Origin of the sequence: Pseudomonas sp. NFPP02 (assembly GCF_900119355.1) — a bacterium.
GTDB classification, from domain to species: domain Bacteria; phylum Pseudomonadota; class Gammaproteobacteria; order Pseudomonadales; family Pseudomonadaceae; genus Aquipseudomonas; species Aquipseudomonas paracarnis.
Genome location: NZ_FPJI01000009.1, coordinates 228,505 through 286,175, shown reverse-complemented (window position 1 = coordinate 286,175; position 57,671 = coordinate 228,505). Strand labels below are relative to the sequence as shown.

At 59.4% G+C, this 57,671-nt stretch carries 49 protein-coding genes and 2 pseudogenes (2 of these 51 only partly in view); 20 read left to right on the top strand and 31 right to left on the bottom strand.

Translation table 11 applies throughout. The features are described 5' to 3' along the window. Positions 1–664, bottom strand: partial view of a tRNA cyclic N6-threonylcarbamoyladenosine(37) synthase TcdA gene (gene tcdA, locus BT204_RS17875; RefSeq protein ID WP_034126824.1) — the 5' portion only. 152 nt of this gene lie to the left of the window's left edge; 664 of the gene's 816 nt are visible here — the first part of the coding sequence; it begins with the start codon at positions 662–664; its stop codon lies off the left edge, out of view. Positions 665–875: 211 nt separating this feature from the next. Between tcdA and BT204_RS17870 the strand changes: the two genes are divergently transcribed. From BT204_RS17870 to BT204_RS17855, 4 genes are all read left to right on the top strand, one after another. Then, positions 876–3,467: a glycosyltransferase gene (locus BT204_RS17870; RefSeq protein WP_034126823.1), complete on the top strand. Its 2,592-nt coding sequence runs from the start codon at positions 876–878 to the stop codon at positions 3,465–3,467. Between the two features lie 224 nt (positions 3,468–3,691). Beyond that, on the top strand, positions 3,692–4,843 hold the full coding sequence (gene dapE, locus BT204_RS17865; RefSeq protein ID WP_072447683.1) for a succinyl-diaminopimelate desuccinylase: 1,152 nt from the start codon (positions 3,692–3,694) through the stop codon (positions 4,841–4,843). Further along, positions 4,843–5,652, top strand: a complete 810-nt coding sequence (locus BT204_RS17860; RefSeq protein WP_057975999.1) for a putative RNA methyltransferase — start codon at positions 4,843–4,845, stop codon at positions 5,650–5,652. The genes dapE and BT204_RS17860 overlap by 1 nt, the downstream gene beginning before the upstream one ends. Before the next feature lie 54 nt (positions 5,653–5,706). Further along, entirely contained in the window at positions 5,707–6,084 is a 378-nt protein-coding gene (locus BT204_RS17855) for a hypothetical protein (protein ID WP_014717220.1), read from the top strand. Positions 6,085–6,203: 119 nt separating this feature from the next. Here BT204_RS17855 and BT204_RS17850 read toward each other — a convergent pair whose 3' ends face one another. Continuing rightward, on the bottom strand, positions 6,204–6,413 hold the full coding sequence (locus BT204_RS17850) for a cold-shock protein (protein WP_034126819.1): 210 nt from the start codon (positions 6,411–6,413) through the stop codon (positions 6,204–6,206). Between the two features lie 180 nt (positions 6,414–6,593). Here BT204_RS17850 and plsB point away from each other — a divergent pair, with 180 nt between their 5' ends. From plsB to BT204_RS17835, 3 genes are read left to right on the top strand one after another with little or no spacing between them, the layout of a single operon-like run. Beyond that, positions 6,594–9,113, top strand: coding sequence for a glycerol-3-phosphate 1-O-acyltransferase PlsB (plsB, locus tag BT204_RS17845; RefSeq protein WP_072447681.1), 2,520 nt, complete (start codon positions 6,594–6,596; stop codon positions 9,111–9,113). 51 nt (positions 9,114–9,164) lie between these two features. Continuing rightward, positions 9,165–9,566 carry a YbaY family lipoprotein gene (locus BT204_RS17840; RefSeq protein WP_072447679.1) on the top strand — a complete coding sequence of 134 codons (402 nt, stop codon included), beginning with the start codon at positions 9,165–9,167 and terminating at the stop codon, positions 9,564–9,566. A 27-nt stretch (positions 9,567–9,593) separates the two neighbouring features. After that, positions 9,594–10,283: a DUF4197 domain-containing protein gene (locus BT204_RS17835; protein ID WP_072447677.1), complete on the top strand. Its 690-nt coding sequence runs from the start codon at positions 9,594–9,596 to the stop codon at positions 10,281–10,283. A gap of 616 nt (positions 10,284–10,899) precedes the next feature. Here the strand turns inward: BT204_RS17835 and BT204_RS17825 are convergent. Together BT204_RS17825 and BT204_RS17820 are read right to left on the bottom strand one after the other, a co-directional pair. Next, positions 10,900–13,965 (bottom strand): efflux RND transporter permease subunit, encoded by a 3,066-nt coding sequence (locus BT204_RS17825; RefSeq protein ID WP_072447674.1) that lies wholly within the window; start codon positions 13,963–13,965, stop codon positions 10,900–10,902. Between the two features lie 5 nt (positions 13,966–13,970). Further along, positions 13,971–15,071, bottom strand: coding sequence for an efflux RND transporter periplasmic adaptor subunit (locus BT204_RS17820; RefSeq protein ID WP_072447672.1), 1,101 nt, complete (start codon positions 15,069–15,071; stop codon positions 13,971–13,973). 93 nt (positions 15,072–15,164) lie between these two features. On the opposite strand from BT204_RS17820, the gene BT204_RS17815 reads away from it, so the two are divergent. The 3 genes from BT204_RS17815 (at position 15,165) to BT204_RS17805 (ending at position 18,881) form a co-directional block, all read left to right on the top strand. After that, a complete protein-coding gene (locus BT204_RS17815) occupies positions 15,165–15,821 on the top strand; it encodes a TetR/AcrR family transcriptional regulator (RefSeq protein WP_034126815.1) in 657 nt (218 codons plus the stop codon). 830 nt (positions 15,822–16,651) lie between these two features. Continuing rightward, positions 16,652–18,610 (top strand): S-type pyocin domain-containing protein, encoded by a 1,959-nt coding sequence (locus tag BT204_RS17810; protein WP_175550976.1) that lies wholly within the window; start codon positions 16,652–16,654, stop codon positions 18,608–18,610. 1 nt (position 18,611) lies between these two features. Then, the gene (locus BT204_RS17805; RefSeq protein WP_034126525.1) at positions 18,612–18,881 is read left to right on the top strand and encodes a hypothetical protein; all 270 of its coding nucleotides are present in this window, start codon (positions 18,612–18,614) and stop codon (positions 18,879–18,881) included. 76 nt (positions 18,882–18,957) lie between these two features. Here BT204_RS17805 and BT204_RS17800 read toward each other — a convergent pair. After that, positions 18,958–19,665: pseudogene (locus tag BT204_RS17800) on the bottom strand (IS66 family transposase); the annotation flags it as partial. 32 nt (positions 19,666–19,697) lie between these two features. Between BT204_RS17800 and BT204_RS17795 the strand changes: the two are divergent. Then, positions 19,698–20,267: pseudogene (locus BT204_RS17795) on the top strand (transposase); the annotation flags it as partial. Between the two features lie 128 nt (positions 20,268–20,395). Here BT204_RS17795 and BT204_RS17790 read toward each other — a convergent pair. Then, complete coding sequence (locus BT204_RS17790; protein ID WP_072447671.1) at positions 20,396–21,178, bottom strand: class I SAM-dependent methyltransferase; 783 nt, start codon at positions 21,176–21,178, stop codon at positions 20,396–20,398. Between the two features lie 96 nt (positions 21,179–21,274). Here BT204_RS17790 and BT204_RS17785 point away from each other — a divergent pair, with 96 nt between their 5' ends. Further along, positions 21,275–21,895 (top strand): hypothetical protein, encoded by a 621-nt coding sequence (locus tag BT204_RS17785; RefSeq protein ID WP_034126524.1) that lies wholly within the window; start codon positions 21,275–21,277, stop codon positions 21,893–21,895. A gap of 3 nt (positions 21,896–21,898) precedes the next feature. Here BT204_RS17785 and BT204_RS17780 read toward each other — a convergent pair whose 3' ends face one another. From BT204_RS17780 to ppc, 6 genes are all read right to left on the bottom strand, one after another. Next, positions 21,899–22,597 carry an extensin-like domain-containing protein gene (locus BT204_RS17780; RefSeq protein ID WP_034126523.1) on the bottom strand — a complete coding sequence of 233 codons (699 nt, stop codon included), beginning with the start codon at positions 22,595–22,597 and terminating at the stop codon, positions 21,899–21,901. Between the two features lie 10 nt (positions 22,598–22,607). Continuing rightward, positions 22,608–23,468 carry a DUF72 domain-containing protein gene (locus tag BT204_RS17775; protein WP_072447669.1) on the bottom strand — a complete coding sequence of 287 codons (861 nt, stop codon included), beginning with the start codon at positions 23,466–23,468 and terminating at the stop codon, positions 22,608–22,610. After that, positions 23,468–23,770, bottom strand: coding sequence for a hypothetical protein (locus tag BT204_RS17770; RefSeq protein WP_034126521.1), 303 nt, complete (start codon positions 23,768–23,770; stop codon positions 23,468–23,470). Before BT204_RS17770 ends, BT204_RS17775 begins: the two co-directional genes overlap by 1 nt. Positions 23,771–23,930: 160 nt before the next feature. Next, entirely contained in the window at positions 23,931–24,617 is a 687-nt protein-coding gene (gene tsaB, locus BT204_RS17765; RefSeq protein ID WP_060764536.1) for a tRNA (adenosine(37)-N6)-threonylcarbamoyltransferase complex dimerization subunit type 1 TsaB, read from the bottom strand. Positions 24,618–24,707: 90 nt separating this feature from the next. Next, positions 24,708–25,355: an adenylate kinase gene (gene adk, locus BT204_RS17760; RefSeq protein WP_003189104.1), complete on the bottom strand. Its 648-nt coding sequence runs from the start codon at positions 25,353–25,355 to the stop codon at positions 24,708–24,710. A 280-nt stretch (positions 25,356–25,635) separates the two neighbouring features. Then, the gene (gene ppc, locus BT204_RS17755) at positions 25,636–28,281 is read right to left on the bottom strand and encodes a phosphoenolpyruvate carboxylase (protein WP_034126519.1); all 2,646 of its coding nucleotides are present in this window, start codon (positions 28,279–28,281) and stop codon (positions 25,636–25,638) included. Positions 28,282–28,478: 197 nt separating this feature from the next. Here ppc and BT204_RS17750 point away from each other — a divergent pair, with 197 nt between their 5' ends. The 3 genes from BT204_RS17750 to BT204_RS17740 all read left to right on the top strand — a co-directional run bounded on the left by BT204_RS17750 (position 28,479) and on the right by BT204_RS17740 (position 30,374). Further along, positions 28,479–28,823 carry a hypothetical protein gene (locus BT204_RS17750; RefSeq protein WP_054917830.1) on the top strand — a complete coding sequence of 115 codons (345 nt, stop codon included), beginning with the start codon at positions 28,479–28,481 and terminating at the stop codon, positions 28,821–28,823. A 283-nt stretch (positions 28,824–29,106) separates the two neighbouring features. Beyond that, positions 29,107–29,532, top strand: coding sequence for a DUF4398 domain-containing protein (locus BT204_RS17745; protein WP_034126517.1), 426 nt, complete (start codon positions 29,107–29,109; stop codon positions 29,530–29,532). Between the two features lie 56 nt (positions 29,533–29,588). Beyond that, positions 29,589–30,374, top strand: a complete 786-nt coding sequence (locus tag BT204_RS17740) for a lipotoxin F family OmpA-related lipoprotein LptF (protein WP_034126516.1) — start codon at positions 29,589–29,591, stop codon at positions 30,372–30,374. Between the two features lie 292 nt (positions 30,375–30,666). Here BT204_RS17740 and BT204_RS17730 read toward each other — a convergent pair whose 3' ends face one another. The 7 genes from BT204_RS17730 to prfB all read right to left on the bottom strand — a co-directional run bounded on the left by BT204_RS17730 (position 30,667) and on the right by prfB (position 37,423). Further along, on the bottom strand, positions 30,667–30,987 hold the full coding sequence (locus BT204_RS17730) for a hypothetical protein (RefSeq protein ID WP_072447665.1): 321 nt from the start codon (positions 30,985–30,987) through the stop codon (positions 30,667–30,669). A gap of 109 nt (positions 30,988–31,096) precedes the next feature. Then, positions 31,097–31,423: a PA3694 family proteiin gene (locus BT204_RS17725; protein ID WP_054917825.1), complete on the bottom strand. Its 327-nt coding sequence runs from the start codon at positions 31,421–31,423 to the stop codon at positions 31,097–31,099. After that, positions 31,420–32,325: an alpha/beta hydrolase gene (locus BT204_RS17720; protein ID WP_034126512.1), complete on the bottom strand. Its 906-nt coding sequence runs from the start codon at positions 32,323–32,325 to the stop codon at positions 31,420–31,422. Before BT204_RS17720 ends, BT204_RS17725 begins: the two co-directional genes overlap by 4 nt. 154 nt (positions 32,326–32,479) lie before the next feature. Then, positions 32,480–33,757: a flavohemoglobin expression-modulating QEGLA motif protein gene (locus BT204_RS17715; protein ID WP_014717201.1), complete on the bottom strand. Its 1,278-nt coding sequence runs from the start codon at positions 33,755–33,757 to the stop codon at positions 32,480–32,482. Between the two features lie 128 nt (positions 33,758–33,885). Further along, positions 33,886–34,602, bottom strand: a complete 717-nt coding sequence (locus BT204_RS17710) for a TetR/AcrR family transcriptional regulator (RefSeq protein ID WP_072447663.1) — start codon at positions 34,600–34,602, stop codon at positions 33,886–33,888. A gap of 143 nt (positions 34,603–34,745) precedes the next feature. Further along, positions 34,746–36,248: a lysine--tRNA ligase gene (lysS, locus tag BT204_RS17705; protein WP_003189082.1), complete on the bottom strand. Its 1,503-nt coding sequence runs from the start codon at positions 36,246–36,248 to the stop codon at positions 34,746–34,748. A gap of 79 nt (positions 36,249–36,327) precedes the next feature. Next, positions 36,328–37,423, bottom strand: a protein-coding gene (gene prfB, locus BT204_RS17700; protein ID WP_096001736.1) for a peptide chain release factor 2 whose coding sequence is annotated in 2 segments (ribosomal slippage) — positions 36,328–37,350 and positions 37,352–37,423 — 1,095 coding nt in all. Because the reading frame shifts where the segments join, the coding sequence is not laid out codon by codon here. A 531-nt stretch (positions 37,424–37,954) separates the two neighbouring features. Between prfB and BT204_RS17695 the strand changes: the two genes are divergently transcribed. Continuing rightward, positions 37,955–40,222: an S-type pyocin domain-containing protein gene (locus tag BT204_RS17695; RefSeq protein WP_072447661.1), complete on the top strand. Its 2,268-nt coding sequence runs from the start codon at positions 37,955–37,957 to the stop codon at positions 40,220–40,222. A gap of 1 nt (position 40,223) precedes the next feature. Beyond that, positions 40,224–40,478, top strand: coding sequence for a bacteriocin immunity protein (locus BT204_RS17690; RefSeq protein ID WP_072447659.1), 255 nt, complete (start codon positions 40,224–40,226; stop codon positions 40,476–40,478). Positions 40,479–40,621: 143 nt separating this feature from the next. On the opposite strand, the gene BT204_RS17685 is transcribed toward BT204_RS17690, so the two are convergent. The 8 genes from BT204_RS17685 to BT204_RS17645 form a co-directional block, all read right to left on the bottom strand. Continuing rightward, positions 40,622–41,623 (bottom strand): response regulator, encoded by a 1,002-nt coding sequence (locus BT204_RS17685; RefSeq protein WP_054897111.1) that lies wholly within the window; start codon positions 41,621–41,623, stop codon positions 40,622–40,624. A 52-nt stretch (positions 41,624–41,675) separates the two neighbouring features. After that, positions 41,676–42,686 carry a chemotaxis response regulator protein-glutamate methylesterase gene (locus tag BT204_RS17680; protein ID WP_034126508.1) on the bottom strand — a complete coding sequence of 337 codons (1,011 nt, stop codon included), beginning with the start codon at positions 42,684–42,686 and terminating at the stop codon, positions 41,676–41,678. After that, positions 42,683–44,962: a hybrid sensor histidine kinase/response regulator gene (locus BT204_RS17675; protein ID WP_054897110.1), complete on the bottom strand. Its 2,280-nt coding sequence runs from the start codon at positions 44,960–44,962 to the stop codon at positions 42,683–42,685. Before BT204_RS17675 ends, BT204_RS17680 begins: the two co-directional genes overlap by 4 nt. Continuing rightward, positions 44,959–45,660 (bottom strand): chemotaxis protein CheW, encoded by a 702-nt coding sequence (locus tag BT204_RS17670; protein WP_072447657.1) that lies wholly within the window; start codon positions 45,658–45,660, stop codon positions 44,959–44,961. The genes BT204_RS17675 and BT204_RS17670 overlap by 4 nt, the downstream gene beginning before the upstream one ends. Then, positions 45,657–46,919 carry a CheR family methyltransferase gene (locus BT204_RS17665; protein ID WP_054897108.1) on the bottom strand — a complete coding sequence of 421 codons (1,263 nt, stop codon included), beginning with the start codon at positions 46,917–46,919 and terminating at the stop codon, positions 45,657–45,659. The genes BT204_RS17670 and BT204_RS17665 overlap by 4 nt, the downstream gene beginning before the upstream one ends. Next, entirely contained in the window at positions 46,916–47,428 is a 513-nt protein-coding gene (locus BT204_RS17660) for a chemotaxis protein CheW (RefSeq protein ID WP_034126504.1), read from the bottom strand. Before BT204_RS17660 ends, BT204_RS17665 begins: the two co-directional genes overlap by 4 nt. Then, positions 47,428–49,050 (bottom strand): methyl-accepting chemotaxis protein, encoded by a 1,623-nt coding sequence (locus BT204_RS17655; protein ID WP_014717193.1) that lies wholly within the window; start codon positions 49,048–49,050, stop codon positions 47,428–47,430. Before BT204_RS17655 ends, BT204_RS17660 begins: the two co-directional genes overlap by 1 nt. Before the next feature lie 727 nt (positions 49,051–49,777). Then, a complete protein-coding gene (locus tag BT204_RS17645; RefSeq protein WP_072447652.1) occupies positions 49,778–50,485 on the bottom strand; it encodes a tellurite resistance TerB family protein in 708 nt (235 codons plus the stop codon). A 304-nt stretch (positions 50,486–50,789) separates the two neighbouring features. On the opposite strand from BT204_RS17645, the gene BT204_RS17640 reads away from it, so the two are divergent. Then, positions 50,790–52,415, top strand: a complete 1,626-nt coding sequence (locus tag BT204_RS17640; protein ID WP_054897106.1) for a glucan biosynthesis protein D — start codon at positions 50,790–50,792, stop codon at positions 52,413–52,415. Positions 52,416–52,468: 53 nt separating this feature from the next. Here BT204_RS17640 and BT204_RS17635 read toward each other — a convergent pair whose 3' ends face one another. From BT204_RS17635 to BT204_RS17620, 4 genes are all read right to left on the bottom strand, one after another. Then, positions 52,469–52,654: a hypothetical protein gene (locus tag BT204_RS17635; protein WP_014717190.1), complete on the bottom strand. Its 186-nt coding sequence runs from the start codon at positions 52,652–52,654 to the stop codon at positions 52,469–52,471. A 204-nt stretch (positions 52,655–52,858) separates the two neighbouring features. Then, complete coding sequence (locus tag BT204_RS17630) at positions 52,859–53,395, bottom strand: GNAT family N-acetyltransferase (protein WP_072447650.1); 537 nt, start codon at positions 53,393–53,395, stop codon at positions 52,859–52,861. A gap of 103 nt (positions 53,396–53,498) precedes the next feature. After that, positions 53,499–54,605, bottom strand: coding sequence for an NADH:flavin oxidoreductase/NADH oxidase (locus tag BT204_RS17625; protein ID WP_034126499.1), 1,107 nt, complete (start codon positions 54,603–54,605; stop codon positions 53,499–53,501). 126 nt (positions 54,606–54,731) lie between these two features. Further along, the gene (locus BT204_RS17620; RefSeq protein ID WP_014717187.1) at positions 54,732–56,633 is read right to left on the bottom strand and encodes a potassium transporter Kup; all 1,902 of its coding nucleotides are present in this window, start codon (positions 56,631–56,633) and stop codon (positions 54,732–54,734) included. A 414-nt stretch (positions 56,634–57,047) separates the two neighbouring features. Here BT204_RS17620 and BT204_RS17615 point away from each other — a divergent pair, with 414 nt between their 5' ends. Both BT204_RS17615 and BT204_RS17610 read left to right on the top strand, forming a co-directional pair. Continuing rightward, a complete protein-coding gene (locus BT204_RS17615) occupies positions 57,048–57,371 on the top strand; it encodes a type II toxin-antitoxin system RelE/ParE family toxin (protein WP_054897104.1) in 324 nt (107 codons plus the stop codon). Beyond that, on the top strand, positions 57,368–57,671 hold the 5' portion of the coding sequence (locus tag BT204_RS17610) for an addiction module antidote protein (protein ID WP_060764521.1). It continues 32 nt past the right edge of the window; only the first 304 of its 336 coding nucleotides appear in the window; it begins with the start codon at positions 57,368–57,370; its stop codon lies beyond the right edge, outside the window. The genes BT204_RS17615 and BT204_RS17610 overlap by 4 nt, the downstream gene beginning before the upstream one ends.

Here is a 57,671-nt window from a genome sequence, read left to right as displayed (position 1 = left end):
AACTCTTCTGCAAACAGATGCTGCCATCGGGCTTGGGATAGCGCAGTTGCTCGGTGGAAAACACGCAGGGCACGCTGTAATGGCGGGTCACCGTGCGCGAGAAGCCATAATCGCGGCGCAAGGTAGAGCGTACTTTCGACGCCAGCGGATCATTGAAGGTGCGGTTCAGGTCGCACACCTGGATCAGCGTGGGGTCAATCTGCCCGCCGGCACCGCCAGTAGTGATGATCTGGATCTTGCGACGCTTGCACCAGGCAATCAGCGCCGCCTTGGCGTTGACCGCGTCGATGCAGTCGATCACGCAGTCGATAGTCGGGGTGATGTACTCGGCCATGGTGTCGCGGGTGACGAAGTCTGCCACCGCGTGCACGGTGCACTCAGGATTAATACCGCGCAAACGCTCGGCCATCACTTCGACCTTGGGCTTGCCCACGGTGCTGTCCAAGGCATGCAACTGGCGGTTGCTGTTGCTGACGCAGACATCGTCCAGGTCAAACAGCGAAATCTCGCCCACCCCGCAGCGGGCAATCGCTTCCGCCGCCCAGGAACCCACGCCGCCGACGCCGACAATCGCCACATGGGCCGCTTTCAAGCGCTCCAGGCCCTCAAGCCCGTACAAGCGGGCGACGCCTGCAAACCGCGGATCTTCTGTACTCATCATCATTACCCCAAAAACCGGCGCGCATTATAGGGCTACGGAGCGGCAAGTTTTAAGCTACAAGTTACAAGTGAAGAACTTAGATGGAGTTTCGCAGACTAACGTCCGGCTTTTCTCTGTCTGCTGTACGCTCAGGGAAGCGCCAGTGTAGGATGCGCGCCGTTCGGCGCAGGCCGACACCTCTTTCGTTCCGCACCCTTTGGAACCCGACATAACCATGGCATCGCGTAAATTTGGACTCAACCTGGTGGTGGTGCTGGCAATTGCCGCGCTGTTCACCGGTTTCTGGGCGCTGATCAACCGCCCGGTCACCGCTCCCAACTGGCCCGATCAGATCTCCGGTTTTTCCTACTCGCCGTTCCAGCAAGGCCAGTACCCGCAGAAAGGCCAGTACCCTACCGACGAACAGATGCGTCAGGACCTTGCGATCATGAGCAAGCTGACGGACAACATCCGTACCTACTCGGTGGACGGCCCCCTGGGGGATATACCCAAGCTGGCCGAAGAGTTTGGCCTGCGCGTGACCCTGGGGATCTGGATCAGCCCGGACCTTGAGCGTAACGAGCGGGAGATCCAGCGCGCTATCGAGATCGCCAACACCTCGCGCAGCGTCGTGCGCGTAGTGGTGGGCAACGAAGCGTTGTTCCGTGAAGAAATCACCCCCGAAGCCCTGATCGTGCTGCTCGACCGCGTGCGCGCCGCCGTGAAAGTCCCGGTGACCACCTCCGAGCAATGGCACATCTGGGAAAAGAACCCGCAACTGGCCAAGCACGTCGACCTGATCGCCGCGCACATCCTGCCGTTCTGGGAATACATCCCAATGGACAAGGCCGGCCAGTACGTTCTCGACCGCGCCAAGGACCTGAAGAAAGCCTTCCCGAAAAAGCCACTGCTGCTATCGGAAGTGGGCTGGCCGAGCAACGGCCGTATGCGCGGTGGCAATGAGTCGTCGCCGGCCGACCAGGCGATTTACCTGCGTACGCTGGTCAACAAGCTCAACCGCCAGGGTTACAACTACTTTGTGATCGAGGCCTTCGACCAGCCGTGGAAGGTCAGCGACGAAGGGTCGGCGGGTGCGTATTGGGGTGTATTCAATGCCGCGCGCCAGCAGAAATTCAATTTTGACGGCCCGGTGGTGGCGATTCCGCAATGGCGGGTACTGGCCATCGGTTCGGTGGTGCTTGCGCTGCTGTCCCTGACCCTGTTGATGATCGACGGCTCGGCCCTGCGCCAGCGGGGCCGTACCTTCCTGACCTTCATTGCGTTCCTGTGCGGGTCGGTGCTGGTCTGGATCGGCTACGACTACAGCCAGCAATACAGCACGTGGTTCAGCGTGACGGTCGGGGTGTTGCTGGCACTCGGCGCCCTGGGCGTGTTCATTGTGTTGCTGACCGAAGCCCATGAGCTGGCAGAAGCGGTGTGGACCCACAAGCGTCGGCGTGAATTCCTGCCCGTGGAAGGCGACTCGGACTACCGCCCGAAAGTGTCGATCCACGTGCCGTGCTACAACGAGCCACCGGAAATGGTCAAGCAGACCCTCGACGCCCTTGCCGCCCTCGACTATCCGGACTACGAAGTCCTGATCATCGACAACAACACCAAGGACCCGGCGGTGTGGGAGCCGGTGCGCGACTACTGCGAAACCCTCGGCCCGCGCTTCAAGTTCTTCCACGTCGCGCCCCTGGCCGGTTTCAAGGGCGGCGCGCTGAACTACCTGATCCCGCACACCGCCAAGGATGCCGAAGTGATCGCAGTGATCGACTCGGACTACTGCGTATCGCCGAACTGGCTCAAGCACATGGTGCCGCACTTCGCCGACCCGAAAATCGCGGTAGTGCAGTCGCCCCAGGATTACCGCGACCAGAACGAAAGCACCTTCAAGAAGCTCTGCTACGCCGAATACAAAGGCTTCTTCCATATCGGCATGGTCACCCGTAACGACCGTGACGCGATCATCCAGCACGGCACCATGACCATGACCCGCCGCTCGGTGCTCGAAGAGCTGGGCTGGGCCGACTGGTGCATCTGTGAAGACGCCGAACTGGGCCTGCGCGTGTTCGAAAAAGGCTTGTCGGCGGCGTACTACCACGACAGCTACGGCAAGGGCTTGATGCCGGATACCTTTATCGACTTCAAGAAACAGCGTTTCCGCTGGGCCTATGGCGCGATCCAGATCATCAAGCGCCACACCGCCAGCCTGTTGCGCGGTAAAGACACCGAACTGACCCGTGGCCAGCGCTACCACTTCCTTGCGGGCTGGTTGCCGTGGGTGGCCGACGGCATGAACATCTTCTTTACCGTCGGCGCCCTGTTGTGGTCTGCGGCGATGATCATCGTGCCGACTCGGGTCGACCCGCCATTGCTGATTTTCGCGATCCCGCCGTTGGCGTTGTTTGTGTTCAAAGTCGGCAAGATCATCTTCCTCTATCGTCGTGCGGTAGGTGTGAACTTGAAAGATGCGTTCTGCGCGGCACTGGCCGGGTTGGCGCTGTCTCATACCATCGCCAAAGCGGTGTTGTACGGCTTCTTCACCAGCAGCATTCCGTTCTTTCGTACACCGAAAAACGCGGATAACCACGGCTTCTGGGTGGCGATTTCCGAAGCCCGCGAAGAAATGTTCATCATGCTGCTGCTATGGGGCGCGGCGCTGGGGATCTACCTGGTGCAAGGCCTGCCGAGCAATGACATTCGCTTCTGGGTGGTGATGTTGCTGGTGCAGTCGCTGCCGTATGTGGCGGCGCTGATCATGGCGTTCTTGTCGTCGCTGCCCAAACCTTCGACGGCGCCTGAGGCTGCGCCGGCGGCGTAAAAAGTCACGCGATGCACTAAACGGCGGCCCTTGGCCGCCGTTTTGCTATAAGATAACGGCCCTTTTGCGTGCCTTACACCCATCACTGTAGGAGCGAGCTTGCTCGCGAAAATCGTTAACGATAACGCGGGCATCCTGAATGCACGCGGTGCCCTTGAGTTTTTCGCGAGCGAGCTCGCTCCTACAGTTAGAACGTCGCCGCCTCGATTTCCGGAGTTCCCCCCATGACGGCCCATGCCGACCTTTCGCCGACCCTTCAACTTGCCATCGACCTGATCCGTCGCCCGTCGGTCACGCCGATCGATGCCGATTGCCAGAAGCTGATGATGCAGCGCCTGGGCGACGCCGGTTTTGCGCTTGAACCGATGCGCATCGAAGATGTGGATAACTTCTGGGCCACCCACGGCAAGCACGAAGGCCCGGTGCTGTGCTTTGCCGGTCACACCGACGTGGTGCCGACCGGCCCGGTACAGGCCTGGCAGAACGACCCGTTCGATGCGTTGATCGATGACAACGGCATGCTCTGCGGCCGTGGGGCGGCGGACATGAAAGGCAGCCTGGCGGCGATGCTGGTGGCGGCGGAACGTTTCGTCAGCGACTACCCGGACCACAAGGGTTCGGTCGCCTTCCTGATCACCAGCGACGAAGAAGGCCCGGCGCACCACGGCACCAAGGCCGTGATCGAACGCCTGGCCGCACGCAACGAGCGCCTGGACTGGTGCATCGTCGGCGAACCGTCGAGCACCAGCCTGGTGGGCGACGTGGTCAAGAACGGCCGCCGTGGCTCCCTCGGCGCCACCTTGACAGTGCGCGGTGTACAGGGCCATGTGGCTTACCCGCATCTGGCAAAGAACCCGATCCACCTGGCCGCACCGGCGCTGGCCGAACTCGCTGCCGAGCATTGGGATGACGGCAACACGTTCTTCCCGCCAACCAGCTTCCAGATTTCCAACCTCAACTCCGGTACCGGCGCCACCAACGTGATCCCGGGTGACCTGACGGCGGTGTTCAACTTCCGTTTTTCCACCGAGTCCACCGTCGAGGGCCTGCAACAACGCGTCGCGGCCATTCTCGACAAACATGGCCTGGACTGGCACGTGGAGTGGGCGCTGTCGGGCCTGCCGTTCCTCACCGAGCCAGGCGCTCTGTTGGATGCAGTGTCGGCCAGCATCCTGGCGATCACCGGGCGCGAGACCCAGGCGTCTACCAGTGGCGGTACTTCCGATGGGCGCTTCATTGCAACGTTGGGCACCCAGGTGGTCGAACTGGGCCCGGTGAACGCGACGATCCACCAGGTCAATGAACGCATCCTGGCCAGCGACCTCGACGTGCTGACCGAAATCTACTACCAGACCCTGATCAAGTTGCTCGCCTGATGCTTGCCTGCCCCATTTGCAGTGCACCGCTCAATACCGTGGACAACGGCGTGGCGTGCCCGGCCGGGCACCGCTTCGACCGCGCGCGCCAGGGTTATTTGAACCTGTTGCCGGTGCAGCACAAGAACAGCCGCGACCCAGGCGACAACCTGGCCATGGTCGAGGCGCGCCGCGACTTCCTCAACGCTGGCCACTATGCGCCAGTGGCCAAGCGCCTGGCCGAACTGGCCGCCGAGCGTGCACCGCAGCGCTGGGTCGACATTGGGTGTGGCGAGGGTTACTACACCGCGCAAATTGCCCAGGCCCTACCCCACGCCGATGGCTATGCCCTGGATATCTCCAAGGAAGCGGTCAAGCGCGCGTGCAAACGCAACCCGGCGCTGACCTGGTTGATCGCCAGCATGGCCCGCGTGCCATTGGCCGATGCCAGCTGCCAGTTCCTCGCCAGCGTGTTCAGCCCGTTGGACTGGCAAGAGGCCAAGCGCCTGCTCAGTCCCGGCGGTGGTTTGATGAAGGTCGGCCCGACCAGCGGCCACTTGATGGAACTGCGCGAGCGTCTTTACGACGAGGTACGCGAGTACACCGACGACAAACACCTGGCCCTGGTGCCGGACGGTATGAGCCTTGCTCACAGTGAAACCCTGGAATTCACCCTGAGCCTGGCCGAAGCCCAGGACCGCGCCAACCTGCTGGCGATGACGCCCCACGGCTGGCGGGCCAGTGCCGAGCGCCGCCACGAGGTGATCGAGGCGGCCGAGCCGCTGCAGGTCACGGTGTCGATGCGTTACGATTATTTCGTGCTTCAATGACTGACGTTCACCCACCCGCGAATGGATTTTCGAATCCCGCAACGAGGAACATCCATGCGCCAACCCGATATTGAGATTTACCTGAAGGACGCCGACGTCGATCACAAGGCCATCGCCGCCTGGCTGGGTGCCGCCCTGGGCCCGTGCACCGATTGGGTCCAGAAAGGCCAGACCTACAAGTGCAAGGCCGGCAGCGTGCCGGTGACCTGGCTGCCCAAGGCGGTGGGCAAATGGAACAGCCTGTACCTGGAAAGCGACCAGACCCCGTGGGACGACGACATCGCCTGCGCCCGCGCCGCGTTTGCCGCGCTGAACGTCGAAGTGCGTTGCGCACCGGGCACCTGGGTTGAGGAAGAAGGTGAAGAAAGTGCCGACACCTGGATTCGCATCAGCGTAGACGGTGAAGAACAGATCACCTGGAAGACCGCCTGAAGATCGTTCCTACGCTCTGCGTGGGAAAGTAGCCTGGGACGCTCTGCGTCCCAAAGCGTGACGCGGAGCGTCACAAGAGGCGTTCCCACGCAGAGCGTGGGAACGATCAAACAAAGTTGTTACAGGCCGACCACATCCTCCGCCTGCAAGCCCTTCTCGCCGGTCACCACGGCGTATTCCACCTGCTGGCCTTCTGCCAACGAGCGGTGGCCTTCACCGCGAATGGCGCGGTAGTGCACAAACACATCCTTGCCATCTTCACGCTGGATAAAGCCGTAGCCCTTTGCATCGTTGAACCACTTCACATTGCCGGTTTCGCGCGTTGACATCTGTTCACTCCCACTGGTTTTTTATTGTTGAGTCGCTCGCATTGAACTGCCGAGTATAAGACAGGCTCAAAAACCATCAACTCAACTTTACATCGCTGCTTTTTTGCCGATTTTCGGCGAATACGGCACACTACCCGCCCGAGCGCCTGCTCGGTTTTTTCCACTTGAAGCAGCTCGCCTATGACCCGCTCCCCGTTCCGCCGTCTGGTGTTTGGCACCTTGCGCCGACTGTTGTACCTCTGGGTTCGCTCAGAGACGATCAACCAGTCGTCCCTAACCCTCAACCTGGACCGCAGCCGGCCGGTTTTCTACGTCCTGCAATCACCCTCCCTGACCGAGTTGGCGGTGGTCGATGCCGAGTGCACCAAGGCTGGCCTGCCACGTCCGGTGCTGCCGGTGTCGGTGGGGCCGTTGATGGAGCCTGCGGCGTTCTTCTACCTCACGCCGGATCCGGATTGGCTCGGCCGCCAGGACAAGCGCGGTGCGCCGCCCACCCTGACGCGCTTGGTCAACACCCTCACCGACCACGCCGAAGAGAATGCACAAATCATTCCGGTCAGTGTGTTCTGGGGCCAATCCCCCGAAAGCGAGTCCAGCCCGTGGAAGCTGTTGTTCGCCGACAGCTGGGCGGTCACCGGGCGTCTACGCCGGTTGTTGAGCATCCTGATCCTGGGGCGCAAGACTCGCGTGCAATTCTCCGCGCCTATCAACCTGCGTGAATTGATCGAGCACAATAAAGGTCACGAACGCACCGTACGCATGGCCCAGCGCATCCTGCGTGTGCACTTCCGTAACCTGAAGACGGCAGTGATCGGCCCCGACCTGTCCCACCGCCGTAATCTGGTCAAGGGCCTGGTCAATATGCCGCTGGTACGCCAAGCCATTGCGGATGAAGCCGAACGCGAAAAGATCGCCCCGGAAAAAGCCAAGGCCCTGGCCCTGCGCTATGGCAACGAGATTGCCTCGGATTACACCTACACCGCGATCCGCTTCCTGGAAGTGGTATTGAGCTGGTTCTGGAACAAGATCTACGACGGTATCAAGGTCAATAACATCGAGGGCGTGCAAAAGGTGGCCCAAGGCTACGAGGTGATCTACGTGCCTTGCCACCGCAGCCACATCGACTATCTGCTGCTGTCCTACCTGCTGTTCAAGAACGGCCTGACCCCACCGCACATCGCCGCCGGCATCAACCTCAACATGCCGGTGATCGGCAGCCTGCTGCGCCGTGGCGGTGCGTTTTTCATGCGCCGCACCTTCAAGGGCAACCCTTTGTACACCTCGGTGTTCAACGAATACCTGCACACCCTGTTTACCAAGGGTTTCCCGGTGGAATACTTCGTCGAAGGCGGCCGCTCGCGCACCGGGCGCATGCTGCAACCGAAAACCGGCATGCTGGCGATCACCTTGCGCAGCTTCCTGCGTTCCTCGCGCATGCCCATCGTGTTCGTGCCGGTGTATATCGGCTATGAGCGCGTGCTCGAAGGCCGCACTTACCTGGGCGAACTGCGTGGCGCGAGCAAGAAGAAAGAGTCGATCTTCGATATTTTCAAAGTGGTCGGCGCGCTCAAGCAGCGCTTCGGCCAAGTGGCGGTCAACTTCGGTGAGCCGATCAAGCTGGCGGAGTTCCTCGACGCCGAGCAACCGGACTGGCGCGCCCAGGAACTGGGGCCGAACTACAAACCGGCCTGGCTCAACGAAACCACCAATCGCCTCGGCGAACAGGTGGCGCGTCATTTGAACGAAGCCGCTGCGGTGAACCCGGTGAACCTGGTGGCGCTGGCCCTGCTGTCCACCACCCGCCTGGCCCTGGATGAACAGGCCATGGCCCGCCAGCTGGACCTGTACCTGGCGCTGTTGCGTCGTGTGCCCTACTCGCCCCATACCACTTTGCCGGAGGGCGATGGCCTGGCGCTGATCAAGCACGTCAAGGACATGAACCTGTTGTCCGAACAGAGCGACGCCCTGGGCAAAATCGTTTATCTGGATGAGCAGAATGCCGTCCTGATGACCTACTACCGCAACAATGTGCTGCACATCTTCGCCCTGCCAGCGTTGCTGGCGAGCTTCTTCCAGAGCAGTTCGCGCATGACCCGCGAACAGATCCTGCGCTACACCCACGCGCTCTACCCGTACCTGCAATCGGAGCTGTTTATCCGTTGGTCGCTGGAGGATCTGGACAGCGTGGTCGACCAGTGGCTGGACGCGTTTGTCGAACAAGGCCTGCTGCGTTTCGAAAACGCCGTATACCTGCGCCCGGCGCCGAGTTCGCGGCACTTTGTGCTGCTGACGCTGCTGTCCAAGAGCATCGCCCAGACCCTGCAACGTTTCTACATGGCGATCTCGTTACTGCTCAACAGCGGCCAGAACAGCATCAGCGCCGAAGAGCTGGAAGACCTGTGCACGATCATGGCCCAGCGCCTGTCGATCCTGCACGGCCTCAATGCCCCGGAATTCTTCGACAAGAGTCTTTTCCGACATTTTATCCAGACGTTGCTGGAGCAAGATGTGCTGCGCCGCGATGAAGCCGGCAAGCTGGGCTATCACGACCTGCTCGGCGAACTGGCCGAAGGCGCCGCCAAACGCGTACTGCCGGCGGATATTCGCCTGTCGATCCGCCAGGTTGCCTTGCACCGCGTGGACGGCGCAGCCGAGGCTGCGGCCGAACCGGTTGCCGTCAACCCTGAAGCAAAGCGCTAGACTGAATGAGGCGCCGGGCGGATTCCGGCGCCGTTGAAAAGGAGCCGCACCTTGAAAAAACTCATCTTCCTGGGCCTGACCGCCCTGCTCGGAGCCTGCCACTCGATGACCCCAACCCCGAAGGCCAGCCTCGACGGCGAAGTGTTCTACCTGCAACGCATCGCCCTGCCGCCAGCCGCCACCTTGAGTGTCAGCCTGCAGGACGTGTCCCTGATGGACGCCCCGGCCGTGGCCCTCGCCGAACAGAAAGGCCCGGTCAAAGGCCAGGTGCCGCTGCCGTTTCACCTGAGCTATGACCCGGCCCAAGTTAAGCCAGGCCACACATACTCGGTCAGCGCTCGCATCGAGCTGGACGGCAAGCTACTGTTTATCACCACAGAGCGGCACACCGTGCAGCTCAACGGCCAGGACCCACAACCGCTGCGCCTGCGCGTGGATGCGGCTGCACACTGATCATTCCCACTTCATAAGGAAGCGCCCATGCTCCGCAAATCTCTTCGCCTCACCGCCCTGTGTGCTGGCTTGCTATTCGGCGCCAGCGCCATGGCCCTGGATCTCGGCAGCCTGTCCCAGGGTGACGCCAGCGGCGGCCTCAAGGATGCCTTGACCCAAGGTGCACAGATTGCTGTGAAACAACTCGGGAAGCCCGGTGGTTTCAGCAACAACCCGGACGTGAAGATCGGCCTGCCGGGCAAACTCGGCAAAGTCGCCGACAAGTTGAAAATGTTCGGCATGGGTGACCAGGTCACGCAGCTGGAAACCAGTATGAACAAAGCAGCAGAAACCGCCGTGACCCAGGCCCAGCCGATCCTGGTCAACGCTGTGAAGAACATGAGTGTGACCGACGCCAAGGGCATTCTCAGCGGTGGCCAGGACTCCGCCACCCAGTACCTGAACAAAAGCAGCCGTGAAGAGATTCGCGCCAAGTTCCTGCCTATCGTCAAGGCCGCCACCGACAAAGTCGGCGTGGCCCAGCAGTACAACGCCCTGGCCGGCAAGGCCGCGGCCTTTGGCGCGGTGGATGCCAAGAGCGCCAACGTTGAGAACTACGTGACCGAGCAGGCCCTGGATGGTTTGTTCAAGATGATTGCGCAGCAGGAAGAAACGATTCGCAAGAATCCAGCGGCTGCGGCTACCAGCTTGGCCAAGAAGGTATTTGGCGCGCTGTAAAACCTGCCGATCTGCCCTGCCCCCCCACAAGCGCCTCGTATTCTCGAGGCGTTTGCGCAAAAAAGAGCCTCAAAGTCAGTAATTTATGGCCGCCTTCATGACAATCGTCAGCTCAACGGTTTTTATGTAGCAACACTTCGGAGGGGGCTCGGGATTGCACTCTTCAGGAGGTTTGGGCATGCAATACTCAGGGGGTTTGGGTTTGCATTCCTCAGGAGGCTTGGGTCTGCATTCCTCAGGAGGTTTGGGTCTGAAACTCTCAAGGGGCTTGGGTTTGCAATACCCAGGGCGCTTGGGCTTACAACGTTCAGGAGGGCTGGGTTTACACTGTTCAGGAGGTTTTGGCCTGCTGGGCGGACGCAGAAAAGCCTTCAAACTAGCTATACACATGGCGAACTCCTTAAATTCATTCCAATCACTACTGTTTGTGCCGACGAGCAAGAGCAGTAGGTACCTGCCAACCAGGTAACATTGAGTGGCAATCAATAAGGAAAGGTTCCTAGCCCCGTGTAGTGAGCTTCCTATCTCTCACATAGGAAAATTGCTCATTCTGCCGCATGCCAACGGTGAGGGGGCGCGTACGCTCTACGCCCCGACAACCGAGATGACAGCCTGATTATCCAGCGTCCTTTTTGACGCGAAACCACGCGGCATAAAGCGCCGGAAGAAAGAGCAAGGTCAATGCCGTAGCCACGATCAACCCTCCCATGATCGCAACGGCCATCGGCCCGAAGAACACACTGCGCGACAGCGGAATCATCGCCAGCACCGCCGCCAGTGCCGTCAGAACAATCGGGCGAAAGCGTCGAACCGTAGCTTCGATAATTGCCTGCCAAGGTGTCAGGCCGGCCTTGATGTCTTGCTCGATCTGGTCCACCAAAATCACCGAGTTCCGCATGATCATTCCCGACAACGCGATGGTGCCAAGCATGGCGACGAAGCCGAAGGGTTGGTGGAATACCAGCAGGAACAGGGTCACGCCGATCAGCCCCAACGGTGCGGTGAGAAAGACCATCGCCGTGCGCGAAAAGCTGCGCAGTTGCAGCATCAGCAAGGTCAGCACCACCACGATAAACAGCGGTACGCCGGCCTTCACCGAGTTTTGCCCACGCGCTGAATCTTCAACCGTGCCGCCCACTTCCAGCAGGTAGCCATCCGGCAGTTCGGCACGTACATCGGCGAGCGTCGGCAAGATCTGCTGCACGAGGGTCGCCGGCTGTTCCTTGCCATAGATATCGGCCCGCACAGTCACCGTGGGCAAGCGGTTGCGATGCCAGATGATGCCTTCTTCGAAGCCATATTCAAGGGTGGCAATTTGCGACAGCGCCACGCTTTTACCATTGTCGGTGGGCACGGCAAGGCTCGGCAGGCGCGACAGTTCGCTACGCTCATGCACCGTGCCGCACAGGAGGATCTCGATCAATTCGTTGTCCTCACGGTACTGGCTGACGCTGGAGCCGGTGAGGGAACTCTGCAGGAATTTCGCCAGGTTGGCGGTGCTCACGCCGAGGGCGCGGGCACGGTCCTGGTCGATATTCAGGTAGACGATTTTGCTCGGCTCTTCCCAGTCCAAGTGCACATTGACCACATGGGTATTTTCGCGAACCTTGGCCGCCACTTTGCGCGCCAGCGCGCGCACCTCTTCGATGTGCTCGCCGGTCACGCGAAACTGCATCGGGTAGCCTACGGGTGGGCCGTTCTCCAGCCGTGTGACACGCGAACGCAGGTCGGGAAATTGCTCGTTGAGGGTTTCGATCAGCCAGGTGCGCAGGCTTTCTCGCTCCTCGATGGTGTTAGCCAACACCACAAACTGGGCGAAGCTGGCAGCGGGCAATTGCTGGTCCAGTGGCAGGTAAAACCGCGGCGAACCGGTGCCCGCGTAGGCGACATAGTTGTTGATGCCGGCATGCTCCTTGAGCAACGCCTCCAGGCGTTTGACCTGTTCGGCGGTGTTGCTGAGCGAAGCGCCCTCGGCCAGTTTCAGGTCGACCATCAACTCCAGGCGACCGGAAGCCGGGAAGAACTGTTGCGGCACGAAGCGGAACAGTGCAACCGAGCCGATAAACAGCAGCAAGGTCAGCACGATCACGGTTTTACGCCGTTGCACGCACCACTCCACCAGACGTCTTACACGCTGATAGAAGGGCGTGCCGTAAGGGTCCGGGCCGTCGGTACCGTGTTTGGCGGCGTGAATCTTCGCCAGGTCGGGCAGGAGTTTTTCCCCCAGGTACGGCACAAACACCACGGCTGCCACCCAGGAGGCCAGCAGTGCGATGGTCACCACCTGGAAGATCGAGCGGGTGTATTCCCCGGTGCTCGATTGCGCGGTGGCAATTGGCAAGAAGCCCGCCGCCGTGATCAGGGTGCCGGTGAGCATAGGGAACGCGGTGCTGGTCCAGGCGAAACTCGCAGCCTTGAGCCGGTCGTAGCCCTGCTCCATTTTGATCGCCATCATTTCCACGGCGATGATCGCGTCATCTACCAACAAGCCCAGGGCCAGGACCAAGGCGCCAAGGGAAATCTTGTGCAGGCCGATGCCCAGGTAATACATGCTGGCAAAGGTCATCGCCAGTACCAGCGGAATCGTCAGGGCAACGACCATGCCGGTGCGCACGCCGAGGGAGAAAAAGCTCACCAGCAAAACAATCGCCAACGCTTCAGCCAATACCTGGACAAACTCGCCGACGCTGGTCTTTACCGCTGCTGGTTGGTCCGACACTTTGCGCAGCTCCATCCCTGCCGGAAGGTTCTTTTGCAGGCGTGCGAATTGCGTTTCAAGGGCCTTGCCCAATACGAGGATGTCGCCACCGTCGCGCATGGCCACGGCCAGGCCGATGGCATCTGCGCCCATGTAGCGCATACGCGGTGCCGGTGGGTCGTTGAAACCTCGATGGATGTCAGCCACGTCACCGATGCGGAAAGTGCGATCCCCCACACGTATCGGAAAGTTGCGGATCTCTTCCACCGTCTTGAAGTTGCCAGAAACGCGCAATTGCACGCGCTCGGTAGGGGTTTCAAAGAAGCCGGCGGTGGAGACCGCATTTTGTTCCTGCAACGCCTGCTGGACCGCGGCCAAAGGCAAGCCGAGGGTGGCGAGCTTGAGATTGGACAGCTCGATCCAGATCTTCTCGTCCTGCAAGCCGAGCAGCTCGACCTTGCCCACATCCGGGACGCGTTGCAGTTGGATCTGGATACGGTCGGCGTAGTCCTTGAGCACGGCGTAGTCGAATCCGTCGCCGGTCAGGGCGTAGATATTGCCGAACGTGGTGCCGAACTCATCGTTGAAAAACGGCCCCTGGATATCCGGCGGCAAGGTGTGGCGGATGTCGCTGATTTTCTTGCGCACCTGATACCACAGCTCGGGAATCTGCGCCGAACGCATCGAATCACGGGCAATAAAGGTGACCTGGGATTCACCGGGGCGGGAGAACGACACGATGCGTTCGTACTCACCAGTCTCCATGAGTTTTTTCTCGATTCGCTCGGTGACCTGGCGCGATACCTCCTGGGCCGTGGCCCCGGGCCAGTTGGTCTTGATCACCATGGCCTTGAAGGTAAAGGGCGGGTCTTCGCTTTGCCCCAGCTTGGTGTAGGACAAGGTGCCAACCACGGCCAGCAGGATCATCAGGAACAGTACGATCTGGCGATTACGCAACGCCCATTCGGAAAGATTGAAACCCATGGGGACTACTCCTTGGCCGCCAGATTAACCACACGGTTGGAGCGGTCCACCGGGCGCACTGACTGGCCCTCATGAAGTACATGCACGCCTGCGGCAACCACCCAGTCGGTGGCGGCCAATCCTTCCAGTATCGGTACGGTGTTTTCGCCAAAGGCACCAATGCGCACGGGAGTGCGTTCAAGGGTGTTGTCCGGTTGTACGCGCCAGACGTAGGACGCGCCGTTTTCGGCACTCAGGGCGGACAAGGGTACCGACAGCGCAATGACACCGTCGGCCTGGATGAAAACCCGCGCACTTTGGCCCAGTTCGGCGGGCACTTTGCCGCCGGTGAAGGCCACACGCGCCGCGAAAGTGCGGGATTTGGGATCGGCCGCGGGAGACAGCTCACGAATGCGCCCGGCAAAACGTTGCTCTGGCTGGCTCCATAACTCCACCGACACTGGCTGGCCGACCTTGAAGCGGCCAAAGCCCTGTTCAGGCAGGCTGATCAACACTTCACGCTCGCCATCGGTGGCCAGGGTGAACACGGTCTGGCCAGCGGAAACCACTTGCCCCACTTCGACCGCACGCTTGGCGACCACCCCGTCCTGAGGCGCACGCAGCACGGCGTAGCCGGCCTGGTTGCTCGACACATCGAACTCGGCCTTGATCTGCTTGAGGCGTGCTTCACCGGCCCGGTAGAGGTTTTCGGAATTGTCGTACTGCGACCGACTGACCATCTGCCGGTCCATCAAGGTCTTGTAGCGATCTCGCTCCGCACGCACCAGGCTGAGATTGGCCTCTGCAGCGGCTACTTGAGCGCGGGTCGCTTCCAGTTGCAGGCGCACGTCCTGGGGGTCGAGTTCGGCCAGCGGCTGGTTGGCCTTGACCCGCTCGCCCTCCTCCACCAGGCGCTTGCTGACTTTACCGCCGATGCGAAAGGCCAGGTCCGGCTCATAACGGGCACGCACCTCACCGGGGTAGCTGTCCATCGCCTGTGCCGAAGGCTGCGGTTGCACCACCATGGCCGGACGTACGGTGGTCTGGGCCGCTTCTTCATGGCCGCACGCGGCCAACAGGAAGACCAGGCTGACAGGCAAAGCAAGGGGCAGGAAAGCGCTGCGCATGCTGAAGGACCTTTCGCAAATAGAGCTTGGAATAATTATACTGGCCGGTATGTTATTAATACCAAACTCACCAGTCCAGTATTAAAGGTGAAAATGTCCGACAATCCTCTGAACACCGCAAGCCCCGGGCGTCCCAAGGACATGGCAAAACGCCAGGCAATCCTCGAATCGGCGAAATCGCTGTTCCTGGACAAGGGTTATGCGAACACCAGCATGGACGCCGTTGCCCTGGCGGCCGGCGTATCGAAGCTCACGGTCTACAGTCACTTCACCGACAAGGAGACGCTGTTCACCGCTGCGGTGGTGGCCAAATGTGAAGAGCAGTTGCCGGTGATGTACTTCGAGCTTCCCGAAGGCATGCCCGTCGAGACGGTGTTGCTCAACATCGCACGCGGCTTTCATCGGCTGATCAACAGCGAGGAGTCGGTAAACCTGCATCGCCTGATGATGACCACCGGCAATCAGGACGTGAAACTCTCCCAGATCTTCTTCAACGCCGGCCCCATGCGCATGCTGCAAGGCATGGAGCGCCTGCTCGGCAAGATTCACCAGGGCGGCGCCCTGAGCATCGACACACCGTTCAAAGCCGCGGAGCACTTCTTTTGCTTGCTCAAGGGCACGGCGAACTTTCGTTTGTTGTACGGGTGTGGCGGGCAATTGAGTGCGCAAGAGGCCGAGGAGCATGTGCAGGACGTGGTGAAGTTGTTTATGCGGGCCTATCGCAGCACGGGGCTCGACAGCACTGCATAGGCGGTAGCAACCGACGGTAACCACGATGCGAAGCGAGTCGCTCTTGATCTGCTCTTGATCTGCTTTTGATTTTGATCTTAAGCGCCCCGTCAAACCACGCTGGCCGGAATTCGACAGGGATTTGGGGGGTAAACCGGCAGGGATGCCGGTTTAGCCGCCCCGCGCCATGGATGGCGCGTGGCGGCGGCCCCCCAAATCACTGGCGGATTACGGGCACACCGAGCCTAAGCGAGGTGCCGAGTGGTGGGGCAAGAGCGTTTTGCTTACTTTGGCCTGGGCCGGCATCCCGGCTTTTGCAAAGTGAGCCGCCGTCAGGGCGGAACCCTAAGTGTAGCGGCTCGCGTTTGAAAACACGCGGGCTCGCATTCAGCGGCATTTCTGGCTCACATTAACTGCAACCAGCCAAAGGCTCCGGCTCACATTAATTGCAAATGGGCTTGCATTCGACGCCGTAGACTCGCGTTCCATTGTGACGGGCTCACATTATCTGCAAATGACCGGCAGTGGTTGCGGTCACAGAGGTGCGCTCCCCCCACCGTCAAGCTCAGAGCCGTATCGTAAGGAATAGTGACCACTACCGTTTGTCGGTCACGATATGCATAAGTGCATTTTTTGTTACCCCTCGACACTGGACACCCATACAGTATTAATGCGATATGGTGAAAAGTGGAGAAGACGGGGATTCTCGTTCGTTGAGCTTCTCAAAAACTGACAACCCAAGAGGCGAAGCCGTTCATCAGAGAGTAGTAAGGCAACGAGAGAACCATCCGTCCATCCTACTGAGATGTACAAAGCTCTTATGCTGTACCTAGCGAAAAGGAGAATTCACTATGGCTAATGGCGATACGATTCATCTGCCAGAAATTGAAATCAATGCTATTAATAAATATGAACCTCAGACATTCGGAGGGGGTGGTGGTGACAGTGATTTTTCACATAGTCACACCGGACAGCTCATTAACGTTGCAACGCGTACTTATGTGCTTAACACATACCCTCCCATCATTTCCCAGAATGTTAAGGACCAGGAAGCAAGCTTTGCAGCGAATCTTCAGTCGATGCCTGAATCTATTGCACAAAGCATTACTGCAATAGAACAAAATGAAGGCAGTCCCGCGAGCGAAGTCGAGAAAATCGAACAGCATATTCGTTCGGTAGATACGCTAACTGCTCAAAAAGCACAGGCTGCTGCTGCTCAAAAAGTGATTGCTGATAAGTACTACTATGGAGACTTCTTTTATTATCCGACGATGCAGTTTATTAAAGATGCAATCAGCGGAAGCAAGACAAATTACCCTCCGGATAAAAATTATAAAGAATGGTACGCCTCACTTGAGGCTTCGTATGCTGCAAAATATAGCAACCGCGAGATCGACTATTTGAATGCCCTGAAGCAGAACCTTCAGGCACAGGCTAATCAAGCACGTGCAGACGCCGAGGCTAAACGTATTGCCGATGAGGCGGCAGCTGCGGAAGCCGCAAGGTTTGCCAAACGCGTGGCTGATGAGGCAGCCGCTGCTGAAGCGGCGCGAGTCGCGGCAGAGGCAGAAGCTAAGCGTATCGCTGATGAGGCCGCTGCAGCAGAAGCTGCCAGGTTAGCCGCCGAAGCTGAAGCCAAGCGCATTGCTGATGAAGCGGCCGCTGCAGAGGCAGCAAGAATTGCTGCTGAAGCTGCAGCACTTAAAGCCGCTAATACGTATAGGCTGCCCGCTGACGGTGCGAGTCAGTTAAGTACTGCGGCTGGCTCTATCGCCATTACTGCCGGTTCAGGTCTTACGCTGGATGCGGCTATTCAGGCTGCAAAGGTAGCCTTAGGCACTGTTGTAAGTGCTGCCACGGCAGTGGGCATTGGCGCGCTGGTCTATTCACCATCACTGGGTAATGGTGAGCTACCTTCGACCATGCTTAACACGCCGGCCAAGGATTTAGCGCCTAATCTTCCCGAAAATCTTGCCGAGATCGCCGCGGCGGGAGGAACTGTGGATGTGCCCTACCGAATTTATGGCGATCAGTCCAAATACTCGGTAGTGGCCACCCAGCCCACTGGAGGGTTAGCACCTAACGTCCCGGTAAGAGCGCTAGTGCTTGATCCTGTGGCCAATGCCTATACGTTCACTACAACTGACTCACCACCGATCACCCTGACGTTCCCAATCGCAGTACTAGGTAATAGCTCGACGGCGACGCCTGCGCAGCCTGTCGAAACCCCGGTGTATACCGGGATTACACTGACACCGATTGAGGTCAAAGCTGAGCCGTTTCCGGTAGTCGGCCAGTTGGATATTCGGGACGCTATTTACGTTTACCCCGCAGATTCGGGTTTACCGCCGATTTATGCGGTATTTAGTAGTCCGTACGAAGGGGCTACCACCAAAGGTGAGCACAGCGGTCGGATGTACAATCCTGATAAGGCGGGCGGACCCATTCAGAGTCTAGACTGGACAACCGCAGCGGTGACTCAGGAAGGTATTGACCTCGTTAAGCTGCATACGAGCAGATTCGACCCATCGGACGCAAATGTTGTGATGATTGACCGTCTGGAAAAAATCCTAACTGGCGAATTGGCCATTACCGATGTCGATAAGCGATTTTACACCCATGAGATTCGTGAGCTAGAGCGGTATAGGGCTCTAGGTATAGCGGATGGAGTGAAACCGAACGACGATGGCGCCACTTGGAATAATACTCATGCCGCGACTTTAGAGGATTTCAAGCTTAAAGATGCTGACGAATTACTCTATACGCCAGAAGCTATAGTCGCAGAAAACAAACAAATATACGGAGAATAACATGAGCAACATCAATGATATCGTAAACTCTGAATCCCCAAGAGATGTCGTTCTTTTTATAGTAAGAAATAAGTCAATTTCATATCCGATGCTGGATCGACTATATAACAGGAATGGCTGGGTAAATATTGGTAATAATCTTGAACTATTAAAGCTTGTTCATAACATGAGACTGGAAGGGCTGATTGATAACTCTGATGGGGGAATTAAAAAAGGTCCTAATTGGAAAGAGCCAGCCTTTATGGCTGAGAATAAGTATACGCTTGAGTGATATGTAGGTCTGCAAAAGAAAGCCCAGCTCAAGCTGGGCTTTCTTTGTAAGCGTACGGGCAAACCGTCTTGCACGACTAAGCCGGACGCCACCTATGCGGCAGCAACTCTGCAATCTCACTTGCCCGCTGCGTAGGCAGGCGCGTCAGCACATCCTTCAGGTAGGCATAGGGATCGTGCCCATTGTTCCGGGCCGACTGAATCAAACTCATGATCGCAGCGGCGCGTTTGCCGCTGCGTAGCGACCCAGCAAAGAGCCAGTTCTTGCGCCCCAGCGCCCAAGGCCGCATCTGGTTCTCACACCAATTATTATCAATAGGCACGGCCCCGTCATCAAGGTAGCGCGACAGCGCCGTCCAGCGTTTCAAGCTGTAATCCAAGGCTTTGCCAATGGCCGAACCGTTATGCACGATGTCGCGCTGGGCAACCATCCAGGCATGCAACGCATCCATCACGGGTACCGCCTTTTCCTGCAGTATTCGGCGGCGTATGTCCGGTTCTAGATCCTCGATTTCCCCCTCGATCTCGTACAGCGCATGCATGTAACGCAAGGCTTGCTCAGCCAGCGCGCTCTTGTGAGTCGCATGCAGTTCGAAGAACTTGCGCCGGGCATGAGCCATGCAGCCGATTTCAGTCACGCCGAGTTCGAAGCTGGCCTTGTAATCGCCGAAATCATCGCAGACCAGCTTGCCCTTCCAGTCTTGTAGGAAGTTACGCGCATGCTCGCCGGCCCGGCTGAGGCTGAAGTCGTAAACTACAGCCGAGGTTTCGCAAAACGGGCTGGTCCTTCGGCGGTTGCGTCAGGAAGGTGTGTTCGCTTCGCCGACGTGCCGCACTGGTGAAGATGCGTGTTGCTCTGAACCAGAGCTGGGCAGGTGAGCCGTTGCTCAAAGCCTCGTCCAAGAGCATTTCAGCTTGTCTTGATAGACATGAAGCGCTCATTGAAAAACGGATATTAGCTGCTGTCACTGAAGCGGGTGTCTTGCATCAAGTCAGGCGCTGCCAAGCCGTAGAGGGCATTGGTTTTCTTACGGCAGTTGCCCTGACCATGGCATTTCAACGAGGAGCGTTTGAAAGTGCTGACGCTTACATCGCATTTCTGGGAATGGACTTGAGGGTGTCCGACTCAGGGCAAATGAACGGACGTCGTTCGTTAAGCAAAAAAGGAGACTCAGAGATCCGCAGGTTGCTGCATAACGCGGCGTCAGCCGGTATTAGGTCAGAAGCCTGGAAGCCTTTATACGAGGGCTATCTGACCAGGGGCCTGAAAACAACTCAAGCCCTGGTCATCATCGCCCGCAAGTTAGCGCGTATCGCCTTTTCGCTCATGAAAAACCAGAGCGAGTACCAATCAAAAGCGGGTTTAGGGGCTTCCCCCCAACCATAGAATCTCCCACATTGGGATTGCGGCGCGCCAGAGAGATAGGCATCGGCTGTCAGGCCGTCTTCGCAGGCAAGCCAGCTCCCACAGTTGGATCTCGCCGCACCTGGGAGATAAGGGCTGCTGTTTGCAGCTTACGGCTTGAGCGCTTTCTTGGGATAAATGTCGTAGCGGCTGGACTTGCCATCCAGCGCATGGCTTGGCTTCGGCCCCTCAATACAGGGTGCCTTGCGCGGCCGCTTGACCACCACCCGATGGCTGGCCAAAGCCAGAGCGGCCGCAAGCAACGCCGGTGCATCCGGGTCATCGCCCACCAACGGCCGGAACAGGCGCATTTCCTTCTTCACCAGGGCAGTTTTCTCACGGTGCGGAAACATTGGGTCCAGGTAGATCACCTGAGGCGGCTCGCCCTGCCAATTGAGCATCACGTCGATGGAGTTGCCCTTGAGTAGCTTCATGCGCGCCACAATCGGCGCCACGTCAAAATCTTCGGCAGCGCGTGCCAGGCCATCTTCGAGCAAGGCGCCGATCAACGGCTGGCGCTCGATCAGGCTCATCTCACACCCGAGGCTGGCCAGCACGAACGCGTCCTTGCCCAAGCCAGCCGTGGCATCCAGCACTCGCGGGCGCACGCCCTGGGCGATGCCCACCGCCTTGGCGATCATCTGCCCGCTGCCACCACCATACAATCGCCGATGCGCCGCGCCGCCTTCGACAAAGTCGACCCGCACCGGCCCTGGCGCATCAGGCCCAAGCTGTTGCAACTGCAAGCCGTGCTCCCCCACTTGCAGGGAAAAATCCGCATCGGCCACCTGCAGAGGCAACCCCAGCAGCGAAGCCCACTGTTCAGCGCGGGCCTGGAAGCTGTCAGCCAAGGCTCGGACCTGGATGCGGCTGGCCGCTGGTTGTTCGTTCATCAATCGCCACGCTCAAAAATATTAAGGATCGGCAAACAACGGCCGATAAAAATCACAGTCAGGTATTTTGCCAGAGCTGAGCGTCGACCGAGAAAAATGTCAGACATTCTTCCCCTTTCCATCGGTGTACTGCCGACCCACAACCATTACGGCCTGCGCAATACCCAAGCGCTGGCCGGGGTGAGTCATGTGTGGCAGGACTTCTTCGCCCGCGCGTTGGCCGAGCAGCTCGGTGAAACGCCGGACGCGCTCGCCGCCAAGGCGCCCGCCCCGGCAGACCCGGCAGTTGAACCCCGCGAAGGCGCCGACCTGCTGGCGCAGATCCTCACCCAGCGTGAGTGCGATGTGAAAGACACCGAGATCGCCCCGCCGGAGCCGCTCTTCCTGCCGATTGCCGAGTTCGAAACCGAGCTGCTGCCACCGGCCGCGACGCCGTTCCCGGAAGAAGAAGTCATCGCCCAGCAACGCCAACAAGCGTTTGAGAGCGAGTGGGTGCGCCCCATCGTGCTGAACGCCGGCCAACCGCTACCCGGGCCAGGCCCCGCGCCACAACCACGGCCACTGCACCTGCCGATTGCCGAATTCGAGCTGGACCTGCTGCCACCGGCCGCCACGCCGTACCCTGAAGAAGAACTGCTGGCGCAGCAAAAGGCCCTGGATTTCGATTACTACTGGGCACGCCCGCTGGTGACCCACAACCTGCGCCTGGCCGCCTGAACCCTAGCGACACACCCACCAACGCCCCATGTCCAGATGGAAATGGTTGCGATGAGCCGCGTTGTAGTCCGGGCTCAACACCACGTTGAAATCATCACAGGCGCCATCGCGTACCAAACGCAGGAAACGCGCACTGTCGCTCTGCCCCGGCCAATCCTTGAGCACGCTGATGCTGCGCCCATCCGCCAGGCGAAAACCGGCGATATCCAGGGCATTGGCCGAGGCATGCTGGCTGAGTCGACCGTCGGCACGGTTGTAGATATTACGGCAGGCAAAACTGCCCAAATGCTCGACGCGGCTCACCGCTTGGCCAAACACGGCCTGGGCCGCCGGTTGCAGGCTATGGCGCTCGAACAAGGCGAACGCCACCGCCAGCGGGCAACTGGCGAGAAAGCTGCTGCTCAAGGCCACGTCAGCGCCCTGCACACGCAGAATATTGCGCAAGGGGCACGCCGCATCAGCCGGTGTATCGGCCTGGCGGCTCACGCGCAGACCAGAGGTGTTCAACACCTGGTCACACAGCGCCGGATCGTCCTGCAAACGACTGAGCTTGTAGCGCGTCAACAGGTTGGGGCTGGCCCGCACATCCAAGGGCGCCCAGGGGTTCCACTCGGCCGGCATCGGCACCCAACCCCGCCAGACGGCCAACGCAAATGCGCCCACCAACACCAGCAACACACTCAATGTCTTGACCACACCCACGGCTCGACCCTCAAAGTAGCCCGAGCTGCTCCGCCACGGGTTCTCGATGCAAGGCAGGCAGCGGCGGTAGCCCTGGCAGGCGCACCATCAGCTTGGCGTGGAAGCGCAGCGCCAGTTGTGCCGCGAGACGATTGTCCGACGTGTGCAGGAACATATAGGGCGTGCGGCCCTCTTCGATCCAACTGGCGATCTTTTCCACCCATGGAAACAGGAACGGGTCATTGGCCTCAAGGTCCGGATGCCCGATGAAGCGCACCTGCGGAAACTGCGTCAGGGCCGCTGGGCGCGGTGGCACCCGGGGCTTTTTGGACTGGGCATGCAGCACCGCTTCCGAGGTGGAGGTACAACTGAACAGGGCACGTGGATCGAGGCAGATGCGCTCGACACCGCGATCGCGCAACAGGCGGTTGAGCATGCGCTCAGCATCACCCTTGGCGAAGAACTGTTCATGACGCACCTCCACGGCCAGCGGCCGATCAATGCCATCGAGAAATCCAGCCAGCTCCGCCAGGCGTGGCGGCGTAAAGCTCTTCGAGAGCTGCAGCCACAGCGGTGAAACGCGCTCACCCAAAGGGCTCATCAAGCCGACAAAACTTTCTGCCGCCGGCAACTGTTCACGCAAATCGCCAGCATGGCTGATATCGCCGGGGAATTTGGCGGTGAAGCGAAAATCATCAGGCATGATTTCGGCCCAGCGCTGCACAGTGGCGGCCGAGGGGCGAGCATAAAAAGTGGTATTGCCCTCAACGGCGTTGAAGACCTGGGAATAGAGCCCGAGGTAATCGCTGGAACGTGCCTCAACGGGATACAGGTACTCGCGCCAGGCGTTTTCACTCCAGGACGGGCAGCCGATGTAATAAGGCAAACGCATCAGATATGGATATCGAGACCCAGCACTTCCATATCCCATTCGACAAAGCCGGCAGTGGTCAGGTAGCTGGCCAAGGCGGTGGCAACGCTTTTGCTCATGGAACGGGGAAAGACCATGTCTTGCTGACGGGCAGGAACGCCGCTTATGCGTGCGCTCGAGGCGCCTTGAGCTTTGGAAGGCGTATCGGTGTGTACTTCGATGAAGTCCGGTGAATCCTCGACGGACTCGTCTACCGTCACGCTCGCCTTGCGCGGCTTACGCTTGAGGGGGTACGACTGTGAGGAAAAACCGTCTATACGCATACATGCAGACTCGGTATCAATGATGGCAATTTAGCGGCACTTTCCATGGCGCGCAAATGCTCTGGTGATAACTAGAACACATAATTTGTAAAAGGTTTAAAAACCCAGGCAAATTCTGACGATTGGCGAAATTTGCCGCGTAACACCCACATTTTTGGCGTCAAATAATCCCGCGTTCGGCCTTGGTCTGCGCGACTTTATCGCGCAGGTACACCGGTGCTGCCTGGTCCGCCGCAATCGCCTCGCCGCGCTCGAATGCGAAACGTGCCAACGCCAGCAGGTCTTCGGCGTGCGGCAACATCGCTGCGTCCTGCTCGGCACACGTCACGTTGATGCGTTCGCCATAACCCCAGCCCGTGCCGGCACCGAACCAATCACCGCTGGCGTCAGCGGGCAACTGCGCCGCTTCGGGGGCCAGCACCGCTTCCGCACCGACCAGGCGCATTTCGCCTGCGGTCTCACGGTAGCAACCCCAGTAAACCTCATCCATGCGCGCATCAATTGCCGCTGCCACCTGCGATGCCCCGTGCTCACGCAACGCACGCTGGGCCAGTACCGCCAGGTTGGACACCGGCAACACCGGGCGCTCCAGCGCAAAGGCCAGGCCCTGCACCACGCCGATGGCGATGCGCACGCCAGTGAATGCACCGGGGCCACGGCCGAACGCGATGGCATCCACCGCCGCTAGGGTGGTCCCGGCGTCTTCAAGCAATTGCTTGATCATCGGCAACAATTTCTGCGCGTGCAGGCGCGGGATCACCTCGTAGTGGCTCGTGACCTTGCCATCGTGCAGCAAGGCAACGGAGCAAGCTTCAGTCGCGGTGTCCAGGGCCAGCAGGGTACTCATCGGTGTGGGTGTCCAAGTCGGAAAAAAGTGCGCCAGTATAAACAACAACGACCCGCAAGCGGGCCGTTGTCTGTGCCGCTGATCAAGGGATCAGCTCAGTGCTTGCAGCACCTTGGCGGTGATGGCCTCTACCGAGCCCACACCAGGGATGTGGCTGTATTTCGGCTTGCCTTGGGCTGCGGACAGCTTCTGGTAGAAGTCCACCAGGGGCTTGGTCTGGGAATGGTAGACCGACAGGCGATGACGCACGGTTTCTTCGGTGTCGTCTTTACGCTGCACCAGGTCTTCGCCGGTGACATCGTCCTTGCCTTCCACTTTCGGCGGGTTGTAGACGATGTGGTACACGCGGCCAGAGCCTTCGTGAACACGACGGCCAGCGATACGCTGGACGATCTCTTCGTCTTCAACCGCGATTTCGACCACGGCGTCCAACTCCACGCCCGCCTTCACCAAGGCTTCAGCCTGGGGAATGGTGCGTGGGAAGCCGTCGAACAGGAAACCGTTCTTGCAGTCTTCCTGGCTGATGCGTTCCTTGACCAGGTTGATGATCAGGTCATCGGAGACCAGGCCGCCGCTGTCCATCACGCTCTTGGCGATCAGGCCCAGTTCGGTGCCAGCCTTGACGGCCGCACGCAGCATGTCGCCGGTGGAGATTTGTGGAATGCCGAATTTTTCAGTGATGAACTTTGCCTGAGTACCTTTACCGGCCCCGGGAGCTCCCAGCAGAATGACGCGCATCGATGTGCTCCTCAATTTTTTATAGAGATGACGCTCGGATTCGCCGCGTGGGGCCAATCTCGTAAAAATGTGGTTCTAGGCCGATCAAACGGCCAAAGGCTGATCAAGATACACAGCGGGCCCTCACCATACAAGCCGCCAAAAGTCGGAGAAACCCGCGCCGCACATGCGTCAGCGCCAGGGTGTGCCTGAGCGCAACCCACCCTCTCAAACGACGACCGCCCGTTTCCGGGCGGTCGTCGCGGTTTATCCGCAAGCCATTGAGTACACGCAAAAAACCTCAGCCGGTGTTGCGCAAACCGGCCGCGATACCGGCCACGGACACCAGCAGCGCCTGTTCCAGAGGGCTGTCTTGGGCAGCCTCCTGCTGACGGGAACGTGCCAGCAACTCGGCCTGCAACAGGTGCAAGGGGTCGAGGTAGGTGTTGCGCAGGCGGATGAACTCCAGGGTGTCGGGGCTATGGGCCAGCAGCTGCGACTGGCCGGTCAGGCCAAGCACCACGTCACACGCCTGCGACAATAGGTCGCGTAAGTGCGCACCCAATGCCAGCAGGTCCGGCTGCACCAGGCGCTCATCATAAAGACGGGCGATATCGGCATCGGCCTTGGCCAGGACCATTTCCAGCATGTCGATGCGCGTGCGAAAGAACGGCCACTGCTCGCGCATCTGCCCCAGCAATTGACCTTCACCGCGCTCCAGCGCCTTGCTCAGTGCCGCTTCCCAGCCGAGCCAGGCGGGCAGCATCAGGCGCGTCTGGGTCCAGCCAAAGATCCATGGGATGGCGCGCAAGCTCTCAATCCCGCCCGCACGACGCTTGGCCGGGCGACTGCCCAAAGGCAAACGGCCCAACTCCTGCTCCGGCGTGGACTGGCGGAAGTACTCGACGAACTGCGGATTTTCCCGCACCACGGCACGGTATGCGCTGACACCGTCTGCCGCCAGTTCGTCCATCAGATGACGCCAGGCAGGCTCGGGAGGCGGCGGCGGTAACAGGGTCGCTTCCAGTACCGCGGCCAGGTAGAGATTGAGGTTCTGCTCAGCGATATCCGGCAGGCCGAATTTGAAGCGAATCATCTCTCCCTGCTCAGTGGTGCGGAACCGCCCCGCTACCGAGCCCGGTGGCTGCGACAGGATGGCAGCGTGCGCCGGGCCACCGCCACGACCAACAGTGCCGCCGCGACCGTGGAACAACAACAGCTCCACCTGTTGCTCGCGGCAGATGTCCACCAGGCGCTCCTGGGCGCGGTACTGTGCCCAGGCGGCTGCCGTGGTGCCGGCGTCCTTGGCCGAGTCCGAGTAGCCAATCATCACTTCCTGCGGGCCCTGCAAGCGCGCGCGGTAACCCGGTAGTTGCAACAGGCGCTCCATCACCGGCCCGGCGTTGTCCAGGTCGGCCAGGGTCTCGAACAATGGCACTACGCGCATTGGCCGCTGTACACCGGATTCCTTCAACAGCAGTTGCACCGCCAGCACATCCGACGCGGCGCCGGCCATGGAGATGACATACGAACCTAATGATGCGGCTGGTGCGGCGGCGATTTCCTTGCAGGTATTGAGCACCTCGGCAGTGTCCGCCGAGGGTTTGAAGTAACCCGGCAGCAATGGCCGCCGATTGGTCAGTTCCTGGGTGAGGAAGCTGATACGCGCATCCTCATCCCAGTCCTCATAACGCCCCAGGCCCAGGTAATCGGTGATTTCGGTCATGGCCGCCGAGTGACGGCTGGAGTCCTGGCGCACATCCAAGCGCACCAGGAACAGGCCGAACGTCACGGCACGGCGCAGGCAGTCGAGCAGCGGGCCATCGGCGATCACGCCCATGCCGCATTCGTGCAGGGACTGGTAGCACAGTTGTAGCGGGTCCAGCAGGTCGCGGTTGTTCTGCAACACCTCGGCCGGCGCCGGGGTGGTGCTGGTCAACGAGGTGTGGGCCCACTGGCGCGTGGCGCGCAGGCGTTCACGCAGTTGCTTTAGCAAGGCACGATAAGGTTCGACGCTGTCGCCGACTTTGGCTTGCAACGCCGGGCTGGCCTGTTGCATCGACAGCTCGGAGGCCAGCTGATCAATGTCACGCAGATACAAATCCGCCGCCATCCAGCGCGCCAGCAACAGCACTTCGCGGGTGACCGGTGCGGTGACATTCGGGTTGCCGTCACGGTCGCCACCCATCCACGAAGCAAAGCGAATCGGCGCAGCCTCCAGGGGCAGGCGCAGGCCGGTGGCGGCGTGCAGGGCCTGGTCGGCCTTGCGCAGGTAATTGGGGATGGCGTGCCACAGCGAATGCTCGATCACCGCAAAGCCCCATTTGGCTTCGTCCACCGGGGTGGGCCGCACCCGACGGATTTCTTCGGTGTGCCAGGCTTCGGCGATCAAGCGTTGCAAGCGCTCGCGAATCTGCTCGCGCTCGGCGGTGGTGAGGTCGCGGTGATCCTGCAAGGCCAGTTGCGCAGCAATGGCATCGTATTTCTGGATCAGCGTGCGGCGGGCCACTTCGGTGGGGTGGGCGGTGAGCACCAGCTCGATGTCCAGCCGCGCCAACTGCCGGGCCAGGGATTCATTGCTGTGACCTTCGCTTTGCAGACGGGCCAGCAACTCCGGCAAAACCCGGGATTCGAACGGCGCGGGTTGCGATTCATCGCGCCGATGAATCAATTGATATTGTTCGGCAATGTTGGCCAGGTTGAGGAACTGGTTGAAGGCTCGGGCCACCGGCAGCAGTTCGTCCTCCTGCAACTGGTTGAGGCTGGCGCTCAACTCATCGCCAGCGGCTTTCTCTGAAACGGCTCCGCGACGGTCGGCCTTGGCGCCTTTGCGGATCTGCTCGATCTTCTCGAGGAAAGCCTCGCCGTACTGCTCTCGAATGGTGTTGCCCAACAGCTCACCCAGCAGGTGAACATCCTCACGCAAGCGTGCATCGATATCACTCATCAGCCAATCTCCAGCCAGAAATCCGGGACGCGCAGGTGCTTCAGAGTGCCGCCGACGTCGGTTTCTGACAAGGCCGAACGCAAACGACTTTAAACCTTGGCGCTTGCAGCTAGTCTCAACGGTGAGTCGCCGCGTCATCCGCGCAGGCGGCTGGTCGCTCATCACCGCCTGCCATCGCAGGCTTTATTGAGGTAGCCATGAAAATTCGAGAACTGGCCCAGCATTGGGAAGAAACCGCCAAGGGTCGTTTGACCAAGTCTGAATACGCCATTCATCTGGATGTAGAAGCCGCTGCACGGCTGGCGGCCATTGCCGAAATGTACCCCAAGCGCCATGTCGAAGAACTGCTCGGCGAGTTGATCGGTGCCGCCCTTGAAGAGCTGGAAGCCAGCTTTCCCTACATCCAGGGCCAGCAGGTAATTGCCACCGACGAAGAGGGTGACCCGTTGTATGAAGACGTCGGCCCCACGCCACGCTTTCTTACTTTATCCCGTCGCCACCTACATGATTTGTCGGCCGGCACTGACGAACAAAAACACTGATAAACATTTATTGACGTCAATTAAACCCACGTATTCCGGGCCTTTTACAGGCCCGGAGGTACCGCCGCACGCCGCGAAAGTTCCATTTTTCAAACACTGACCAATCAGTCAGATATTTTTTTAGGCAAATCGCCATATCCGCTGAACTTTTGAAAAAAGCCTCCGGTCACAGCCAGTAGCCATCACTTGTGGAACGGTCGTTTGAACGGACGCCATGTGCTTTACCGACGGGCCCGAAATCGATACGCCCCGATGGATTTTGATGTTTTTCAGGAGTTATCCAATGGAGTTGAAGACGATGAACACCAGCACTGCCAAATCCTCGTTTAACCACCTGCGCGGGCTCAAATTGGCCGCGCTGGCAATCGGCACCAGCTTCGTTCTGGCTGGCTGCGCCGGCAACCCTCCAACCGAGCAGTACGCCGTAACCCAATCGGCCGTCAACAGCGCAGTCAGCGCCGGCGGTACCGAGTATGCGGCGGTGGAAATGAAGTCGGCCCAGGACAAGCTCAAAGAAGCTGAGATTGCCATGCACGACAAGAACTACGACAAGGCTCGCCAATTGGCTGAACAAGCCGAGTGGGATGCCCGCGTCGCTGAGCGTAAGGCCCAGGCTGCCAAGGCTCAACAGGCTGTGAAGGATTCCCAGAAGGCTGTTGAAGAACTGCGTAAGGAAGGCATGCGCCCAGCTGCAATCATGCAGAAGTAAGCCGCAGCCCCTTGACTGCATCGCACCTGATATCGAATTGAAAGGACGACACGACTATGCGTAAACAATTGATGATCCCTGCCCTGCTGGCGATGAGCGTTGCCTTGGCGGCCTGCTCCACCCCGCCGAACGCGAACCTGGAAAATGCGCGGACCAATTTCTCGTCCCTGCAAACCAACCCGCAAGCCACCAAGCTGGCGGCGCTGGAAACCAAAGACGCCAGCGAATGGCTGGACAAGGCTGACAAGGCCTACCGCGACAAGGAAGACGAGAAGAAAGTCGACCAGTTGGCCTACCTGACCAACCAGCGCGTTGAAGTGGCCAAGGACACCATCGTCCTGCGCGAATCCGAGGCCAAGCTGAAAAACGCTGGTGACGAACGTGCCCGCGCCCTGCTGGACGCGCGTGACGCACAAATCAAGCAACTGCAAAACAGCTTGAACGCCAAACAAACCGATCGCGGCACCCTGGTGACTTTCGGTGACGTGCTGTTCGCCACCAACAAGTCCGATCTGAAATCCAGCGGCCTGGTGAACATCACCAAGCTGGCTCAGTTCCTGCGCGATAACCCAGACCGTAAAGTGATCGTCGAAGGCTATACCGACAGCACCGGTTCCGACTCGTACAACCAGAGCCTGTCTGAGCGTCGTGCCGCTTCTGTTCAGCGTGCACTGGCTCAACAAGGCGTGGATATCTCGCGTATCGTGACCCAGGGTTATGGCAAGGAATACCCGGTTGCCGATAACGGCAGCGTCTCCGGCCGCGCCATGAACCGTCGCGTGGAAGTGACCATTTCCAACGACAACCAGCCGGTCAAGCCACGGTCTTCCGTTGCTAACTGATTGATGCTGGATAAAAAACCCACCTTACGGTGGGTTTTTTTTGGGTTCGTCGAACCCGACTGGACGATGTGTATCTTCGAGCGGCATTTCTATCTTCGCGCTCGATAGCTTGTCCATCAGCTGGCTAAGCTCATGCGTCTGGGCAGCTTTGCGCTCCAGTTCTTCATGCCCTCTCGCCATATTCAACATATTGCGTATCGCAGCAATAGTAATCGCCACTGTCTCGGCCCCAATCTTTATGAGTCATGACGCTTTTGTGGCTTCTGACGCAAGACGGTTCCCGTTATTCATGTTACTGCTGGAAATCAATGGAAATCTTTGCGCTACCTTCGCCACCAGACTTGCTGCCTTCGCCATCAGCGCCTTTACCCTCTTGGCCTTCCATAGCTTTAAGCTTTTCCTCGAGTTCTTTCAGCAGTTTTTTAAGGTCATCCACAGCGCCTCCCGAACCGCCGCCGCCCTCTGAACCACCGGCACCTTGAGATTGCATCTGACCTATTTGCTTCTTCAGATCCTCAATCTCTTTCTTGAGGCTGCCTACGTCACCGGATTGTTGACCTGCATCTTGAGCGCCAAAACCACCTTGGGAAGGACCAACTCCACTTATAGACATATGTGACTCCAAATCAAGTTAAAGAGTTAACCGAATCAGCGTTGCTGCTCGGTCCCAAATCAGTGGCAACTCACTCAAAATGGTTCCAGCTTTCCCCACACTGCCTGTCCTACTGCTCCAGTTTCGGCGTTTCTTGACCTATACAACGTACGGCCTGCTTCTTGTTGTTCACCAGCACGCCGCTCAAGCCTTTCTGCTCGGTATCAAACATCACCAACACGCCGTCAACACACTGCGCCACTTGCGCGGCCGGGGTCAGGGAGACTTTGTAATCTTCGCCCGGTATGGTCTTGAGCATGGTGAAATCGCTGAGCAGCAACGCATCTTCCGGCTTGGCGAAGTGCAGATAGCCGTAGTACCACAGGCAGCCAACGGTGCCGATGATGGTACCGATGCCGGTGAGGATCAGCGGGATCATGTTGCGTTCTTCGCTCATTGCGGGCTCTCTGATGAGTCAACTTTAGGAATAGGGTAATTCGGAATTTCCCCCAGGCGACGCAAGCCGTTGAAGTGCTGAGGGTCGTCCAGATAACGCAGCATGACGGTCTGCCAGGTTTTGTCGGCAAAGGTCTGCACATGGCCGCCACGGGTCAGTTGCAACACCCTGGGCGGTGGCGCCGCTTGATACAGGCGGATCCCATTGGCCACCGGCACGATCGGGTCATCCAGACTGTGGAACAGCAGCTTGGGCACACCGGTCAACCGGGGAATGGCATTGATCGCACTGTCGGCGTCGGGCACCAGCCACGACAGCGGCACCTGCAACGGCCAGGTTAACCAGGAAGTGCTCAGGGCGAATTGTCCTACGTCACGATAACTGGCTGGCACGCCGTCCAGTACCAAGGCTTTTAGCTGGGCTTGACGCTCCGGGTGGGCTGCCAGGTAATGCACCGCCAATGCACCGCCCAGGCTTTGGCCGAGAATAACCAACGGTTGCCCCTGGGTTTCAGGCGCCTTGTCGATCCAGCCGAATGCGGCGTCGATATCCTGGTAGATCGCCGGCAACGACGGCTTGCCTTCCGACAGCCCATAGCCGCGATAGTCCAGCAACAGCACTTGATAACCCTGCTCCGGCAACCACCAACTGCCCCCCAGGTGCCAGGCGAGGTTGCCGCCGTTGCCGTGCAAATGCAGGACTGTGCCCTTGAGCGGGACACCGGGTTTTGCCGGCAGCCACCAGGCGTGCAGTTTCACGCCATCTGCGGTGGTGAGCGTGACGTCGCGGTATTGCAGGTGGGCTTTTTCCGGGGTGAAGGGTAGGCCGGGCTCGGGGTAGAACAGCAAGGAGCTGCAGCCGTTCAATGTGAGTAGCAGGCATAAAATGCCGAGGATTCTCATCCGTTGAAACCTCGCGAAAGTTCTGAAGACCAGTAAAGATCAAATGTGGGAGCTGGCTTGCCTGCGATAGCGGTCTATCAGTGACTGAGTGCTGGCTGACCCAGCGCTATCGCAGGTAAGCCAGCTCCCACATTTTTTGATTCGGTTTCGTCAGTTACAGGATATTGGAGTAATCCGCCTCGATCCGGTCCAGGCTCAAGTGGTTGAGGAAGTTGGAGAAGCACATCCAGGCCGCCAGCGCGTTCATGTCACGAAACTGCTCCGGTAGGTACTTGGGCGGCACCACCAGGCCTTCGTCGACCAACTGGCGCAGGGTACGCATGTCTTCAAGGGTGGTCTTGCCGCAGAACAGCAGCGGCACTTGCTCCAGCTTGCCTTTGCGCACGGCGAGCTGGATGTAGTTGTAGACCATGATAAAGCCCTTGAGGTAGGACAAATCCTTGGTAAATGGCAGGCCGGTGGGCACCGAACCACGAAATACCCGGCTGGCATTCCCATAGCTTTCGGCCATTTCAAAGCCTTGCTCACGGAAGAACTCGAACACCTGCAGGAAGTCGGCGCCCTCCTCCACCATATGGATGGCGCGGGTCCGGTTGGTGAGTTTGCGCAGGCGGCTGGGGTAGGAGGCAAACGTGATGATTTCCATCAGGATCGCCAGGCCTTCCTGGGTGACGGTGGACGACGGCGGGCCCTTGGACAGAAACGTGCAGATCGGCTGGTTCTGGCCGTTAAGGGTGGTGCCCACATGCACCAACCCTTCATGCACTTCGAGGGCGCGCACGTCGCGGTCATTGAACATCGCATCGGCGCGGATCTTGATGTAGTCGGCGCCCGCTGCCGCATCGGCGACGATGCCGTCGGACTCGAACACGCGGATGGTCTCTTCGGCTTCGCCAAACACCTTGTTCAGCCGCGTTTGCAGCAGGCTGACCGCGTCCTTGGCGGTGAGGGTCTTGGCTTCGTCCTTGAGGTCACCCCGGCCATCGATGTTGTTCAGGTAGTCGGAGAGCATCAGGCCAAGGTCGGCCAGGGTCGGGTCGCCGGCGTGGAACGCATCGGAGGCGGCGCCGTAAAGCTCTTGGGAAATCAGACCGAAGTCCTCGGTGCCGCGCGCTTCAAGCATGCGCACCACCATGCGGTATTCACGGCACATGCGCCGCATGATCTGCCCCACCGGACTGAATTGCCCAAGGCGACGGGTGATGTCGCGCTCGATGTTCTGAAACTCCAGCTTCACCGCACTGGAATCGAACGACAGCGGCCGGTTCAGGTAGTAATCACGGTCTACGGCAGGCATCGCCTTGCCCTTGGCCTTGAGAAATCCCTGACGAATGTTCTCGTCCCATTTCACCGCATCAAGGACGCGGATCGGTGTTTGCGCCAGCACAATGCGATCGGACAAGGTGCGTATCGTCTGCTGGTAATCGTCCACCCGGTGCTTCCTCTTTAAACGTTATTGGCCCACACGCAGTTAGCGCACGGCTTCACATCTGAGCAGCAGGCCCATCAGAGGTAGGAGCTGGCTTGCCTGCCCCCACCCAAAGCAGATTGCGCACAGGGCTAGGCCGAGGCCAATACCAGGTGCATGTGACGCTTGAGGATTTCAAGCATCTCGTCACCCGTCAAAGGCTCTGCGCCGCCCAACAGGCCCTGATATTCCATCCGACTGATGATAGCCGTCAACACCTTGGCATCCTGCTGTGGCTCACGGGAACCCAATACCTGGAAAAACTGCCCGGTGCCCTGCAACAGGATCTGTTGGTGGGAGCGTACCAGTTCGGCCAGGCGCGGGTTGAGCAGGGCTTCCTGGCGAAAAGCCTGCTCGGCCATCAGGTATTCGCGGCGGTTGGTCAGCTGGCGCAGCACATAGTCGGCGGTCAGGCGGGCGATATCATCGGCCAGTTGCGAGCGCGACTGCGGGCTGCCGTCACCATAGGCGACCATCTCGCGCAACAGGCCTTCGTTGCGCACCCACAGCTTGCCCATGAAAGCGGCGCTGCGCTCCACGTATTGGGCGAAGGTGTCGGTGAGCAGGTCGTCGATGTCTTTGAAGTAATAGGTGGTGGCCGACAGCGGCACCCCCGCCTCTGCCGCCACTGCCCGATGACGTACGGCCCGCACGCCATCGCGCACGACGATACGCATGGCCGCATCGAGAATGTCTTGCCGGCGCTGCTCGCTGCCCCGCCGGCTGGCCTTGCGGCCCTGGTACTGAACGCTTTCAGCCACGGCAGCAGCAATGCCGGCGGCACCTTCTTGAGCCATTACGCGGTTCACCACACTTCTTCCTTTAGAGGTGACGCGGAGCGTCACAGGGTGCATTCCCATGCGGAGCGTGGGAACGATCAATGACGAGCACCACTTGAACAGGCCACATAAAAAAGCCGCCTTATAAAAGGCGGCTTCGGATTTCGCTACGGTTACGCTTGTGGCCGCATGTGCGGGAACAGGATCACGTCGCGGATCGACGGCGAGTTGGTCAACAACATCACCAGACGGTCAATGCCGATACCTTCACCGGCAGTCGGCGGCATGCCGTACTCCAGGGCCCGAACGAAGTCGGCATCGTAGTGCATGGCTTCGTCGTCACCGGCGTCCTTGTCGGCCACCTGGGCCATGAAGCGCTCGGCCTGGTCTTCCGCATCGTTAAGCTCGGAATAGGCGTTGGCGATTTCGCGGCCACCGATGAACAGCTCGAAACGGTCGGTGACGTTCGGGTTGTCGTCGTTGCGACGGGCCAGCGGCGACACTTCGAACGGGTATTGGGTAATGAAGTGCGGCTGTTCCAGCTTGTGCTCCACCAGTTCTTCGAAAATCATCACCTGCAGCTTGCCCAGGCCTTCGAAGCCCAGCACCTTGGCGCCGGCTTTCTTGGCAATGGCACGGGCCTTGTCGATGTCGTTGAGGTCGTCAGCGGTCAGCTCGGGGTTGTACTTGAGGATCGAGTCGAACACCGACAAGCGCACGAATGGCTCGCCGAAGTGGAACACCTTGTCGCCGTACGGCACGTCTGTGCTGCCCAGCACCAGCTGTGCCAGCTCGCGGAACAGCTCTTCGGTCAGGTCCATGTTGTCTTCGTAGTCGGCGTAGGCCTGGTAGAACTCCAACATGGTGAATTCAGGGTTGTGACGGGTCGAGACGCCTTCGTTACGGAAGTTGCGGTTGATCTCGAACACCTTTTCAAAGCCGCCAACAACAAGCCGCTTGAGGTACAGCTCAGGCGCAATACGCAGGAACATTTCCATGTCCAGCGCGTTGTGGTGGGTCTCGAACGGCTTGGCTGCGGCACCACCCGGGATGGTCTGCAGCATCGGGGTTTCCACTTCCAGGAAGTCACGCTGCATCAGGAAGCTGCGGATGTGAGCAATGACTTGCGAGCGTACGCGGAAGGTCTGGCGCACGTCTTCGTTGACGATCAGGTCAACGTAGCGCTGGCGATAGCGCTGTTCGGTGTCGGTCAGGCCGTGGTGCTTGTCTGGCAGCGGGCGCAGGGACTTGGTCAGCAGGCGTACATTGGTCATCTCGACGTACAGGTCGCCCTTGCCGGAACGGGCCAGGGTGCCTTCGGCGGCGATGATGTCGCCCATGTCCCAGGTTTTCACCGAGGCCAGGGTTTCTTCGGACAGGGTCTTGCGGTTGACGTAGACCTGGATGCGACCGGTCATGTCCTGGATCACCATGAACGAGCCACGGTTGAGCATGATGCGACCTGCCACCTTGACCGGGATCGCAGCCTCAGCCAGTTCTTCCTTGGTCTTGTCCGCGTATTGCTTCTGCAAGGCATCGCAGTAGTTGTCGCGACGGAAGTCATTGGGGAAGGCGTTACCCTTGGCGCGCTCGGCAGCAAGCTTTTCCTTGCGCAGGGCGATCAGGGAGTTTTCTTCCTGTTGCAGGGCTTGCGGGTCGAGTTGTTGGTCGCTCATGTCTTTAAATATTCCATCAGGTTCGTTGCCCCCAGCCTTCGGCGGGGGATCGCGGGCAAGCCCGCTCCCACAGAGGGTATTAGAGGCCGGATTTCAGGCTGGCTTCCAGGTATTCGTCGATATCGCCGTCGAGTACCTTGTCGCAGTCGCTGCGTTCGATGTTAGTGCGCAGATCCTTGATCCGCGAGGCATCGAGCACGTACGAACGGATCTGGTGACCCCAGCCGATATCCGACTTGGTGTCTTCCAGCGCCTGGGAAGCGGCGTTGCGCTTCTGCATTTCCTGCTCGTACAACTTGGCCCGCAGCATTTTCATGGCGGTGTCCTTGTTGGCGTGCTGGGAACGTTCGTTCTGGCAGCTGACCACGGTGTTGGTCGGTACGTGGGTGATACGTACGGCCGAGTCAGTGGTGTTTACGTGCTGACCACCGGCGCCGGAGGAACGGTAGGTGTCGATCCGCAGGTCGGCCGGGTTGATCTCGATTTCCACTTTGTCGTCGATCTCTGGCGAGACGAACACCGCAGAGAATGAGGTGTGGCGACGGTTGCCGGAGTCGAACGGGCTCTTGCGCACCAGGCGGTGCACGCCGATCTCGGTGCGCAGCCAGCCAAAGGCGTATTCGCCCTTGATGTGTACGGTCGCACCCTTGATACCGGCCACTTCACCGGCGGACAGTTCCATGATGGTCGCGTCGAAACCGCGCTTGTCGGCCCAGCGCAGGTACATGCGCAGCAGGATGTTGGCCCAGTCCTGGGCTTCGGTGCCACCGGAACCGGCCTGGATATCCAGGTAGGCGTTGTTCGGGTCCATTTCGTGGCTGAACATGCGGCGGAATTCAAGCTTGGCGAGGTTTTCCTCGAGACGGGCCAGCTCGGCGACAACATCGCCCACTGCGCCTTCGTCGTTTTCTTCGACGGCCATGTCCAGCAGGTCGCGGCAATCACCCAGGCCGGTGTTCAGTTCGTCGAGGGTATCGACAATCTGTGCCAGCGCAGCGCGCTCGCGCCCCAGCTCCTGGGCGTATTCAGGTTTGTTCCAGACACTCGGATCTTCAAGCTCGCGATTGACCTCGGTCAGACGCTCATGCTTTTGATCGTAGTCAAAGATACCCCCGAATAGTTTCGGAGCGCTCGGACAGGTCCTTGATGGTGTTAAGGATCGGGTTGATTTCCATGGCGGGCAGCACTCGTTGGCGAACTTTTGAAAGCCGGCGAGTATAACGGCAAACGGCTGGAAACGGCAGCCCGCTTGGTCGATTCTGCCAAGACAGCGCTTCCCTCTCGTCACGCTTGCTTCGGTGACGGATACGCGACCATCAGAGCATTTCCTATAGATTGACGATGCCGCGCGTTAGAAAACCCGACCTACTACTCGCTAAAACCAGACCGTTCATCTGTTTATACAAATAATTTGAAAATCCAAATCAGAGCCTGCCTAAAAGACCACAAACCAACCCACTCCAATAAAAACAAACAATTAGGTTTCTAGCCAAATCATCCCAAGACTCAAGTGATAAACATACAAGAATATAAATACATCAGTTTCAGAACCGTCTTACAGAGTCTCCTACACGCATAAAATCAAATCAAAACGCCATCAGTTTTTTCTTTCTTCCCTCTCAAATAAGTTTGATCAAAGCGCCTGAGTTTTTTTCTTCAGGACGCACAAACTCTAACGATCACTCTCATAAAAATGGAGAGGCCCTATGGCACAACAAGGGTGGCAGCCAGGACAACCTTTAGAACTCAAGCCGACGATAATTACCGCAGGGAGACGAAACACTTATTGGGGTGGTGAAGGCGGAGGCTACGTAGGAAGTGGAGATGGCTGGGGCCTTCAAGAAGGGCCACGTCGGGGTGAAGGAGACCGTAGCCGCTTCAAGCAGTTTGACTTCCCTAGCACCACCGCCGATTTCATTGGAGAGCAAAAGTACAATCAATCCTTGATTGACGCGGAGTACAGCGCACGGTTCGCAACCCTCACTACTGACACTGAACGCGAACTCGCAGAGAAACAGCAAGCCGCGAAAGCTTCACAGGCACTCACAGAGACAGCCTCAGCCATTCTCGATCAAAAAATCGCATTTGAAATCATCGACGCGAAAAAATCCAAATACGCCAGTACTGCGCCACTCATCTATGGGCTCTATGATCAAAGCCCTTTTTACCTGATGGAAAACTTAACTTATACAAAGCTACGTGAAACGCTTGCCTCTTCTGACCCGATAAAAAATCTGGGCGATGCCTACACACTTTACGACAACGTCTGGAGGGCCGCACAAGAACTCAAGGCTCTCTCGCTCTCCATAGACATTCTGACTAAAAAACTTTCAGGGTTGGCAAAGGCCCGGCAAACGCTGGAGGCCAATTTAGCCGAACAGGATCCTGGCTGGGCAAATTTACACAATGAGTATCTGAAGGTCATTGCAGATGAGTTGGAAATTCAAGTGCAGTTGCTGCCGGAATACCTGCAGGTGGAACTCGCCTCTCTTGCCGGTTCGGTCGTTGGATTGACACCCGACCAGACCCTCATGCGTTACAAAAACACGCTGGACAAAATGATCGAAAAAACGATGGCTGCGATCAAACCTATTGACCCACCGTTAGCCATAAACCGGAACGGGTTGATGATTTACTATCCCGCAGCCAACCCACAGGTTACACCGCCACTCAGCAAACCCGAGCTTGAGGGACTCAAACAGCTTATTTATCTGCAGCAGAACACCGCGCTTGGGGTGAGATGGCTCAGCCACCATGATTTTGTGCTGAAGTCAGAGTCCGCGCGGTTTCTTGCCAACGCCTCCAATGCAATCAGCGACCTCGCAGAACGTGCGCAGCAGGTCGCAACGGCCCAAGCGCGTATTGAAGCGGTAAGAGTAGCCAATACCTATCGACTGTCGGGCACTGCTGCTGCGACTCAAGCGATAGTCATGACCTCAGTCGGAACTATCGCTACAGCAGAGGGGGTTACCGTCACGCTGCGAGCCGCTATTGGGGCAGCAGTGGCCGCATTGACGGAATTGGCCGCCAGTACCGCGAGTGGCTTGATGGTCGGTGTTTCAGCGCTGATCTATTCTCCCAAACTCGCGAACGGAGAACTTCCAGAGCGTTATGCGCTTGGCACACCGATCTCAACCTTGGTACCAGGCCTCGACGAGTCGACGATAAGTTCGGCAGTCAACGGCACAATCGACCTGCCGGTTCGAATGAGTTCGAGGACGGCCGCAGATGGGCGGTCAGAAGTTTTTGTGGTCAACACCGATGGTGCAAGCGTGCCTTCCAGGGTCAAAGTGGTTACTGCGACCTATGATCCTGGGCAGAAGGTATACACCGTCACGACAAGTGACATTCCACCAAGAACGTTGATTTGGACACCTATTTCCGCTCCTGGAGATAGCTCAACAACGCTGCCACCGGCCCCGCCTGAAACGCCCGTCTATGCAGGCGCCGACACAATTCCAGTCGAGGGTAGGGTTGACAGTTTTCCAGCCGTTGTTGAAGCTGGATTTGACGACTTCATCATCGTTTTCCCGGTCGATTCTGGCCTGCCTCCAATCTATGTCATGTTCAGGGATCGGCGTGAAGATCCCGGAATCGTGACAGGCAATGGGCAATCTATAACCGGCTCTTGGCTGGGAGCGGCCTCCCAGGGTGAAGGAGTCCCTATACCATCGCAAATTGCCGCAAAACTGAGAGGTCAAGAATTTAAAAACTTCAAGGCATTTCGTGAAGCCTTCTGGAAAACGGTTGCTAGCGACTCGGAACTGGCTAGTCAGTTAAACCGTCAAAACCTAAGAAGAATACTAAACGGCAAGGCGCCCTATACTAGCGAACTAGAACATGCTGGAAAATCTAGTAAATTCGAACTTCACCATAAAATATTCATTTCCCAAGGCGGAGAAATTTTCGACATCGACAATATCCACATAGTCACTCCAAAACTTCATAAGCGTATTCACGGCAAAGGTAATTAAGATGAAAACCTCAATTTCCGAGCACACAGAAAGCGAATTTTTAAAATTTGTAATTTCTCTTTGTGATGCGAGTGCTCGCTCTGAGGAAGAAGATGACGAAATGCTATTAGAATTCAAGCGACTTACGGAGCATCCTGATGGGTCAGATCTCGTCTATTATCCAAGAAAGGGTAGAGAAGACAGTCCAGAAGGCATTGTAAAAGAGGTCAAAGAGTGGCGCGCGAATAATGGCAAGCCTGGATTCAGAATAGAATAACGCCGTCCTGCCCCCTGCCATCGGCTCTACAACGATGGCAGATTTCTTAGCTCAAAAACTTTCATATGTAATCAATTCGGATGAGTACGAAACTCAGGAGTGCAAGGGGGAAGTCCCCCTCGCACATTGAAGTTGGCCTCTAATTACTCGATACCAACCTGATTACGCCCATTGTTCTTGGCCGTGTACAACCCCTTGTCCGCCGCCATGATCAACTGCCGACAGTCCGTACCCTGAGCCGGCGTCAACGTCGACAGCCCGATACTGATGGTCAGGCTGGCACCTTCAGCCGGGGCGATGTGCGGGATTTTCAACGCCGCCACCGCCATGCGCAGTTTTTCCGCGACCAGGCGTGCGCCGCCCGGCGAGGTGTTGGGCAGGACCAGTGCGAACTCTTCGCCACCGTAGCGCGCCGGCAAGTCCGAAGGGCGGCTGCTGGCATCGCGAATGGTGGCTGCGACTTTGCGCAAGGCTTCGTCGCCCTCGACGTGGCCGAAGCTGTCGTTGTAGGTCTTGAAGAAGTCCACATCGATCATCAGCAACGAGAGTTGGGTCTGGTCGCGCATGGCGCGGCGCCATTCCAGCTCCAGGTATTCGTCGAAGTGACGGCGGTTGGACAGCCCGGTCAGGCCGTCGGAGTTCATCAGGCGTTGCAGCACCAGGTTGGTGTCCAGCAACTGTTGCTGGCTGACCCGCAACGCGCGGTAGGCCGCGTCGCGCTGCAACAGGGTCATGTAGGAGCGCGAGTGATAGCGGATGCGTGCTACCAGTTCGATGTTGTCCGGCAGCTTGACCAGGTAATCATTGGCCCCGGCCGCAAAGGCCGCGCTTTTGATCAGTGGGTCCTCTTTGGTGGACAGCACGATGATCGGGATATTCGCGGTGGCCGGGTGATTGCGGTACTCACGCACCAGGGTCAGGCCGTCCAGGCCCGGCATCACCAGGTCTTGCAGGATCACCGTGGGCTTGATGCGGATCGCCTGGGCAATCGCCTGGTGCGGGTCGGCGCAAAAGTGGAAGTCGATGTTCTCTTCATGGGCCAGGCCACGCCGCACGGCTTCACCGATCATGGCCTGGTCGTCGACCAGCAGCACCATGGCGGCGTTTTCGTCGGTCTTGAAGTCGTCGAGCTGTAAATCATTCATGTGCAATCACCTGAATTACTACCTGCAAGCCAGCACGGCGGGAGATTTTTGTTCATTTTGCAAAGACCTCCAGCAATCGGGGCGCAATTCTATCCAGTGGGCGAATTTCAACAGCAGCATCAATCGCCGCCGCCGCTTTGGGCATGCCATACACCGCCGAGCTCTGCTGGTCCTGGGCGATGGTCAAATATCCTTGTTCACGCATCAGCTTGAGGCCCTGGGCGCCGTCGCGCCCCATGCCGGTGAGCAAGACGCCAACGGCGTCACCGTTCCAGTAACTGGCGACGCTTTCGAAAAACACGTCGATGGAGGGCCGGTAAATCTCGTTCACCGGCTCTGCGGTATAGGCTAACGTGCCATTTTTCAACAAGCGAATATGGTGGTTGGTTCCGGCCAGCAATACCACGCCGGGTTGAGGCGGCTCGCCCTCACAGGCCAGGCGCACCGGCAGGCCGGAAGCGCTGCTCAGCCACTCGGCCATGCCGGCGGCGAAGACCTGGTCCACATGCTGTACCAGCACGATGGCGGCGGGAAAATCCCGGGGCAAACCCTTGAGCAGAACTTCCAGTGCCGCCGGCCCACCAGCCGAAGAACCAATGGCCACCAGCCGTTGACGCTTGCCGGTGACCCGCTGCGGCGGGGTTTCGGCACGCACCCGCGTGCCGCGCTGGCCGATCAGCCAACCAATATTGAGGATCTTGCGCAGCAGGGGCGCGGCCGCATCCTTAGGGTTGCCAACGCCCAGTGCCGGGGTGTCCACCACATCCAGGGCGCCGTGGCCCATGGCTTCGAATACGCGGCTGACGTTGGCCTGGCGGTCGACAGTGACGATCACAATCGGGCAAGGCGTGTCGGCCATGATCTGCCGGGTGGCCTCCACCCCATCCATCACCGGCATGATCAGGTCCATCAGGATCAGGTCCGGGGTCAGCTCGGCGCAACGCTGTACCGCTTCCAGGCCATTGCTGGCCACCCATACCACCTCGTGGGCGGGCTCGTAACTCAGGGCGCGGCGCAAGGCCTCCACCGCCAGGGGCATGTCATTGACGATCGCAATCCTCATGCCCGGGCGCCTCCAATCAGTTCAACCACGGCGTCGAGCAAGGCGTCGTCATGGAAACTGGCTTTGGCTAGATAATAGTCGGCCCCGGCGTCGAGGCCACGGCGGCGGTCTTCTTCACGATCCTTGTAGGAAACCACCATCACCGGCAACGATTGCAGGCGACTGTCACGGCGCAAAAGTGTGACCAATTCAATACCGTCCATGCGAGGCATATCAATATCAGTGATAAGCAGGTCGAAGTCCTCGGAGCGCAATGCGTTCCAGCCATCCATGCCATCGACCGCAACAGCGACTTCATAACCACGATTGAGTAATAATTTGCGTTGCAGCTCGCGCACCGTCAGTGAGTCGTCCACCACCAGCACACGCTTGCGCGGCGCTTCGGTGGCCTGCTGGCTGCGCCGGGCAATGCGCTCCAGGCGACCGGTGTTGAGCAATTTATCCACCGAACGCAGCATGTCTTCGACATCGACGATCAACACCACCGAGCCGTCATCGAGCAAGGCCCCGGCGGAAATGTCCTGGACTTTCCCCAGACGATCATCCAGCGGCAACACCACCAGGGTGCGCTCGCCGATAAAACGCTCCACGGCAATCCCGTATACGGCATCGCGCTCGCGGATCACCACCACCTTCAAGGTATCTGACGGGTTCTGCCCCGGCGGGCGCTGCAGCAACTGGCTGGCGGCAACCAGGCCGACGTGCCGGCCCTCATGCCAGAAATGCTGGCGGCCTTCCAACTGCACGATGTCGTCGGGCGCCAGGTCGCACATGCGTTCGATATGCGCCAGGGGAAAGGCATAGGCTTCTTCGCCGACTTCCACCACCAGGCTGCGCACCACCGACAGGGTCAACGGCACCTCAAGATGGAAGCGGCTGCCCTGCCCCGCCGTCTGCTCCAGCACCACCGCGCCGCGCAGTTGACGAACCATATGTTGCACCGCGTCCAGGCCGACCCCGCGCCCGGACACTTCGGTGACTTTGTCGCGCAGGCTGAACCCTGGCAAGAAGAGGAACGTGAGCAGTTCCTCTTCACTCAGACGCAGGGCCGTTTCAACCGGCGACAGATGGCGGTCGACGATGGTGCCGCGCAGGCGCTCGAGGTCGACACCGTTGCCGTCATCGCTCAATTCCAGCACCAACAACCCGGCCTGATGGGACGCACGCAGGCGAATCAAGCCTTCCGCCGGCTTGCCCGCCAGCACGCGTTGCTCAGGGGGTTCGATGCCGTGATCGACCGCATTGCGTAATAGATGGGTGAGCGGCGCTTCGAGTTTTTCCAGCACGTCCCGGTCGACCTGGGTCTTTTCGCCCTCAATCTCCAGGCGCACTTGCTTGCCCAGGCTGCGACCTAAGTCACGCACCATGCGCACCTGCCCGGCCAGCACATCGGCAAACGGCCGCATGCGGCAGGCCAATGCGGTGTCGTAGAGCACCTGGGCGCGCTGGCCGGCCTGCCAGCCGAACTCATCCAGCTCGGCGTTTTTTTCCGCCAGCAGGGCCTGGGCTTCACTCAGCAGGCGACGGGTATCGGCCAGGGCCTCCTGGGCTTCCAGGTTCAGATCCAGCGACTTGAGCTGGCCGTCCAGGGCATCCAGCGCACGCAAGCTGTTACTTTGAATGCGCTTGAGGCGTTGCAGGCTGGCCAGGTACGGCTTGAGCCGCTGGGTTTCCACCAGGGATTTGCTGGACAAGTCCAACAGACTGTTCAAGCGCTCAGCCGTCACCCGCAGCACACGCTCGCCGCCTTCGGTCATGCGCTTGTTCTGGCGCGGCGCGTCACTGCCGAGCGGTGGCGCAGGCTCCAGCTCGGGCTCCAGCAGCAGCGCGTCAACCCGCGGCGCGGGGATGGGCTCGGGTTTTGGCGCGGGCGTCGCAATCGGCTGCGAGGGATCGAGCAAGCGCTCCATCAGCGCTACGTACGCCTCGATATCCGCCGGCCCCACATCGTTGCCCGGGGTGGCGATACGCATCAACAGATCAGTGCCTTGCAGTAATGCGTCGATATGTTCAGGTTGCAGATACAGACGGCCTTCCTGGGCGCTGACCAGGCAATCTTCCATGACGTGGGCCACGCTGACGCCGGCATCCACACCGACAATCCGCGCCGCCCCTTTAAGTGAATGCGCGGCGCGCATGCAGGCTTCGAGCTGGTCGGCCTGGGTCGGGTTGCGTTCCAGCGCCAGCAGGCCCGCGCTCAACACTTGGGTCTGCGCATCAGCCTCCAGGCTGAACAGTTCCAACAGCGAGGCATCGCGCATCTGGTCGGGGGTCATGCGAGGCTCCGGGTCACGGCGGACAACAATTGCGCTTCGTCCAGCCAACGCAGGCTGCGGCCTTTCCACTGCAACACGCCTTGGGTGTAGCGTGCGCTGGCCTGGGTGCCGGACACCGATGCGGCCTTCAAGGTGCGCTCATCGATGGCATGGATACCGTCTACTTCATCCACCGGCACCACGACCGGGCCGTCCTGGGCAGCGATGATCAGCATGCGCGGCATGATCCGCCCGCCGCTGGAGCCGGCACTGGTGCTGTCCAGGCCCAACAGTTCCACCAGTGACAGGCACGCCACCAGCGCCCCGCGTACGTTGGCCACGCCCAGCAGCGCTCGGGAACGCTGGTGCGGCAGCGAGTGGATCGGCTGCAACGGCGCCACTTCCACCAGGCAACGGGTGGCGATACCGAGCCATTCTTCGCCGAGGCGGAACATCAACAGCGAACGGGTGACCACCTCGTTATCCGCTTCGGCAGTTGCCTGCGCGTGATGGTCGTCCTGTTGCAGTGCGTAGCGGTCGAGCAGGCGTGTGGCGGCGGCGGAATACACCGAGCAATTGCGGCAGTGGATATGCTCGGCCAACAACGGGCAGGACTTGTCGCCATGAATACCGATGCGGTTCCAACAGTCGTCAATGGCTTGGATATCGGTCAGCGTCAGGTCCAGGCCTGCGGTGTCGAGCGCGTCAGGACTACTCATCGTTTGGACTCACTGTCAGCTCGCTCGCTACGGGCGGCGCGTGCCTGAAGACGGCGCGCGCCGGCACTGTCACCCTGGGACTCGAGCAACGCGGCCAGGTGCATCAGGGCCTGGGGATGCTGCGGTTCCAGATACAGGGCTTTTCGGTAATACCCTTGGGCCTCCAGGGCACTGCCAGCCACATCGCTGAGCAGCCCCAACCAGTAAAACACCTGGGCGGCCGGCGGGTGACTGCTCAAATACCGTTCGCAGGCCGCTCGGGCCTCGGCACTTTTGCCCTCGTTGGCCAGGGTTGCGATCTGGCTGAGCAAATCCCCGGCATCGGTAGTCACCACTTTGACCGGTGGCACGTTGGGGCTGACGGTGCTGAACGGCCGCGGCTTGAGCGGTATCGGCACCGCCCTGCGCTGCGGTAGCGGCGCGGGCGTCGGTTTGACCACAGGTGCAACCGGCGGGGCCGGTTCTACATGCCGACTGAAGGCAAAGGACTGCGGCACACCGATGGAGCGCATGCCGTGACGCCCCAGCAGGCTGCCCTCGGCCGGGCCGATAAACAGCACACCGTCTACGTGAGTCAATGCCTTGAGCACATCAAAGACCTGTTTCTGGGTCGGCTGGTCGAAGTAGATCAGCAAGTTGCGGCAGAACACAAAATCGTAGGTTGGCTCATTCGCCAGCAGTGCCGGGTCCAGCAAGTTGCCGACTTGCAGGCGCACTTGTTCGCGCACCCGGTCGGCGATGCGGTAATTACCTGCGTCTTCAGTGAAGTGACGGTCACGAAACTCAAGGTCGGCGCCGCGAAACGAGTTCTTGCCGTACACGCCCCGCCGCGCGCGCTCCACCGACAGCGGGCTGACATCCATGCCCTGCACTTTGAACTGGTGGGGCGCCAACCCCGCATCGAGCAAGGCCATGGCAATCGAATAGGGTTCTTCGCCGGTCGAACACGGCAGGCTGAGAATACGCAGGGCGCGCATCTGGTTGATCTCGGCCAAGCGTGCCTGGGCCAGGCGAGCCAGGGTTGCAAAGGATTCGGGATAGCGGAAAAACCAGGTCTCGGGGACGATCACCGCTTCGATCAGCGCCTGCTGCTCGTCATGGGAGGTTTGCAGGTGTTGCCAGTAAGCCTCCGCCGACTGCGACTGGGACGACTGGCAGCGCTGGCGCACCGCGCGTTCGATAATCGCCTCGCCCACCGAAGCGACGTCCAGGCCGATGCGTTCTTTCAAAAACGCGAAAAACCGCGGGTCATTGCTCATAGGCTCAACTCGGCGGAAAACAGCAAGGCGCGCACTGGCGCGGTCAACAGATCCGCAACGCCAATCCACTGCATCAAGCCCTGGGCATCTTCACGCACCGGCCCCAGGTACGGCGCCTGCCGGTTGTCCAGGCCATAGGGCTGGAATTCGGCGGGGTCGCAACGCAGGGTGTCGGTGGCCTGTTCCAAAATCAGCCCCAGCCAACGCGCCTCACTCCAGGGCTGCGGCTGGTAATTGACCAGCACCAGGCGCGTGCTGGTACGCGCCTGGGCCGAAGTGCCGAACGTCAGGGCGCTCAAGTCGATGACCGGCACCAGCACCCCACGATGGGCGAAGATACCCGCCACCCACAAGGGCGCTTGGGCGATAGGTTTGAGCGCCAGGCGCGGCAGCACCTCGGCCACTTCCGTAGCCTTGAGGGCAAAGCGTTCGTTGCCGATGCGAAACACCAGAAACAACGCCTTTTTCGCTGCCGGGACGGCACCGCGTTTAGCCGCGAGTTCGCTCATCAGACTTTGAAACGCGAGACGCCGCTGCGCAGACCGACCGCAACCTGGCTCAGTTCATCAATGGCAAAGCTGGCCTGGCGCAGGGATTCGACGGTCTGGCTGCTGGCATCGCCCAATTGCACCAGCGCGTGGTTGATCTGCTCGGCACCGGTGGCCTGGGCCTGCATGCCTTCGTTGACCATCAGCACCCGCGGCGCCAGGGCCTGTACCTGATGGATGATCTGCGACAGTTGCTCGCCCACTTGCTGCACCTCAGACATGCCGCGGCGCACCTCCTCGGAGAATTTGTCCATGCCCATCACCCCTGCCGACACCGCCGACTGGATCTCACGCACCATCTGCTCAATGTCGTAGGTCGCCACAGCGGTCTGGTCGGCCAGGCGGCGCACTTCGGTGGCAACCACGGCAAAGCCGCGCCCGTACTCACCGGCTTTCTCAGCCTCGATCGCAGCATTGAGGGACAACAGGTTGGTCTGGTCGGCCACCTTGACGATGGTGACTACCACCTGGTTGATGTTGCCGGCCTTCTCATTGAGGATCGCCAGCTTGGCGTTGACCAGGTCGGCGGCGCCCATCACCGAGTGCATGGTTTCTTCCATGCGGGCCAGGCCCTGCTGGCCAGAACCGGCAGCCACCGAGGCCTGGTCGGCGGCGGTAGACACCTCGGTCATGGTGCGGACCAAGTCCTTGGACGTGGCGGCAATTTCGCGGGAAGTGGCGCCGATTTCTGTGGTCGTGGCCGCTGTTTCGGTAGCGGTCGCCTGTTGCTGCTTGGAGGTCGCGGCAATTTCGGTGACCGAGGTAGTGACCTGTACCGATGAACGCTGCGCCTGGGACACCAGAGCAGTCAGCTCGGTCATCATGTCGTTGAAGCCGGTTTCAACCGCGTTGAATTCATCCTTGCGCTCCAGATTCAGGCGCTTGCTCAGGTCGCCGGTGCGCATGACTTCGAGGATTTGAACGATGCGCTGCATCGGCGCCATGATCGCGCGCATCAGCAACAGGCCACACAGCGCGGCGGCGAGAATCGCCAGCAACAGCGAGACGCCCATGCTGATCTTCGCGGCCGCTACCGCATCATCGATGGCGGCGGTGGCGTTGTCGGCGACCTGCTTGTTTTCGTTGATAATGTCATTGAGCTTCATGCGGCCTGCGGTCCAGGCGGGGGTCAGTTGCTCGTTGAACAACCTCAGTGCTTCGGCGGCGTTATTGCTCTGATGGGCCGCCAAGACCTGGGCGAGAATCTGGTTGTAGCTCTGGTGCAGTTTTTCGAAGGCATCGAATTCGGTGCGATCCTGGGTGATATTGATCGTCCCTGCGTAGCTGGCCATATGTTGCTCAAGCCGAGCCTCGAAAGACTTGTAGTCCTGTTTGTCGGTTTCGGAAATGCCCTGGTTCTCGTGGATCCCGACCAACTCCTGGGTCTGCAGGTAGCTGTCGACCCAGGCGCTACGAATCATGGAGCTGAAAAACACCCCGGGCACCGCATCGTCCCGCACTGAGTTTTCGCTGATTTCGATTTTCAGCAGGCGCGAATACGAGACCACGACCATCAGCAGCATGATCGCGATAATTACCGCAAAGCTCGCCAAAATCCTTTGGCGCAGGGTCCAGTTCTTCACAGTAATTCCTCGCAGGGCCATTCAAATGGAGGGGAGTATAGCTGAGCGGCTGCGCGCTTTTATCAAGGCTTTTGATGTGCAGTGCACAGAATGCAGATGTGCTCGCGTTGGCCACAGCTATCTACACAATTTTGGTACGGCGCTGGACCTGTGGCGAGGGAGCTTGCTCCCGTGACGGCCTGACAGCCGACGCCTACCCACCTGCCCCCCCCACGATCTGAATGTGGGAGCTGACTTGCCTGCGATGGCGGCCTGACAGTCAACACAGCTGGATTGTGTACATATCCATTCCTGCGGCAATGGCCGCTTAGGGTTCCGCCCTGACGGCGGCTCACTTTTGAAAAGCGCAAAAGTAAGCAAAACGCTCTTGCCCCACCACTCGGCACCTCGCCTAGGCTCGGTGTGCCCGTAATCCGCCAGTGATTTGGGGGGCCGCCGCCACGCGCCATCCATGGCGCGGGGCGGCTAAACCGGCATCCCTGCCGGTTTACCCCCCAAATCCCTGTCGAATTCCGGCCAGCGTGGTTTAACGGGGCGCCTGAGATCAAGATCACAAGCAGATCAAAAGCAAGATCAAGAGCGGCTCGCTTCGCATCGTGGTTACGGTGTTGGTGCCTATGCCGCGATGGCGTGAGTCAGTCAGTCAGTCAGTCAGAAATAGAGTGACTGGCCCACCGCATTCGCGGGCAAGCCCGCTCCCACAGGTTTGACTGGCGTGTGGCCCTATTTATGCGTTTAGCCGTACTTGTTTTTCCAGCTCAAGCTTCAAGCCTGGTTCAAGTTTCAGTTGGCGTGCCAGTTCGTCCAGGTAGGCTTTTTCCATGAAGTTTTCTTCGTCCACCAGCATCACGCTGGCGATGTACATTTCGGCGGCCATTTCCGGGGTGCTGGCGGCGCGGGCAACGTCGGTTGGGTCCAGGGGCTTGTTGAGTTCGGCGTGCAGCCAGTGTTGCAGCTCGTGGTCGTTGTCCAGCTTGGTAAATTCGCCTTCGATCAAGGCGCGCTCGCGCTCATCCACATGCCCATCAGCCTTGGCCGCGGCCACCAGTGCCTTGAGAATGCCCTGGCTGTGTTGCTCCACCTGGTCAGCCGGCAGGCGGTCGATGGTTTGAGGCTCGCCTTGGGGCGCGTTGACCTGCTGGGCTTGCCAGTTGCCGTAAGCCTTGTAGGCAATCACACCCAGTGCGGCCAGGCCGCCGTAAGTGAGCGCCTTGCCGCCGAATTTACGCGCCTTCTTGTTGCCCAGCAGCAAGCCCATGGCCCCCGCCGCCAGGGCGCCGCCGCCGGCACCGCCGAGCATGCTGCCGAGCCCGCCACCGCTGAGCAAGCCGTCGAGGGCGCCCTTGTCATTGGATTTGCGTTGGCCGCCGGCCTTGTTTTGCAACATGTCCTGGCCAGACTTGAGCAACTGATCGAGCAATCCACGGGTATTCATTCGTAGCCTCCAGACACTTGGGTTCGTAGGACCAATAGGCCTCCAGCGTAAAACTAAGTGCCAAAAAGCCGCGATCTAGAGTGCTTCCAGATGTAACGTCCTCCTGCGATGCTGGAAATGTCTTGTTGCACATGCAACGCCATCATCCCGCCATCAATCAATTTGCCTTGTTCATCGAACCGCTTAAGCTATCCGGCGTCTGTTTATTGTCCGTTGCGTTTGGCCGAAGGCATGTCCGAACCGTTATTTCTGATCCGATACGTGCCAGGAACGGCGCGGGATTTGCTCACGACAGGTTGTCTCTATGCACCGCAGGAATTTGCTCAAAGCATCCATGGCCATTGCGGCTTACACCGGTTTGTCGGCCAGTGGCCTGCTGGCCGCGCAGGCCTGGGCCGGGAATCGGGCTGCCGATGGCAAGGCCGTGGCGTTCGATTTCGAATCGCTCAAGGCCCAGGCCAAGCAATTGGCCACCCGTGGCTACCAGGACACTAAGCAGGTGCTGCCGCCGACCCTGGCCACCATGACCCCGCAGAATTTCAACGCCATCGGCTATGACCGTAACCATTCGCTGTGGAAGGAGTTGAACGGCCAACTGGACGTGCAGTTCTTCCACGTCGGCATGGGCTTCAAGACGCCGGTGCGTATGCACAGCGTCGACCCAAAGACCCGTGAAGCCCGCGAAGTGCATTTTCGCCCTTCACTGTTCAACTATGAAAAAACCACGGTGGACACCCAGCAACTGACCGGGGACCTGGGTTTCTCCGGCTTCAAGCTGTTCAAGGCGCCGGAGTTGGACCGCCATGACGTGCTGTCGTTTCTCGGCGCCAGCTACTTCCGTGCGGTGGATTCCACCGGCCAGTACGGCCTCTCGGCGCGTGGCCTGGCGATTGATACCTACGCGAAAAAACGCGAGGAATTCCCCGATTTCACGCAGTTCTGGTTCGAAACTCCGGACAAGAACGCCACGCGCTTTGTGGTCTACGCCCTGCTCGACTCGCCAAGTGCCACCGGCGCCTACCGCTTCGATATCGACTGCCAGGCCAACCAAGTGGTGATGGCGATCGACGCGCACATCAATGCGCGCACCGCCATCGAGCAACTGGGCATCGCGCCCATGACCAGTATGTTCAGCTGCGGCACCCATGAGCGCCGCATGTGCGACACCATCCACCCGCAAATCCACGACTCGGACCGCCTGGCCATGTGGCGCGGCAACGGCGAGTGGATCTGCCGGCCCCTGAACAACCCGGCCAAGCTGCAATTCAACGCGTTCGCCGACACCAACCCCAAAGGCTTCGGCCTGGTGCAGACCGACCATGAGTTCGCCAGCTACCAGGACACCGTCGACTGGTACAGCAAACGCCCAAGCCTGTGGGTTGAACCGACCACGGCCTGGGGCGAAGGCTCCATCGACTTGCTGGAAATCCCCACCACTGGCGAAACCCTGGACAATATCGTGGCCTTCTGGACCCCGAAAAAGCCCGTGGCCGCGGGTGATTCGCTCAACTACGGCTACAAGCTGTACTGGAGCGCACTGCCGCCGGTGAGCACGCCGCTGGCACAGGTCGACGCGACCCGTTCGGGCATGGGCGGTTTTACCGAAGGCTGGGCACCCGGCGAGCATTATCCGAAGGTATGGGCGCGGCGTTTCGCCGTAGACTTCAAGGGCGGCGGCCTGGATCGCCTGCCAGCGGGCACCGGCATCGAGCCGGTGGTGACTTGTTCCCATGGTGAGGTGAAGGATTTCAGCGTGCTGGTGCTGGATAACATCAAGGGCTATCGCATCCTGTTCGACTGGTACCCCACCAGCGACAGCGTGGAACCCGTCGAATTGCGCCTGTTTATACGAACCCAGGACCGCACCCTGAGTGAAACCTGGCTGTATCAGTACTTCCCGCCAGCACCGGAGCAGCGCAAGTACACCTGAAATTAACCGCCTGATCATTCCCACGCCGCAGCGTGGGAATGATCACAGGTGGCTTAGAACCGCGACACGCTTTTCATCGCACCAATCAGATACCGCATCGCCACCTGATCGCTCTCGGTCAGCGCCCGGTATTGCACCAGCAACTCCATCTCATCTGAACTCAACCTTCGACCCCGCAAGGACATCCGACGGCTCAGAAAAGACGCCACCGCACCCGCTACGCCATAGGACTTGGCCATGGACCGCTACTCCTGATATCAGTCAAACACTCCTGGTGCCCATTTCCAAACTCCCGGGAAGCGCAACGGCTTCGCGGACCAACCGCCTGTCTCTCTGGGCCAGGAGTCGGGCTTACCCTTAGCGTAGAAACTATCTCATCATTCGTGGGATTTTTTTAGAGTATTAACTTAAAAAATAACGGCGGTAATAAAAACCTACAGCCATTACTCACGCAGGGGTCGATACAGGTGAATGTCTAGCGGTTCTTGCGCATAAAGCTCAGCGTGGGGTTGCTGCAAAAGACGGCAACCATGGCGCAGGTAAAAGTCCACAGTGTTACGCGACTCCGTCGCCGAGATATAGAGCGCCTGGGCCCCCACTTGCCGGCCGTGCTCGCAAGCCAGCGCCAACAACCGACCGCCCAGGCCAGAACCGCGGGCACTGTGGCTGACATGCAGGAATTTCAGCTGCCGCATCAGCAAGCCCTGGTGATGGAAGGACCGATTGTCCACCACCACTGCGGCAACCAGCACCTGGCCGTCGAATACACCCCACAACCACCCGCCGCGCTGGAGGCAGGCACGCAGCGCCACCGCATCCTGTTCAGCCTCGCCTTCGGGCCAGCCGCGCATATCATGATGCGTGGCATACAACACCAGTTCGCCGCAGTCCATGCGATAGCACGCCGGGATCAGCTCCGTACGATCGATGGTTGCCAGCAAAGGGATATCGTCTTCGGTTAACGCGCGTTCCACCAGCATAAGCTTCTCCTGCTTAACAACCGCCAAGGATCAGCCCTCCTATAAACGCGAGCAAGAAAAAACCCACCGTATCAGGGTGGGTTTGGCACAGAGGTAAGTAGGGTCAATCCCGCAGATCCGACTCATGGATCGGCTGGTCCCGATGGGTTGCCCGCTGGTACTGCGCCGGCCAGATGGCTTTGCGTCCGCCCAGGTCATCGTCGGCATGCAACGGCCAGTACGGGTCGCGCAGCAGTTCACGGGCCAGAAAAATAATGTCAGCCTGGCAGGTACGCAGGATGTGCTCGGCCTGGGCCGGTTCGGTAATCATGCCGACCGTGCCGGTGGCGATGCCCGATTCCTTGCGCACGCGCTCGGCGAAGCGCGTCTGGTAGCCGGGGCCAGTGGGAATCTCGGCATTGGCGGCGGTACCACCGGACGACACGTCGATCAGATCCACCCCGAGGTCTTTCAGGCGGCGCGCCAACTCCACGGTTTCATCCGGGTTCCAACCGTCTTCCACCCAATCGGTGGCCGACACGCGCACAAACAGCGGCAACTCCTCAGGCCACACGGCGCGCACGGCCTTGGTGACTTCCAGCACCAGGCGAATGCGGTTTTCGAAGGAGCCGCCGTAGTGGTCCTGACGCTGGTTGCTGATCGGCGAGAGAAACTGGTGCAGCAGGTACCCGTGGGCGGCATGGATTTCCACCACCTCAAAGCCTGCGGTCAAGGCGCGCCTGGCGGCGGCGACAAAGTCGGCGATTACTTGCTGGATCTGTGCTTCGTCCAGTGGCTTGGGCTGGGTGTGATTGGGGTCGAAGGCAATCGGCGAGGGCCCCACCGGCACCCAGCCGCCCTCCTCCGGCTTGACGCTGCCGTGTTTGCCGATCCATGGCCGGTGGGTGCTGGCCTTGCGCCCGGCATGGGCCAGCTGGATCCCAGCCACCGCGCCCTGGGCCGCGATAAAACGGGTGATGCGCCGCAATGGTTCGATCTGGGTGTCGTTCCACAGGCCCAGGTCCTGGGCGGTGATACGGCCATCGGCGGTCACCGCCGTGGCCTCGGTAAAAATCAGCCCGGCGCCACCCACGGCCCGGCTGCCGAGGTGCACCAGGTGCCAGTCATTGGCCAGGCCATCGTCGCTGGAGTATTGGCACATGGGTGAAACCGCGATGCGGTTGAGCAGGGTCAATTGGCGCAGGGTATAAGGTTCGAGCAGCTGACTCATGGCGCACCTCTTCTGGGTTCTGTGGGCACTGTTCAACAGTGCATAGAGCCTAGTCGACAACCATCGTTTGCACAGGGTTCAGAAAGGAAAGCGGGAGCCGATTGCCGGCTCCCGGTAGGCAGCGCCTTACATCTCGACCTGGGTGCCCAACTCGATCACACGGTTGACCGGCAGTTTGAAGAACCGCAGGTTGCCGTTGGCGTTTTTCAACATGAAGGCAAACAACACTTCACGCCAACGGGCCATGCCTTTGATGCGCGAGGCAATTACCGTTTCACGGCTGAGGAAGTAGGTGGTGCGCATCGGGCTGAAGTCCAGGTCATCCAGATGGCACAGTTTCAGCGCTTCAGGCACGTCCGGTTCATCGGTGAACCCGAAGTGCAGGATCACCCGGAAGAAGCCTTCGCCATAGGCATCCACCTCGAAGCGTCGCGCCGCAGGCACCCGTGGAATGTCTTCGTAGACCACGGTCAACAGCACCACCTGCTCATGCAGCACCTGGTTATGCAGCAGGTTGTGCAACAGCGCATGGGGCACGGCGTCGGGCCGCGCGGTGAGGAACACCGCCGTGCCCTGAACGCGATGGGGCGGCTGTACGCGGATACTGCTGATAAAGATCGGCAACGGCAGGCCACCCTCGTCGAGACGGCCGACCAGCAATTGCTTGCCGCGCTTCCAGGTGGTCATCAGCACGAACAGCACGATCCCCGCCAGTACCGGGAAGGCGCCGCCCTGGAGGATCTTCGGCGCGTTGGCGGCGAAGAACAGGCCATCCACCAACAGGCAGCAGAGCAACAGCGGCACGGCCAGCACCGGTGGCCATTTCCACAGCAGCAGCATCACCGCTGATACCAGGATGGTGGTCATCAGCATGGTGCCGGTCACCGCCACACCGTAGGCCGAGGCCAGAGCGCCGGAGGATTCGAAACCCAGCACCAGCAGTATCACGCCGACCATCAACGACCAGTTCACTGCACCAATGTAGATCTGGCCCTGTTCGGCACTGGAGGTGTGCTGGATATGCATGCGCGGGATGTAACCCAGCTGGATTGCCTGGCGGGTCAACGAGAACGCGCCGGAAATCACCGCCTGGGAAGCAATCACCGTGGCCATGGTGGACAAGCCCACCAACGGGACCAGTGCCCAGCTCGGCGCCAGCAGGTAGAACGGGTTGCGCGCCGCCTCCGGATCGCCCAGCAGCATCGCGCCCTGGCCAAAATAGTTCAGCACCAGCGCCGGCAGCACCAGCAGGAACCAGGCGCGGGCGATGGGTTTGCGGCCAAAGTGGCCCATGTCGGCGTACAACGCTTCAGCGCCGGTCAATGCCAGCACCACCGCGCCGAGGATCGCCACGCCAATACCGGGGTGAACCATGAAGAAGCGCACGCCCCATGCCGGGTTCAGCGCATTGAGCACTTCGGGTTGCTGCAGAATGCCGTACACCCCCAGGCCGCCCAATACCAGGAACCAGGTAACCATCACCGGGCCAAACAGCTTGCCGATGCGGTCGGTGCCGTGTTTCTGGATCAGGAACAGCGCCACCAGCACCACCAGGGCAATGGGCACTACCCATTTTTCCAGGCCGTCGAACGCCAGTTCCAAGCCTTCGATGGCCGACAACACCGAAATTGCCGGGGTGATCATACTGTCGCCGTAGAACAACGCCGCGCCACACAGGCCACACACCACCAGGAAACTGCGCAATTTCGTGTGCTTCCCGGCAGCTCGCCGGGCCAACGCGGTGAGGGCCATGATGCCGCCCTCGCCCTGGTTGTCGGCACGCAGCACGAACAATACGTACTTGATCGACACCACCCAGATCAGCGACCAGAAGATCAGCGCCAGGATCCCCAAGACACCGTCATGGTTGACCTGCACCCCATAACCGCCGTTGAACACCTCTTTAAGGGTGTAGAGCGGGCTGGTCCCGATATCGCCATAAACCACCCCGACCGCCGCCACCAGCATGCCAATCGGCTTGGCTTTTGAATGCTCGGCACCTGCTGCCTGACTACTTGCCTGACCCATCAACCACTCCTGCCCTTTGACCTGAGGTCTTTTATAAACAGCGCTTCTAAGCTGACCCTAGCATGCGCTGTTTTACTTCTCGTAACAGACGTTTTATTGACCCAAGGGCTTTACCCGTGCGCAACGGCGCGAAGCATAGCGCAGCACTCGTCGTATTTCCCCGTTCAAGTGAACGGGGTGTCGTTTTAGGCAATCAGTCATAGCGGGCACAGCAGCACTTTGGCGCCTTTTTGCCTGCATTGATCACATTTACGGCCAACCGTATATTCCTGGCCCGGCTCAGTCGTGCTGCGTGGGTGGTGTGAGCAGGAGCGCCTTGGCCGGATTACCTGATCAGTCATTCGTGCATTCGCATGGCGCGCAGTCGATACAAAAACTCAACTATCGGACTGTCTCTTTTAAGGTACACTCCTCATGTACGAAGTGAAACACGTACTGTCAATCAACGGCGTGGATATCTACCAGGCTTGGCTGGATACAGTGCAGGACACGCGTTCGAAAGCAAGAATCACCACCAGAGTGGATGGGGCGTCCCTTGGTCACTTTGGCGTTACCGAGCCAGTGGGTGATGGGGTCTTTGAGATGAAGCTCGACTTCGGCCCGGGGTTTCGCGTGTATTACGCAGTCCAGGATCGAAAAATCATTTTTCTATTGGGCGGTGGTTCGAAGGCCAGACAGCAGAACGATATCGATCAGGCCAAGGCTCTCTGGAAATCTTACAAGGTGCAGCAAAAATGACCATTCGTACCCGCCCGCACGAAGATAGCGTTCTGGAAATGCTTCGCAACGACGAGGCATTTGCCCTCGAATATTTGTCTGTCGCGCTTGAGGAAATAGATGAAGCCGGTGGCGAGGACGCTTTCCTTGTTGCTGTCCGTCGAGTGGCGGAAGCCCGTGGTGGGATGCTCAGCTTGTCGCAGAACACAGGACTCAATCGAGCAAACCTTTACAGGTCCATCGGCGTCGGCGGCGATCCTAAGCTCTCTACTTTGCTCAAAGTCCTCCAGGCGTTAGGTGTGGGCATGTCTAAAGTGGTAT

Excerpts from the sequence above, each read along its gene's own strand:
- BT204_RS17870 (WP_034126823.1), top strand. The coding sequence starts at position 876 with ATGGCATCGCGTAAATTTGGACTCAACCTGGTGGTGGTGCTGGCAATT.
- dapE (WP_072447683.1), top strand. The coding sequence starts at position 3,692 with ATGACGGCCCATGCCGACCTTTCGCCGACCCTTCAACTTGCCATCGAC.
- BT204_RS17860 (WP_057975999.1), top strand. The coding sequence starts at position 4,843 with ATGCTTGCCTGCCCCATTTGCAGTGCACCGCTCAATACCGTGGACAAC.
- BT204_RS17855 (WP_014717220.1), top strand. The coding sequence starts at position 5,707 with ATGCGCCAACCCGATATTGAGATTTACCTGAAGGACGCCGACGTCGAT.
- BT204_RS17850 (WP_034126819.1), bottom strand. The coding sequence starts at position 6,413 with ATGTCAACGCGCGAAACCGGCAATGTGAAGTGGTTCAACGATGCAAAG.
- plsB (WP_072447681.1), top strand. The coding sequence starts at position 6,594 with ATGACCCGCTCCCCGTTCCGCCGTCTGGTGTTTGGCACCTTGCGCCGA.
- BT204_RS17835 (WP_072447677.1), top strand. The coding sequence starts at position 9,594 with ATGCTCCGCAAATCTCTTCGCCTCACCGCCCTGTGTGCTGGCTTGCTA.
- BT204_RS17825 (WP_072447674.1), bottom strand. The coding sequence starts at position 13,965 with ATGGGTTTCAATCTTTCCGAATGGGCGTTGCGTAATCGCCAGATCGTA.
- BT204_RS17820 (WP_072447672.1), bottom strand. The coding sequence starts at position 15,071 with ATGCGCAGCGCTTTCCTGCCCCTTGCTTTGCCTGTCAGCCTGGTCTTC.
- BT204_RS17815 (WP_034126815.1), top strand. The coding sequence starts at position 15,165 with ATGTCCGACAATCCTCTGAACACCGCAAGCCCCGGGCGTCCCAAGGAC.
- BT204_RS17810 (WP_175550976.1), top strand. The coding sequence starts at position 16,652 with ATGGCTAATGGCGATACGATTCATCTGCCAGAAATTGAAATCAATGCT.
- BT204_RS17805 (WP_034126525.1), top strand. The coding sequence starts at position 18,612 with ATGAGCAACATCAATGATATCGTAAACTCTGAATCCCCAAGAGATGTC.
- BT204_RS17790 (WP_072447671.1), bottom strand. The coding sequence starts at position 21,178 with ATGAACGAACAACCAGCGGCCAGCCGCATCCAGGTCCGAGCCTTGGCT.
- BT204_RS17785 (WP_034126524.1), top strand. The coding sequence starts at position 21,275 with ATGTCAGACATTCTTCCCCTTTCCATCGGTGTACTGCCGACCCACAAC.
- BT204_RS17775 (WP_072447669.1), bottom strand. The coding sequence starts at position 23,468 with ATGCGTTTGCCTTATTACATCGGCTGCCCGTCCTGGAGTGAAAACGCC.
- BT204_RS17770 (WP_034126521.1), bottom strand. The coding sequence starts at position 23,770 with ATGCGTATAGACGGTTTTTCCTCACAGTCGTACCCCCTCAAGCGTAAG.
- tsaB (WP_060764536.1), bottom strand. The coding sequence starts at position 24,617 with ATGAGTACCCTGCTGGCCCTGGACACCGCGACTGAAGCTTGCTCCGTT.
- adk (WP_003189104.1), bottom strand. The coding sequence starts at position 25,355 with ATGCGCGTCATTCTGCTGGGAGCTCCCGGGGCCGGTAAAGGTACTCAG.
- ppc (WP_034126519.1), bottom strand. The coding sequence starts at position 28,281 with ATGAGTGATATCGATGCACGCTTGCGTGAGGATGTTCACCTGCTGGGT.
- BT204_RS17750 (WP_054917830.1), top strand. The coding sequence starts at position 28,479 with ATGAAAATTCGAGAACTGGCCCAGCATTGGGAAGAAACCGCCAAGGGT.
- BT204_RS17745 (WP_034126517.1), top strand. The coding sequence starts at position 29,107 with ATGGAGTTGAAGACGATGAACACCAGCACTGCCAAATCCTCGTTTAAC.
- BT204_RS17740 (WP_034126516.1), top strand. The coding sequence starts at position 29,589 with ATGCGTAAACAATTGATGATCCCTGCCCTGCTGGCGATGAGCGTTGCC.
- BT204_RS17730 (WP_072447665.1), bottom strand. The coding sequence starts at position 30,987 with ATGTCTATAAGTGGAGTTGGTCCTTCCCAAGGTGGTTTTGGCGCTCAA.
- BT204_RS17725 (WP_054917825.1), bottom strand. The coding sequence starts at position 31,423 with ATGAGCGAAGAACGCAACATGATCCCGCTGATCCTCACCGGCATCGGT.
- BT204_RS17720 (WP_034126512.1), bottom strand. The coding sequence starts at position 32,325 with ATGAGAATCCTCGGCATTTTATGCCTGCTACTCACATTGAACGGCTGC.
- lysS (WP_003189082.1), bottom strand. The coding sequence starts at position 36,248 with ATGAGCGACCAACAACTCGACCCGCAAGCCCTGCAACAGGAAGAAAAC.
- BT204_RS17695 (WP_072447661.1), top strand. The coding sequence starts at position 37,955 with ATGGCACAACAAGGGTGGCAGCCAGGACAACCTTTAGAACTCAAGCCG.
- BT204_RS17690 (WP_072447659.1), top strand. The coding sequence starts at position 40,224 with ATGAAAACCTCAATTTCCGAGCACACAGAAAGCGAATTTTTAAAATTT.
- BT204_RS17685 (WP_054897111.1), bottom strand. The coding sequence starts at position 41,623 with ATGAATGATTTACAGCTCGACGACTTCAAGACCGACGAAAACGCCGCC.
- BT204_RS17680 (WP_034126508.1), bottom strand. The coding sequence starts at position 42,686 with ATGAGGATTGCGATCGTCAATGACATGCCCCTGGCGGTGGAGGCCTTG.
- BT204_RS17675 (WP_054897110.1), bottom strand. The coding sequence starts at position 44,962 with ATGACCCCCGACCAGATGCGCGATGCCTCGCTGTTGGAACTGTTCAGC.
- BT204_RS17670 (WP_072447657.1), bottom strand. The coding sequence starts at position 45,660 with ATGAGTAGTCCTGACGCGCTCGACACCGCAGGCCTGGACCTGACGCTG.
- BT204_RS17665 (WP_054897108.1), bottom strand. The coding sequence starts at position 46,919 with ATGAGCAATGACCCGCGGTTTTTCGCGTTTTTGAAAGAACGCATCGGC.
- BT204_RS17660 (WP_034126504.1), bottom strand. The coding sequence starts at position 47,428 with ATGAGCGAACTCGCGGCTAAACGCGGTGCCGTCCCGGCAGCGAAAAAG.
- BT204_RS17645 (WP_072447652.1), bottom strand. The coding sequence starts at position 50,485 with ATGAATACCCGTGGATTGCTCGATCAGTTGCTCAAGTCTGGCCAGGAC.
- BT204_RS17640 (WP_054897106.1), top strand. The coding sequence starts at position 50,790 with ATGCACCGCAGGAATTTGCTCAAAGCATCCATGGCCATTGCGGCTTAC.
- BT204_RS17635 (WP_014717190.1), bottom strand. The coding sequence starts at position 52,654 with ATGGCCAAGTCCTATGGCGTAGCGGGTGCGGTGGCGTCTTTTCTGAGC.
- BT204_RS17630 (WP_072447650.1), bottom strand. The coding sequence starts at position 53,395 with ATGCTGGTGGAACGCGCGTTAACCGAAGACGATATCCCTTTGCTGGCA.
- BT204_RS17625 (WP_034126499.1), bottom strand. The coding sequence starts at position 54,605 with ATGAGTCAGCTGCTCGAACCTTATACCCTGCGCCAATTGACCCTGCTC.
- BT204_RS17620 (WP_014717187.1), bottom strand. The coding sequence starts at position 56,633 with ATGGGTCAGGCAAGTAGTCAGGCAGCAGGTGCCGAGCATTCAAAAGCC.
- BT204_RS17615 (WP_054897104.1), top strand. The coding sequence starts at position 57,048 with ATGTACGAAGTGAAACACGTACTGTCAATCAACGGCGTGGATATCTAC.